We start from the raw sequence: 40,915 nt of genomic DNA on the forward strand, positions 1-40,915 counted from the left end.
CGACAACGCCGAACGAAGATCATCCTTCGCGTAAGCCACCCGACATCCATCCCTTCCTGCCCAGCCAGTTGGAATACCAACCGGATCCGTTCTCGCGGTCCGAGTCCTTTCCCGGACCGCACCGGCATCCCGATGTGGACCGATCCCGGGTCGGGAGCGTCCACATAAGCCATACTGTGTCTTTCTTTACCTATCCGACGTCAGCCGCGGCGGAAACGGGTGTCTACCGCGGGGGTCGGTTGCGGATCGCTTTGTCGTCGCCCCTGTCGAATCGGCGAGCGTCCGCCATGCACCGCGGGCAGCGCGGCCGGGGGTACCTGTTCAGCGTGCCGCACGCCGTACGATGTCGCATTTCGAGCCTGCGCCGATCACGCACTCACCGTCCCGGCGGCGATCTCCTCGGTGACCGCCTTGGCCTGCGCGATGGTCTGCCGGGCGGCGCGGTTGATCATCCCCGTGTCGTTGCCGACCATGATGAAGCTGCAGCCCTGTTCGATGCGCAGGCGAATGTCGGCCTCGGCCGTCACGACGGTGCCGACCGGGACGCCCGCCTTGACCGCCGTCTTGATGGAGTGGGTGACCGCGTCGCGGACCGGCTGCGACCCGCCGGGCACGCCCATGCTCAGGGAAAGGTCGCCCGGTCCGATGAAAACGGCGTCGACCCCGGGCGCGGCCAGGATGCCCTCGAGGTCGTCGACCGACTCCTGCTCTTCGACCATCGCGATGCGCGCGACGTCTTCCTGCCCTCGCCGGACGTATTCGGCGGCGCCGCCCTCGATGCTCCCCCACTCACCGGCCCGCGCGGCGAAACCCATCCCGCGGGTGCCTGCCGGGGGGAACAGGAACTGGTTCATGGTCGACGCCGCCTGCTGCGCGTTGGACACGTGGGGCACGAGAATCCCCGCCGCGCCGGCGTCAAGGTACCGCTGCCCGTCGCCGTAACCGTGGTCGGTGATCCGGACCAGGGGGGCCACACCCGCGCGCGAGTAGACGACGATCATCGCGTACACATCGCGGACCGAGAGCAATGCGTGCTCGGTGTCGATGACCACGAAGTCGAATCCCGCCGCGCCGATGATCTCGGCGACCTCCAGGGCGGGCAACTTGACGAAGGTACCGATGACAGGTCGCTGGGCAGACTTCAGCAACTTCTGGAACATCCCGGATTCCGCCGATCCTCGAAGGCCAATCTTTCGTTATGCGAACAGCATGTTCGCGATGCGTCAAGCAGCATGACACGGTTTTCCGGAGCAGGCAAGAGTCCGCCGTGACCCGCACCGCGCGCCGCGCCGGATCACAGGGCCGGAACCGGCATACCGCGTGACCAGGTGGAAAACCCCCACCCGACCGCCGATGGCGTGGCATCGCTACGGCCGGCGAGCGCCCGATGACCGCACGTCGGGCCCGGTGGCTACAGCGTCGAACTCACCGCGGAACGCATCGCCGTGACGGCGGCCGCGCTCGATGACCCGCGCCTTCCCGAACGACATTTCCTCAATGCGACGGTACCCGTGCGTAGGCGATGTTGCCTCGAGAGGCTGGTACCGGTCATGATTTTCGGATCGCCCCAGGAACTGTCCGACAGTGCCCTTTAGGGCACGAGACGTTCAAGCCACCGCGCGGAAAACCGCGTCAAGCCACCTCGTGCAGGATCGCCGCCAGCTCTCCGGGCCGGTCGAACATCGGCCAGTGCCAGCTTGGCAACTCCCGGTAGTCCCAGTCGCCGGTCTCCATCGGCTGGAAAGCCTTCTCGGTCTCGATCTTCGCCCGGAGTTGCTCGATCCCGAAGCTGCACAGCACGTGCAGCCGGGGCAGTTTCCGCCAGGCACCGGTGAGGTGGACCGGCGAAGTCGCGGTGGCCCACGGCTGGGGCACCGACAACCGCTCGAGCCGTTCGAGCACGTCGTCGGGCAGGCCGCCCACCTGGGCCGCGGGCCCTGACCAGTCCGGGGGCGGCAGTTGCCTGCCGTGCCCGGCCGTGCGCACGAGTTCGGCGATGCGGGCCCGCTCCTCCGGCGGAGGGAACTCCGCCTGGCACATGCCGTCCGGCAACGGGCCGCTGTCGATGAACACCAGGCGGCTGACGCTTTCCGGTATCCGGTCGGCGACGGCCGGGATCACCACGGCACCGGCGTAGCTGTGCCCGACCAGTACCACGTCGGAAAGCTCTTCGTAGCGGATCAGGTTGAGCACGTCGGTGATGTGGGTTTCCAGGTCCGTGCCGGGCCGGGCCAGGTGCGCCCGTTCGGCCATCCCGGTCAGGCTCAGCGGGTGGACGTCGTGCCCGCGGGTCCGCAACTCGGCGGTTACCGGGCGCCAGGCCCAAGCACCGAGCCAGAACCCGGGAATGAGTACGTAGGTTGCCATAACGCCTACGCTAGGAACGATATCGGACAGGATCCGCCCGGTATCCAGGAGAGAATGCGGCTCATGACGCGACCGACCGCCCGGGTGCTCGCACTGCTGGAGATCCTCCAGTCCGGCGGCACCCGCACCGTCACCGAACTGGCCGGGAGGCTCGGCGTGGACGAGCGCACCGTCCGCCGCTATGTGGGCCACCTGATCGACCTGGACGTCCCGGTCCGGTCGGTGCGCGGCCGGTACGGCGGTTACCGGCTCGCCCCCGGTTACCGGATGCCTCCGCTGATGCTGACCGACGAGGAAGCGCTGGCCGTGCTGCTGGGGCTGGTCGCGGGCAGGCGGGCCGGACTGGTCACCACGTCCGTCGCGGCGGCGGAGAGCGCCACCGCCAAGGTGCGACGGGTGCTGCCCGAGGCGCTCGGGCGCAGGCTGGACGCACTCCTGGCCACCGCCGGCTTCACCGTCCCGGCCCGGCCCGTGGTCACGCCGGAGACGGACGTGCTGCTGACGATCGCGGAAGCGGCACGCCACCGGAGGCCGGTCGCCATCGCCTACACCGCCTGGAACGGGCGGCGCAGCGAACGCACGGTGCACCCGTACGGCATCGTCGCCCACTCCGGGCGCTGGTACGTGACCGGCGCGGACTCGGCCCGCGGCGAGGTGCGCACCTTCCGGCTGGACCGGATCGAAAGCACCACGACGGCACCCGGGTCCTTCGAGGTGCCCGCCGGGTTCGACCCGGAAGCCCACGTCCTTTCCCGCCTCGCCGAGGTCCCCTACCTGCACGAAGTGTCGTTCCGGATCCAGATGTCCGCCGACGAGGTCAAGGCCCGGCTGCCGTCCGGGATCGCCGTCGTGCGGGAACTGCCCGGAGAAGAATGGGTGCGGGTCCGGCTGCGGGCCGAGCGGCTGGAATGGGTCCCGTCCGCGCTCGCCTGGCTGAACCGCCCGTTCGTGATCGAGTATCCCGAGGCCCTCCGTGACGAGGTGCACGCACTGGCTCGCCGGCTCGCCGCCTGCGCCGACGACGGCCGGGCGGGACCCGGCGAGAGCAGGTAACTTTCGTCTCCCGCCCTTCGGCCGGCCTCGCGGTCGTCGTTCCGTCGTGGTTCGATGAAGTAGCCTTCTTTTTCTCCACAGGCGTCCATGGAGCGAGGCATCGCGAATGCTGAAAACCCAGACCACGCCAGAGGTCGGGTTGGTGCCGGAGGAGATCCGAAGGCACAATCTCGGCGCTCTGCTCCGGCTGGTCCACACCACCGGCCCCGTCTCCCGCGCGGTGCTCGCGAAGCGCATGGGCCTGAACCGCAGCACCATCATGGGCCTGACCGCGGAACTGAGCGCGGCCGGACTGGTCCGTGAAGAGCATCCGACGGGCGCCCGCCAGCCGGGCCGGCCGTCGTTGATGGTGCGGCCCGAATCGCACCGGGTGTACGTGCTCGCCTTCGACGTGGCGGTGGACCGGCTGGTCGCGGCGCGCATCGGGCTGGGCGGGGAAGTGCTGGACCGTCGCGTGGCGCCCCGCGTCCGGGCCGGAGCCGATCTCGAGTACGTCGTCGACGTGGTCGCCGGGTTCGGCCGGGAGTTGCACCGGGCGGCGCCGCCCGAGTCGCTCTGCGTCGGCCTCGGCGCGTCGTACTGCGGCATGATCAGGCCGGGCGACGGGATGGTCCGCTTCGGGCCCGACATGGGGTGGGTGGACCAGGCGTTCGGTGCCGAACTCGGCCGCCGCCTGGGGCTGGGCCTGCCCGTGGCGGTGGGCAACGAGGCACATCTCGGGGCGGTGGCCGAACAGCGGCGCGGCGCCGGCGCGGGCTGGGCGAACCTGATCTACCTGCACGGAGATGTCGGTGTGGGCGGAGGGATCATCGTCGGCGGCGAACTGCTGGACGGCGACGGCGGTTACGGGTGCGAGCTGGGGCACATGGTGGTCAACCCGCACAACGGACGACCGTGCGGCTGCGGATCGCGCGGATGCCTGGAGGCCGAGGTCGGCGAACGTGCCCTGCTCGACGCCGCCGGACGCCCGGCGGACCTGTTCGGCCGCGATGCCGTGCGGGCCGTCGTGGCCGACGCCGGCCGCGGCGATCCCGTCGCCGGGGCGGCGCTGGGCCGCATCGGCGACTGGCTCGGCATCGGGGTGGCGAACCTGATCAACCTGTTCAACCCCGGCGTCGTGGTCTTCGGCGGGATGCTGCGTGACATCTACCCCGGCACGGCCGCGCAGGTCCGCGCGCGCATGGAGATCAACGTGCTGCCCGTCGCCCGGGAACGGGTACGGCTGAGCGTTTCCGCACTCGGGGACGACGCGACCCTGATCGGTGCCGGTGAGCTCGGCTTCTCCTCGCTGATGGGCGATCCGCTGGAGAGGGTGGCGTCCCGCGCCGGAACACGGGACGCCGCCCGGTAACCTCGGTAGCTCAGCCTTGTCCGGTGTTTTCCACGACCATCAGGCTGTGGCCGGTGGGGTCCCGGAACCAGAACATCGGCGGCACGGGGTCGCCCATCCGTGCCACCTCGGCGTCGACGTCCACGCCACGGGCCTTGAACTCCGCGTGGGTGGCGTCGATGTCGTCGGTGGTCAGGATGATCCCGGTCTCGGCGGGGGTGGCTTCGGTGCCCTCGCGCGGCGGTGCGAGAGCGATGCCGGTGGCGCCCTCCGGCGGGTAGACCTCCACCCAGCGGTATTTGTCGCCCATCGGAACGTCCGTGCGCTTCTCGAAGCCGAGTGACTCGTAGAACGAAATCACGGTGTCCAGATCCGGGGTGGGCAGGCACACGAGGTTCACCTGGCGGATGCCGGTCCCGATTACGGTCTTGCTCATCGCGGAGCCTCCTTCAGACTGTGGTTACCCATGCAGACCAGCGTCGGCCCGGAAACTCATCGGCGCGTCGTCAGCTCAAGGTGAACTTCTGCGCCGGGCTGCCGTCGCAGTCCGAGATCCGCAACCGGGTGCCGTTGCCGGTGGCTCCGTCCGTGGCGTCCAGGCAGCGTCCGGACTGCGGATTCAGCAACGAGCCGTCGGCCTGCGGCGCCCAGACCTGGCCGCCCACGCCGTCGCAGTCCCACAACTCGACCTGCGTGCCCGGCGCGGTGCCGTTACCCACGATGTCCAGGCAGCGGCCCAGCGTTTCGAGCGAGCCGTTGGCGTTGTGGTACCAGTGCTGGTCGACCGCGTAGGACTGACACCCCCACAACTGCACGGGCGTCCCGTTGACCCCGTTGTCGTCGTTCGCCACATCGACACACTGTCCCCCCGGTCCGTCGACGACTCCGCCTCCGTTGACGGAGAACGTCTGGGCACCGGAACCGTTGCAGTCCCAGATTTCGAGGCGGGTGCCGTTGCCGGTGGCTCCTTGCGGCGAGTCCAGGCAGCGACCGGACTGCGGATTCAGCAACGAACCATTGGCCTGCTGGAGCCATTTCTGGGCGCCGGTGCTGTTGCAGTCGTACAACTGGACCTGCGTGCCCTTCGCCGTGCCGCCGTTGACGACGTCCAGGCAGCGACCGATCGTCGACAGCGAGTCGTCGGAGTTGTGCGTCCAGTGCTGGTCGACGGCCCACGACTGGCAGCCCCACAACTGGACCGGGGCGGTGTTGCCCCCGAGGTCGTCACTCGCGACATCGACGCAGGTGCCCCCGGGTCCGGTGACGGTGGCCGCGGTGGCGGGCAACGAGGTCGAGCCCGTGTAACCGACGGAAACGATGTCGGACTGAACGGCGTTGTCGGCCGCGTCCGACGGATAGCCCGCCGTCATCACGCCTTCGAAGAACGTGCCCACGGAGGCGTTGCTGTTGTCACCGCCGGTCCCCAGCACGATCGAGCCCTCCTGGTGCATCGGCATATAGCCGCCGGACGGGAGGGTCCCGTCGTACCACGTGGTGAGGCCACCGGACTGTGCGTTACCGCCCTTGAGCGCGAAGGTGTTCTGCCCGTTGTTCTTCAGCAGTGCCGTCACGAACGTGCTGTTGTTGCCGAGATTGCCGGTGTTGGAGTAGTTGCCCTGGAACAGGCCGTTTTCCAGGTCTCCCGCCACCCACGGTCCGCTGCCGCCGCACGGCGGGAAGAAGCACGTCGTGCCGAGGTTGACCGCGTCCATGTGACCGTTGCCGTTGTCGGCGATCGTGGCCTCGACGTTTCCGTAGTCGAAGCAGCAGCCGTTGTTCACGTGCGTGCCGCTGGCCACCATGTACATCCCCTCCGGGCGGCCGTTCTGCGCGACCCCGGCGCCCACGTAATGCCGGTAGCCGGTGGTGGGAGCGATGTAGACGCCGAAGACCTTGTGGCCTCCGGCGACCGCCGTCAGCGCCGCCGCGTTCGCCCCGGAGTCCTGGCCGCCCGCGGTGCCCGGACCTTCGATGGTCAGGTCGTTGTGCTGCGGCGACTGGTCGTGGACGACCGTGATGAGGCAGGACGTGTGCGCGCAGAACGTGTCCTGCGAGACCGCGTTGGCGTAGCCGCCCGGTGAGAGCAGGCCGATCTCGGCCGTGGCACCGTCCGACGCGCGCCGGACCTGGTAAAGGCTGCCGTTGTAGCCGGAGTAGAGGGCTCGTGCCGTGCTGTGGGCGGCGACGCACGGAGTGCCTGCCGCGGCGTAGATGTCGCACGGAAGCGAGCTCGCGGCATCCGCCGGAGCGGAGGCGAAGACCGCCGTGCCGGCGACCGGCAGAAGGACGGCGGCAACCGCGGAAACGATGCGCCGCCAGGGACGGATTCTCGGCCGATCGATCACTGTGGACACAGGCCACTCTCCGGGACGTCGTTGTGACCGGACTAGGAAGGAACGGGCTCGGGCCGCGAGGCCGCGCGAATGAGACGGGCTTTTCGGAAAAATGGTATAGACCAAATCCCGGCAGCGTCAATCGGCCGCTCGCGTCCCGCCCTGCGTCCGGATGACGTATCGTTCGGGCGGCGACGGGATCCTCCCGTTCCCGGCGAAAATCTGCCCGGCGACGGCGGCACGACCGGATACGGGCGGGAGAGGCCATGGCACTCGGACTGGTGGCCCTCGTGGCGGTGCTGGTTTTCGCCTACCGCGTGTTCCGGGAACCCAGGCGCCTCGGAAACGCCGTGTGGTTCGGCGTAGCGGCGTGCCTGACCGGGTTGTGGCTGCTGGATCAGGTGGCCGGCATCTCCTGGCTGAGGAACCTCGCCCTGGCCGTGCTCGCGGCGATCGCGGCCCTGATCGTGCTCGTGCTGCCGTGGGCACTGATCGCCAACGGGATCGTGATGTGGCGCAGGGAAGGCCACGGCCTGGCGAACCTGCTCTCGTTACTGGCCGGAGTGGCCCTGCTGGTGGTCTTCGGCGCGACGGCGGCCACCGCCATGCTGGGCCGCTTTCCCTGGCTCACCGCCATCGCGCTGACGTCGCTCGTGATCACCGGCTACTTCGCGTTCCTGTTCGCCGCGTTGCTGGCGTACTCGGTCCTGTACGGAACCTTCCGCCGGGAGCGGGACGCGAACGCGATCATCGTGCTCGGCGCGGGACTGCTCGACGGACGGGTGTCCCCCTTGCTGGCCGCCCGCCTCGACCGGGCGATCGCCTGCCGTAAACGCAGTGCCACCACGGACCCGGTGATGGTCGTCTCGGGCGGCCAGGGCCCCGACGAACCGGTCAGCGAGGCCGAGGCGATGGGCGACTACCTGCGCGAGGCCGGGGTACCGGCGGAGAAGATCCTGCTGGAGGACAAGGCCACCTCGACCGAGGAGAACCTCCGGTTCAGTGTGGCCGTGCTCGCCGAGCACGGCCACACCGGCAAAATGGTCGCGGTCACCAGCAATTACCACATGTTCCGGACCGCCGTGCTGGCACGGCGGCTTCGCCTGCGACTGGACGTGATGGGCGCGAGAACCGCCACCTACTTCGTGCTCAGCGCCTTCCTGCGCGAGTTCGCGGCCTTGCTCGCCCAGTACTGGCGAACCAACCTGGCGGCCGTCGTGCTCCTCGCAGGCACCACGTCGGTACTGACGTGGCTGCACCGCTGAGCAGGCCTCATGCTTGTGCGGCCCGCGGGCTGGAACTCCCGCCGCGCCGTACGACCTTGCCGTTCTTCGCCGCCCAGCGCAGCAGGAGGACGACCGGCACGAGCGCCAGCACGTTGGCGGTCACGCTCGCTTCCGGGCCGAACGAACCACCGGTGAGCGCCGTCGGCCCGGTCAACATGGTCTGGACCAGACTGCCGAACTCGCTCGTCTTGCCCGACACCGCGGTGCCGAATCCGGCTTCGGTCAGGTTCCAGGCGAAGTGGATGCCGATCGGCGCCCACAACGCGCGGCCCGCCGCGTAGGCGGCGCCGGTCACCAGTCCGCCCTGGATCATGATGCCGACCACGCCCAGCACCTCCGCGCCACCGCTGACTTCGCTCTTCCCGGCCAGGTGCACCGCACCGAAGACGATCGACGAGACGACCAGCGCGATCCAGGTGCCGAACCGTTCTTCGGTGATGCGGTAGACGACACCGCGGAAGACGACCTCCTCGGTGGCCGCGGTACAGGCCATGACCCCGATGGTCGCGAGGAACTTCCACCAGTCGCCGCCGCCGCCGATGTGGTCCACACCACCGAAGACCGCGATGATTCCGATGGTGGCCACGAACAGGCCGGCCCCGATGCCCATTCCCCACAACAGCCCGGACGGCGCCGACTCGCGCGGCAGTTCAGCGATGACCGTCCGCCCCTCGACGAACTTGCACAACCGGTCGTAACCGAACAGGGCCGCGGCCGCGCTCACCACGCCCACCACCAGTTCGACCACACCCAGGCCGCTGAGCGCGACGCTCAACTCCTGCAATGCCGCCATGATGACGAACGTCGCGACCAGTAGTACCAGGAAACGCCATCGCCGCAACCACGGAGGCGGTTCACGGTGGACCGCGTCGACGTTGCCCGCGTCATCGGTGGGGGAGGACATATCGGGTGATCCCTTTCGTCTGTCCGGCGACATTCCCGTCGCGCGGTCGCGGCCACCCTAGCGGACGTGACAACCCGTGCGGCAGCGCCGTTCGAAAGCCTCCACCGGAAGCTGAAATCAGCCACACCGGCCCCCGTCGCGGATCACCCGAGGACCCGAAAAAACCTGCGCGGCAGCTTGAGAATGCGCTTTCAGGAAAGTTTCATAATGCGTTCGAAAATATTCGCCCACCCGCGGCGGACGAAACCAGGCGACATCCAGGGCTGAAACCGGCCCCGACCAGGCACGATCCGCCCGGTGCCCCACCGACGGCCGGTGACCATGCGGGACAAGGACTTTCGCCTGCGGCGACCTTACGCCACGAGTGTCCGATCCCCGTCGGCGCCCCTTGCTATAACTGATTTTCCATTCAACGGCGAATGACGGTCAGGAAGCTGACCGCCCGTGTAGTCTGACGGAGGAAAACAATGGACCGGCTCACGGCTGCGCAAAAACACATTCTGGGTCTCTTCCGGATCGTCATCGGATTCCTCTTCTTCTGCCATGGCGCCAAGAGTCTGTTCGGCGTGTTCGGCGCCAAGAACGTGATCGCGCTGGGCACCTGGCCCGGCTGGTGGGCCGCGGCGATCCAGTTGGTCGGCGGCGCGCTGGTGTGCGTCGGGCTGGGCAGCCGCTATGCCGCCCTGGTCAGTTCGGGGTCCATGGCCTACGCCTACTTCACCGTGCACCAGACCAACGGCCTGCTGCCGATCACGAACAACGGTGAATCGGCCGCGATGTTCTGCTGGACCTTCCTGATCATCGTCTTCGCCGGCCCCGGCCGTTTCGCGCTCGACAATCTCGTCTTCAGGACGCGCGGCGAAGTCGAGACGCGCCACGCGTTCCCGCTCGGGCACCAGTCCTCCTGAAGTCCGGGAGAACCGCCTCCGGTCCGGCATGTGCTTTCCCCGGCGTGCCGGGCCGGTCCGTTTCTCAGGACCGCCGCGAACCGGCGGCGACCACCTCGTCGCTGAGCACGTGTTCGCCGTAGAGATCGTGGAGCCAGTTGGTCTGGTAGAGCGTGTCGAGGTAGCGCTCACCGAGGTCCGGCGCGATCGTCACGGCATCCAGGTCGCCCGGGACGTCGTGCTGGCGCAGCCACGCGGACGCGCCGCTGACCACCGTTCCGGTGGAGCCACCGAAGAGAAAGCCGTGACGGGCCATCCGGTGACAGGCCCGGATGGCGTCGGCTTCCTCGACCCGCACCACATCGTCCACAAAGGACTCGTCAAGCAACGGTGGCCGGACGCTGGTGCCGAGCCCGGGCAGCATCCGCCGTCCCGGCGTGCCACCGAAGGCGACCGAACCGACACTGTCGATAGCGACGATCCGGACCGGCCGGTGCCACTCGGCGAAGTAGCGCGCGCAACCCATCAGCGTCCCCGTGGTCCCCACCCCGGCGAACAGCACGCCCAGCCGGGGGAACTGGTGGGCGATGGCGGGCGCGGTGGTCCGGTAGTGCGCCTTCCAGTTGTAGGGGTTGGTGTACTGGTTCGGCCACACATACCGGTCGTCGGAGGCGCAGAGCGCTCGGACGTAGTCGATCCGCGCGCCGAGGAAGTCGCCGTTCGCGTCCGGTTCCGTGATGATGTGCACCCGGCCGCCGAGGGCCTCCATCAGGCGCCTGGTCGACAGGTTGCACCGGGAGTCGGTCACGCACAGGAAGCCGTATCCCTTGCTCGCCGCGATCATGCTCAGCGCCACGCCGAGGTTGCCGGACGAGGATTCGATCAGGACGGAGCCCCGATGGAGCACCCCCTCCCGTTCCGCGGCCGCCACCATCTCCGCCGCGGCCTTCAGCTTGATCGAGCCGGCGAAGTTGAATCCCTCGCACTTCAGGTACAGCGAGTGCCCGAAGATCGGCTGTAGGTCGACGTAGAGTTCCTCCTCATTGAAGTTTTGGGGAGCCGATATGATCTGCACGATTTCCCTCCTCGAAGCGCTTCTCGATCATCCGTACCGGCGAAGTCCTTGGAAGAAGTCGTCGACGACGAGCAGGTCACCGGTGCGGGCGACCTCGTCGTAGACGTACTTCCCGACCGCGAGGTCGAGCACCCCGAGCCCGAAGGGCGAGAAGATGATCGGCCCTTTCCTGGGCAGCCGCACCCGGCCCGCCATCACGTCGGCCAGCGTGCCGTTCACGAAGTCCCGGTTACCGGCCAGGCGCTCGGCCAGCGCCAGTGATGTCCTGCCGATCAGGGCGTGCTCCACGTCGTCGACGATGTTGGCCGAGGCGAGCACGACCTCCGGTGCCAGGTCGCGAAGCGACACGTGGAGCACCAGCGGATCGTGGGCGAACCACGACACGTCGTGCACATAGGGCCGCCGCGACAGGGTCGCGAACACCACCAGGTCGGAAGAGCGCACCAACTCGCCGAGGTCGGAGTGCTCGACCATCCGGGCCCCGGCGCCCGCCTGCTCCAGGTACTCCTGGAACTCCGACACGCCACCGGTGTCGTACATGCCGACCTCGTCGAACGACCAGCCGGTGCCGACCAGGAAGGCGTGGATGTAGCGGGCGACCATGCCCGTGCCGACGAACCCGGCGCGCGCCGGATGCCGCCGCGACCTGCTCAGCCAGCCCGCCGCGAGCGCGGCCGACGCGGCGGTCCGGGTGACACCGATGATCGAGCTTTCCAGGCAGGCGAACGGATAACCGGTGTCGTGGTCGTTGAGGATCAGCACCGCGGAGGTCCGCGGCAGGCCGGCGGGCACGTTCTCCGGGAAGTTGGCGATCCAGGTCAGCCCGTCCACCCGCAGTCCCCCGCCGATCGACGCGGGCAACGCGATCATCCGCGCGGCGGGCCGGTCGGGAAAACACATCAGGTAGGACGGCGGGTTCACCGAGTCGCCCTCGTTGTGCAGCCGGTAGGTCGCCTCGATCAGCGCGACGATCCGGTTTTCGCGGCCGTGCAGGACGCGCTCGGCCTGGACACCGGAGACCACCGCGAACGACGGACTGCCGTCCGGGGAACGGCTCGTCGCTTCGACTATGGTGGCGGGTGATCCGGTCGTCATGTCGTCACCTCGACCGTGGGTGAGCACGCGGAAAGCGAGACCGGGTCGGCCATTCCGACCACCACCTCGCGTGGCCCGGAGTAGGGCTCCCTGCTGTGCGCGACCCGGATGTTGTCCACCAGCATCAGGTCGCCGGCCTGCCAGGGCTCACGCGCCGTCCCGGCTTCGTAGATCTCGTTCAACAGGCCCACGACGTCCTCGCCGATCGGCTCGCCATCGCCGAAGCGGGTGGTGAACGGAAGTCCGTCCGCGCCGTAGACGTCCACGAGGTACTCGCGCACTTCGGGTTCCATCGTCCATTCGCTGAGGAAGGCGATCTGGTTGAACCAGCACCTGGCCCCGGTGAGCGGATGCCGGACCACGGCACTGCGCCGCTGCCGGGTGCGCAGCCCGCCGTCGCGCCACTCGAACTCGATCGCGTTGGCGCGGCAGTAGGCCTCCACGGCGGCGCGGTCGTCGGTACCGAACGCCTCGGCGACCGAAGCCCCGATCTCGTCGTTGTAGCTCCGGTCCAGCAGCCAGCCGTGCCGGGTGAAGCGGTCGACCAGGTCGGCCGGCAGCGCCTCGAGTACGGTCGTGGCGTCGGCGACCCCCGTCACGCCGCCTTCGGCGGGCGCGGTCAAGCAGGCGAACAACATCAGCCCCGGGAACTCGAGCCGGTAGCTGAGTTCGTGGTGCATGCACATCGGCTGGTTGGGCGGCCATCGTGACGAGGAGTAGACGCCCTCGGCATAGGCGCTTCGCGAAGCGAAGGCCTCCCGTTCCGTCATCAGGCCGGTACGCGCGGCTGCCAGAAACACGTCGGTGACCTCGTCCGCGTCACGCAGACCCAGGCCACGAACCAGGATCGCGCCATGCTCGGCGACCGCGTCGCGCAGCGCGCCCGCGTGGTCCGCGGCCCAGCCCCGCGGGTCGTGCCCCCCTTGCACGCCGAGCACTACAGGCCTGCCGGGCCGGATCTCCACATCGGACAGTGTTGCCGGGGATGACACCATGTCACTCTTCTTTCGTTCGCGCGTCCCTCCGCCCGTCGACCAGGGTGGCCAGATCGGCGAGCACGGGGTTCCGGATCACGTCCCGGACGGACACCGCCCGGTCCAGCAACGTCGCCAGCTTCACCGCGGAGAGCGACGTGCCGCCCAGATCGAAGAAGTGGTCGCGGCGGCCGATCCGCTCCGGCGACGTGCCCAGCACGCGCGCCCAGGCGGCCGCCAGGCGGCGTTCGGCCGGGGTGCGGGGTGCGAGGCCGTCCCGCTCACCGGTCGCGGAGCGGCCGGACTCCGCGGCCTCCACCGCGATGGCCGTCAGCGACTTCCGGTCGATCTTGCCGTTGGCGGTCAACGGCAGCTTTTCCCGCCAGTGAAACGCCGCGGGCACCATGTAACCCGGCAGCGACGCGGCCAGCCGGTCCCGCAGCACGTCCGCGCCGGGCGGACGGTGGCCGGAGTAGAAGGCCACGAGTTGCTTGCCCTCCCCGGCCCGCTCCGCGACCACCACGGCGGCGTCGGCGACCTCCGGCACGCGCGCCAGGGTGTTCTCGATCTCGCCGATCTCGATCCGGAAGCCGTGGAGTTTGACCTGGGTGTCCTGGCGGCCGAGGAACTCCAGGGTGCCTCCGGGCAGCCAGCGGCCGTAGTCACCGCCGCGGTAGAGCCGCTCGCCGGGCCGGTGCGGGTCGGTGCCGAAGGCCTGCCGGGTGCGCTCGGGGTCGTTGAGATACCCCCGGCCGACGCACACGCCGGAGAAGACGATCGCGCCGGGGGCGCCGAGCGGCACCGGCATCAGATGCTCGTCGACGACGTAGACCCGCACGTTCGAAATGGGACGGCCCAGCGGGACCCGGTCGTCCTCCGGCGCGCGGGCCATGACCTCGTGGTTGGTGTCGTCGGAAGTCTCGGTCAGCCCGTAGGCGTTGACCAGCTTGATCCCGGGACAGGCCCGGAACCAGCGCCGGACAAGGCCGGGTTTGAGCGCCTCTCCGGTCGCCGAAACGCAGCGGAGGTCGGGCAGGGCACGCGGGTATTGCTCCAAATAGGACAGAACCACTTCGAGGTAGGACGGCACCACCTGAAGCACCGCCACCCTGTCGGAGACGATCCTGTCCACGAACCGCTCGACGTCGAGGATCACCTCCTGCTCGACCAGCAACGTGCGGCCGCCGACCAGCAACGGGGAAATTAGCTGCCACAACGAGATGTCGAAGCACTGGGGCGCGGTCTGGGCGACCACCTGGCCCTGGCCGATGCCCAGGTCGCGGATCTTGGCGTAGAGGTGGTTGAGCATGCCCGCGTGCTCGCACATCGCGCCCTTCGGCTCGCCGGTGGAGCCGGAAGTGAAGTAGACGTAGGCGAGTTGGTCCGCCGCGACATCGACCCCGAGGTCGTCGCCGGAGTGCTCCTCCGCCAGCGCCGTGCCGATGAAGATCTCCGCCACTCCGGGCAAACTCGTGAGCGCCTGGTCGAGGGTGGCGTGGCTGCCCGGTTCGGTCAGCACGAACCGGCATCCGCCGCGGGACAGCGTGGTCGCGATGCGGCCGGGCGGGAAGTGCGGCTCGATCGGCAGGTAGGCCCCGCCCGCCTTGAAGATCGCGAGCACCGCGGTCATCCAGTCCAGGTTCCGCTCGGTCACGACGGCGACCACGTCTTCGGCGCGCAGGCCGCGGGCCAGCAGGGCACGGCCGAGGCGATTGGCCCTGGCGTCGAGTTCGGCGTAGGTCAGCCGGGTTTCGCCCCGCACCGCGGCGACGGCGTCCGGGTGCAGCCGGACCTGTTCGGAGAACAATTCGTGGAACCGGCGATCCGGCAACGGATGCGGCTCTCCGGCGAGGTCGTCGAGCTGGAACCGGAGTTCGGAGTCGGAAAGCAGGCTCTGCCGCTCGTGCCCGGCTTCCGGGTCGGCCGTCATGAGCGTGAGCGCCCTCCGGTGATATCCGGCGATCCGCGCCGCGCTCTCCGCGTCGATCGCCTGGGTGGAGTACCGCAGCCGCAGCACGAGCCGGCCATCGCGCCGCACCGGAATCACCCGGAGCACCGCCTCATCGGCCGCCCCGCCGGAGAGATCGAGCACGGTGTCGAACAGCGGCCCGGTCACGCCGAGCTCACGGACGAGTTCATCGACCGGAAAGTCCTTGTGCGCCAACAGTTCGCGCTCGATCCGCCGGACGCGTCCGGCGAGTTCGCGCCACGATCCCGGCGTGACCGTCAGCCGCGCGGGCAGTACCGGGCCGTCCGCGGCCACCGCGTAACCGGTCGTCACCTCCTGCTCGCCGGAAAGCGCCGCGACAACCTTCGCGTGCGCCGCGAGCAGGATCGAGCCGAAGGGCACCGCGAACTCACTCGCGAGCCGCCGAAGGTCCGCGTCGAGATCACCGGGGAGAATGAGTTCGTGCTCGGCCCAGCCCGGCAGGGGCTCGGTGGTCCATCGCGGGATCGCCGTGTGCCCGCCCGCGGTGAGCACCTCGTGCCAGAACCGATGGCCCTCCCGCGATCGCGTTTCCATCCGGTTCTTCCTCCCCTCACACTTTCGTTGTCCGCTAAGTCTTCCTGGCCGGGTTGCCACTCCGGTGCTCGTGCGGGGTCTCGCCGACGAAGACGCCCTTTCCCAGCGTCACCGTGCCCGTGCGGATCACCCCGGAAACGGCCCGGTAGCCGGGAAAGAACGCGTCCTCGCGGATCACCGTGCGGTCGCCGATGGTGAGCAGATCGGTACACACGGGCACGTTCCGGCTGAAGATCGTCGCGTCCTTGCCGATCTTCGCAGGCTCGGGCGGTGTGGCCGTCGCGGGCGCCACCGCGTCGAGCGCCGTCGCCAGGCTCCGGACGGTGGGATGGGCATAGCTGTCCTCGGTTTGCTCGTCCTCAACAGTTGAAGAATCAAGCGATTGGACCGCGATGTCGACTGCTCTCCCCACGTGGATCTCCTTGGACGGATGGATCGCTTCGGGTTCTTCCAGCACGTGACCGGCGTGCGAAATCATCACAAAACTACCTGAATGATATTCAAAAATCCGTCACGGATCTTGTCCGTGAAAGTCCTCCACCGTCCGGTGTGCACGCCGCCAGTGGGACTTTCCACTCTAGCACCACCGAAACCGAACACCAGTCAGGTTCCGCTATCTTCTTCGCCCGCGACAACCGGACACGCAATTACCCGAAAATAAGGGGGATGCCTTCACCTTTCACCGGCGGGCCGGCGAGAATGCCCGGAAAGGCGGGAAACCAGGCGAACTACCGGCGCGCCCAGCCGGGAACCCAGACGTCGTCGCGTGCGGTGGCCCGGTACCGGGTCCGGAGGAAGTCCAGAAAGTTCGCGAGCACAGGGTGAGCGTTGTCCGCCCGCCAGATCACCGAGAGTGGATAGACCGGAATCGGGTCGACGACGGGGATCCGGCGGAGATCGTAGCTTTCCGGCCAGAGATATCGGGATCCCTCGCCGACGAAGGTGGCGAGTTCGGCGGAGTCCGCGATTTCGGCGAGGAACGCTTCGACGCCGAAGCTCGGCCCGAGCATGTCGATGGTGAGTCCGAACGCCTTCGCCAGATCGTGGTAGTAGCCCGCCGGTTCGGGATGGTCGGTGAGGCTGGGCATCCAGATGGGGTGATCGGCGAGTCCGGCGGGCGTCACGGACTTGACATCCGCCAGCGGATGCCGGGGACCGACCAGCACCTCGTGCCGGTCGTCGATGACCCGTGCCGCCCGGAGTCCGCGCGGGGGTTCACCCGCGGAGTCCCGCAATGATCTGAAGGTGGCGTCCACGGTGCCCGCGCTGATCTCCGCCAGTGCCGAAGCGGCGTCGGCGTCCGGCAGGACGACGACATCGAGTTCGATGCCGGGGTGTTGCCGGTAGAAGTCGTAAAGGAGGTTGGCGGGCGCGGTCCTCCGGTTGACGACGTCGATCCGGAAGGCCCGGCGCCCCGGCGTCACGGCCGCTTTGGCGCGTTCCGCCGCGCGGAGGAGTTCGCGCGCGTGAGGGAGCAGTGCCTGCCCGTCGACGGTGAGCCGGACACCCCTGGCGGTCCGCGCGAACAGTCGCACGCCGAGACTCCGCTCCAGGCTCGCGACGCGTTTGGACGCCGCCTGCTGGGTGATGTCCAGATCGTCGGCGGCGGCCTGGAACTGGCCTGCCCCGGCCACCGCGACGAAAGTCCGAACCCCCTCGAGATCCACGCGGGAGAACCTACAGCGTTGTTTGGGACGCGCCCACGGGTACGGGCAGCCAGGCCGTGACATCCACTTCTGGGCGCCAGTCGGGCGGAAAAGCGCCTGCCTTCCCACCCCCGTAGCTTCGCGGGCGCGTCACGTCTCACCACCACTGGCACCTCACCTTGTGCATGAGGTCCAGCTCGCACAACGATCGGTTGTGGCACGCCGCCGGAGCCGTTGTTGGTGACGACGCGGGCCGACCGGCTTGAATCCCTTGACCACACCGGTGTTCAGGGGAAGGAGCTTCGAGGATGCGGCCAAGAGAGCGCCTGGGACGAGCGTTCGGGTGGCTGTGGGCCGCCTACGCGGTGAGCGTCTACGGAACCTGGCTCGGGTTCGGGGCCTTCTCGGTCATCGCCATCGAAGTCCTGAACGCCGGTTCGGCGGAAGTGGCGGCGCTGTCGGCGTCCGGACTGGCGATCGGGGCGCTGCTGGCGATCCCGCTCGGGCCGTGGATGGAGTTCCGCGCCAAGCGGCCGGTCATGATCGCCATGGACGTGGTCCGCTTCGGGGCGCTGGCCTCGATCCCGCTCGCCTACTGGCTGGGCGTGTTGTCGTTCGCGCAACTCTTGGCGGTCTCCATCGTCACCGCGACGGCGAAGATCGCGTTCACGGCGGCCAGCGGCGCCTATCTCAAAAGCATCGTCCCCGGTGACCGGCTTCTGGTGGCGACCAGCCGCTTCGAGTCCACCAACTGGTCCGCCTCCATGGTCGGGCCGCCCCTCGGCGGCGCCGCCATCGGGCTGCTGGGGCCGGTGGTCACCGTCGTCGCCGACGCGGTGAGCTATCTCCTCTCGGCGATCGGCGTCACCGCGATCAGGGAACCCGAACAGCCCCAGAAGCCGCGAAACCCCCAGGTGCGCCGGTGGAGCGACATCGTCGAAGGCTGGCGTTACCTGTTCGCGCATCCCACGCTGCGGCGGCTCTTCGTCAACACCATGCTGGTCAACGCGCTGATCATGGCGACCGAACCGCTGTTGTCCGTGCTGATGCTGTCCCACCTGGGATTCCCGGTGTGGGAGTACGGGCTGGCGTTCGCCGTTCCGTGCACCGGCGGGCTGATCGGGTCACGGCTCGCCCGGCGCATCTCCTCCCGTTGGGGCGAAGCCAGGGTGCTGCGGGTCTTCGGCGCCCTGCGCGCCTGCTGGCCGCTCGGACTGGTGTTCATCCGGCCCGGCCTCGCCGGGCTGTTGATCGTGATGGTCACCGAGTTCGGGCTGATTCTCTGCGTGAGCATCTTCAGCCCGGTCTCGGCCACCTACCGGCTGAACAACACCCCCGATGACCGCCAGGCGCGAGTGCTCGCCGCCTGGTCGGCCACGACCGGCACCAGCACCGCGGTGTGCACGGTGGTGTGGGGCCTCCTTGCCCAGTTCACCGGCCCGCATGCGGCTATCGCCCTCGCGGGAGTCGCCCTCCTGGGCACACCGTTCCTGTTGCCCCGGAGGCTCGCCGTGCCCGAAACCCGGGATCAGGCGTACACGGGGGCGAGATCGATGTAGATGCGATAGTCGTCGATCAGGCCGTCGTCCGCGGCACGCCACATGGTCACGGCCGGAACGGTGACGGTCTTCCCGTCGAGACGGTCGTAGGTCACGGCGAGTTCGATGATCGTGTCCGGTCCGACCGTCCATTCGTTCCGCACGGCGTGCCGGAGCCCCTTGATCGTGGCGAAGAACTCCCCGACGCTCTCGGCGATCCGGTCCGGACCGTGGATCGGATCGCCGTTGCCGAAGACCATCCGGCCGCCTTCGGAGAACAGCCTCCCGAAAGCCGCCGCGTCACCGGAATCGACGATGCCGAAGACCCGGGAAACATTCTCGCTCGCCACAGTGCGCACGCTCCTCGGTGAGGCAGGGGAATATCAGCAGTGATACACACCCCGCGCTCCCGAAGACAACGCCGGCAACGCTCCGGCACGAGAATTGCTCCGACAGGCCGAATGCGGTTGGGCGGTTCGCCTTTCCCGGTAAGGACGAGCTTCAGCGGGGACGCCGGGCGATGAAGTTCACGGCGACGATCGTCGCCGGCACCGCATCGTGCTGGTTGATCAGTTCGGCTTTGGTCTTCACCAGACCACGATCGGGTTTCGACCGGGAAAGACGGGTCTCGACGGTCGTGGTACGCAGCCTGAGACGGTCGCCGGGGCGGACCGGAGCGTTCCAGCGCAACTCGTCCAGGCCCGGCGACGCCAGGCTCGCCACCGTGGTCAGGTAGTGGTCGGCGAACAACCGCATGAAGATGCCCCCGACGTGCCAGCCACTGGCGATGAGCCCACCGAACTGGCTTCTGGCCGCGGCTTCGGGATCGGTGTGGAAGGACACGGCAGCGGTCACCCCGCTGTCGCCGGCCGAGTCCCGGCGCGGTACCAACGCTCAGTTCGCGAAGTCCTGGGTCATCCACAGAGCACCGGACGGGTCACGGGTGACCACGATGCCGACCCTGCCGAACGACGGACTCAGGATGTTCTTGCGGTGGCCGTCGTCGGGCGCCTTCTCGTCGAGCATGTGCTGCGTGATGCCGACCCCGACGTCCTCGACGGCGGACGCCGGGACGGAGGTGCCGGAGCCGACGTTCTCGCCTACCGCGCTCCACTGCACGCCCACCGCGCGCACGCGGTCGCCGATCGGAGCCTCACCGGGGCACTGGTGCGACTGCCCGCAACCCGAAGACATGGTCTGGGTGTGCGCGAGCGCGCTGGCCACCAGTGCCGGGTCCATCCGGTACGGCGGGAGCTTCGCCGCGGCCCGTGCCCTGTTTATCAGGGCGAGCACCTGCTCGGCGGGTCCGGAAAGAGCATTCGGCGGAGCCGGTTGACGCGGGGGTGTGTTGTTCGGCCCGGCTTGGGGCGGCCCGGCCTGGGGCGGCGCGGCGGGCGGGTTCGCGGCAGGCGAGGCGGGCGGTGGCGGCGCGGCGCTGCTCGCGGGCCCGGATGACGTCGCGGTCGCGCTCGACACCGGTGACGACGGGCCGGAGGGCGGCGTACCGGTGGAATCGGCCAGCAGGCGGGGCACCACGATCGCGGAGCCGCCGAGCGCGCAGGCCGCCGAAAGACCGGCCACGATGACCGCCGGTTTCGTGCCGAAGAAACGCCAACGCGAACGGGGAGGCTTCGGCTCCTCACCGGCCCGCGTGTCCGCCGGCATCTCCTCGTGCACGGCGGCTATCACCCGCGCCGTGTAGCCGGAGGGCAACGGCAGCAGCGCGGGCGCCGTGAGCAGTTCGTCGGTGGGCAGCATGTCCAGCGCCGCCTGGCAACACCGTGGACAGGTACCGACGTGACGGAAGAAGCGTTTGCGCCACCCGGGAGTCGGTTCGCCCGTCCAGTCGTAGGCCTCCCGGTCCAGCCCCTGACAGACCGGCACCGCCACCAGCGCCCGCACCAGCAGCCGCCCGGCGTCCAACCGCTCGCTCAGCTTGGCCACCCGGCGATCCATCTCGCGGGCGTCGATCCCCAGTGCCCCGGTCACTTCCGCGGCCGTCAGGTGCCCGGCGAGTTCCAGCCACCACAGCGACAGCAGTTCGCGGTCTTCGTAGTCCAGCCAGCGCGCCGCGTGCTCGAGCTCCTCCCGCTGCTCCGACTCCAGGTCGGGCGGGGGCGGCTGCTCGTCGTCCTCGTCGATCCCGGCACCCTCGCCGCCGCGCCCGCCCACGACGCCGGCGCGGTAACGCTTGCGATGCGCACGGATCTGGTCGATCGCGCCCGCGACCAGGCAGGACCGGAACCGGCGGGGGTCACGAAGGGCCCCGATGTCCCGGACGACCCGGATCATGAGGTCTTCGACCACCCTGTCGATGTCGGCGTCCTCGGACAGCGTCCGGGCGACGATGGTGTACACGAGGGGCACGGACTTGGCGACCAGCGCGTCGAGTGCCCGCTGGTCCCCCGCGCTCGCGGCGACTATCAGCCGTGCCGCGCTCGGTCCAGCCCTGCCGGCCCGCTCGACCACGCTCACTACCCTCGCCTTCCGAGTCTCCTCCCACGCCAACGAGCCCGTGGGCTGACACCACCGGGGAAGCGCGAAGACCGTATGTGCTTCTTTGTGAGGTTTCCGTGTGGAAACGGTCTCGATGTCGCCGTGGAGACAACTTGTGCACGACACTTGCACGTTGGGGAAACAATCGCGCGCGACGAGATCACCTCCGGCGCGCAAGCGGCAAGATAACGGCGTGATCACAGCCGTCCGGCCCGCGCAACGCGGGTTTCTCACCGTGGTGGCCCTCCTGGTGACCACCCTGGTGACCTCGGCGTGTGGCGCGACCCCTGATCAGCCCGTCGCGGCGCCCGCTCCGCTCGCGGCGACGTCATCCGCGCCGCCGGCCATCGCGCTCGGCCCGGCGACGGCCGAGAGCGTGGTGATCGGCCCGCCGTCGCCCGATCCGGCACCTCCCGCGCCCCCACCGCCACCACCGTCCGGCGCGGGGGCGTGGCGGTTGATCTGGTCCGACGAGTTCGACGGTGGCGCGGGCACGGGGCCGGACCCCGGCAAGTGGGTCTTCGACACCGGCGGCGAGCCCAGGTGGGGCAACCAGGAATGGCAGTACTACACCAGCCGGCGGGAGAACGTCGCCGAGGACGGCACGGGGAATCTCCTGATCAGCGCCCGCCATGAGCAGTTGCCCGGCATGACGCCCTGCGCCGAAGGGTCCTGCGACATCACCTCGGGGCGGGTCACCACGAAGGCCAGATTCGACCAGGCCTACGGCCGGTTCGAGGCCCGGATCAAGATCCCCGACGGCCCCGGCCTGTGGCCGGCGTTCTGGGCGATGGGCGCGGACGACGACAGCCACCCCTGGCCCGCCAACGGTGAAATCGACATCATGGAAGCGGTCGGCGCCGAACCCGGCACCGTCTACGGCACCGCGCACGGCCCGGGTTTCACCGACCAGGGCATCGGCGGCAGCCGCCAGTTGCCCGGCGGACGGCGCGTCGCCGAGGACTTCCACACCTTCGGCGTCGAATGGTCACCGTCGAAGATCGACTGGCAACTGGACGGCGCCACCTATTTCACGCTGACCCCCGACCGGCTCGCGCCGGGCCAGAAATGGGTCTTCGACCACCCGTTCTACCTGCTGATGAACCTGGCCGTGGGCGGGAACTGGCCGGGCCCCCCGACCGCGGCCACACCCTTTCCCGCCGCGATGCGGGTCGACTACGTGCGCGTCTACGCGCCCGCCCGCTGAGAAGATGGAGGGCCCCGGCGGCCGGGGCCCTCCATGGTGGTTACTGACCGCGCTTACTGACCATGCTTACTGGCTCATCCAGACCGTGTCCCACAGGATGGTCGGGTTGACTCCGGTGACCGGTGCCAGCTTGGTGGTCAGGCCGGTTCCGTGCACGCCCTTGACCACCACGTTCGCCGGCGTGATGGTGAACATGAAGGGCGCGTAGGCCTTGTCGCTGATCAGCTTGGCGGCCTGGTCGTACAGTGACTTCCGCTTCGCCTGGTCGAGGTCGCCCGCGGCCTGGTTGAGCAGGTTGTCCAGCGCCGGGTCGGCGACACCGCTGTAGGGCACGCCCGAGGCGAACCGGAAGCTCACCCCGGTGCCCGCGGCGGGATCCCACGATCCGGCGGTCTGCAGCATCGACTGCCACTTGCCGGAGTTGAAGTTCTGGATGGTCCCGCTCAGCTGGTCGGAATGCATGGTCACCTTGATGCCCGCCGCCTGCCACTGGCTCTGCAACGCGGTGCCGACCTGCTCGGCCACGTAACTCTTCAGCAGGCCGAGGTCGACGGTGAGGCCGCCCAGTTCCTGCACGATCGACTTGGCCTTCTCCAGGTCGAAGGTGCGGTAGCCGGGCACCGACGGGCTGTAGAACAGGCCGCCGGGCGCGGTGAACGACTGCGTCACCGCGTAGTTGCCCTTGAACAACCCCTTGTTGATGGCGTCGGCGTTGGTCGCGTAGTAGATCGCCTCCCGTGCCCGCTGGTTGTCGAACGGCGCGATCTTGGTGTTGAGCTGGATGACATACGGTGAGGTCGGCAGGGATTCGGTCACCTGGAGGTTCTTGTTCGCCTTCGCCTGCTCGACCAGCGGCGTGGTCTGCATGCTTTCGTAGGCCTGGCCCTGACCGGCCTGGATCGCCTGGTAGGCGGGCTGGTCACCACCGATGGCCTTGATGATCAGTTTGTCCAGATAGGGCTGGCCCGGCTTGAAGTAGTTCGGGTTGCGGCTCAGGTCCAGTTCCGTGCTGAGCACGTCGTGGTCCACCACGAACGGCCCGGCGCCGACGGGCGCGATCTTGAACTGGTCCGGCCCCATCTTCTGCAACGCGGTCGGCGAAGCGATCCAGTTGACGTTCGACACGGTGAACCCGTTGATCACCGCGGCGTTCGCGCGGGTGAACTTCACCACGACCGTGTTGCCCTCGGTGGTGATCGGGTTGTCCGCGACCAGCGGCCACTTCGGCGCGCAGGTACAGCTCGAGGAGACGTCCCGTTTGAAGTTGAAGGCGACGGCCTCGGCGTCGAACGGCGTGCCGTCGCTGAACTTCACGCCGTCCCGGATGGTGATCTTCAGCGTCTTGCCGTCCGGCGAGAGGTCGTAGCCGCTCGCGAGATCCGGCTGCACGTGGATGTTGCTGCCGTCGTCGTTGCCCGCCAAGACGAACAGGCCGCCGAAGATGGCGTTCATCTGGGTCATGTTCGCGCCACCGGTGGTGTTGGTGGCCGGGTCCAGCCCGCTGGGCCATGCCCCCGCGAAATCGTTGCGCTCCAGCAGGGTGAGGGTGCCGCCCCGTTTCGGCGGACCGCCGGCCGCGTCATTGCCCGACTGCCCGTTGCCGCCGCACGCGGCGACCACGACGGCCACCGAGAGGAGGGCGAGAACGTGCTTGATTCTCTTGCTCAACTTCTTCTCCCGCTTCTTTGCGGAGTGGGTCACGACCTTGCTCTGGTTGGCCACAAGGGTCGCCAATATACCGCTCCGGCTGCAGACGGCTTTCGTCTCGTGGAATAAAAACTCGTCAACGGCGGCGGGGAAGTTCGCCCAGGACAAGGAATACACAAAGGACGGACGTGGTTTTTCCGTGTGCCCGCATCATCTTCGCGAGCACACGGAAAATTCCGGGGACCGACTGGTCTAGTCCAGATCCACTCCGTCGATCGACGGCCCGGTCGGCGGCAGCTGATAACCGTGCGCCGTCATGCTCGACTCGGGCCGCAGGCGGTAGGTGACACAGTCGGGCCAGTAGAGTTCGGGCACGCGGCCGCTCACCGGATTGCGGTAGCCGAACCACATCGGCGGAATGCCGGGCCAGTCGATCGTGGTGCCCCCGCCGCCCCGGAAGCCTTCCTGGCGCTTGCCCAGTTCGGTGAGCTTGACGTCCGGCGGATAGATCTCCAGCAGCCTGCTCGGTGGCGGGTTCGGCGAGCCCGCCGGACGATCCTCCGCCATCGCCCAGCCGCCTTCCCAGGTGGGCGAATTGAAATAGTGTTCGTCGATGGTCAGGCTCCACAACCGCCAGATGCCGTCTTCGAGGACCGCCTGGTCGTTGGGATACATGCCGCCGGCGAAGCCGGTGAAGTCCGGGGTCACGGTCTGCGAGGTGCGGGGCTGGAACAGCCGTGTCCGCAGGTTCGCCGAGCGGCCGTCGTGGGAAACCATGATCACCGGCTGCGTGCGCCAATGGTAGGAAATCCGGGCGCGCCGGAAATCCGCCGGCCGCGAACCTTTGTAGAAGGCGTTGGCCGCGCCGAGAATGCGCTCCCGGCCGAAGTAGTAACCGGCGAAGGGCGAGGACTTGTTGCCGTTGACCGCGAAGATGCCCGCCATCTCCGGCCACTGCATGTCGTCGATGTAGAACCCGTAGGCCGCCGAGACGTTCTCGGTCCCGTCCCACGCTTCCGAACGGGCCAGCCTGCGGCGGAGATCGGCCAGCTCTTCCTCCGACGGGTCCGCGCTCCCCTCGGTCGCACCGGTCCCGCTCTCGTCGCGCTTACGCGTCACCTCGAGGAACTCCGGCACGACACGCTCGGTTTCCGGCGTCGTGCCGCCGTCTCCCCAGCCCTGGAAATAGTCGGCGGCCAGCAGCGGCGTGATATGCAGTTCCTTCAGTTTCCACAACCCGCCGTCCTTGACGAAAAGGTTGCGGAAGACGGAGAACTCCCAGGAACCCTCACGCTTGTCGGCGTTTCCCAGCATGCCGATCTCGAATCCGCACGCGATCGCCTCCTGCCCACCGGGACGGATCTCGACGATCAGGTCGAAGATCGGGCGGTCGTTGAGCTCGCCGTGCGAGAGACCTTCCGCCCCCATGCGTTCCATCGCGCGGCGCACGCCGTCGGGTCCGGTGTGGACTCCGGCGCCGTCGATCCGCACGACCGCACCGTCGGCGAAGAGATCGACCACGTCGCTCCACATCTTGCGGTCGACGTAATAGCCGTAGACGGCCTGGAGATTGCGGACTTCGTCCTCGTCGTTCAGCCTCGCGATCCGCTCCGCCAGTTCGGCCGCGCTCGCCGTGGTGCGGGGCGCGGGACCGGACGGCGGCGGAATGGGCACGCCCGACTCGTCGAGGGTGAAATGTGGTGGCGTGATCGGTATTCCGTCGTCGCCGACGTTGGTCCAGCCGGTGGTGTAGTCGCCTTCGTACTGCGGGTGATAACGCAGGGCCGCGATCCGCCAGCGACCGTTCTCCAGAACGTAGTCGTTCTCGTGGAGCCCGCCCTGAATCCGCGCCCGGCCCTTGCCGTCGCCCAGGAATCGCATGCCGTGCCAGCGGCCCTTGGCGGTGCGGCCGTCGGCCGACAGGTTCACCAGCGGCTGGTCGACGATCTCGGTGTGCAGCGTGCCCGGCGTGCGGCCGTCCATCGCGCCGGCGTCGGCCTCCAGCCACGCCGCGATCGCTTCGCGTCCGGTCGCGATTTCCTCGCCCCAGCGCAGTTCGCCGTCTTCGGCGAACAGCGCCGCCATCGCTTCCCACTGGCCGAACTGACTGAACTGGGCGTAAGCGCGCTGTACATCCTTGACCTCACGCAGTGACTCGAGCCGTTCGACATCCCGTGCCAGCGCGTCGATCGCCCGGGGCGCGTCCGCGTTCATGCTCTCCCCAATCCGTTGCCGTCGTCCGGCCAGTTCGAGCACCGGCCGACGAGCGTCTCACCGGGACCGCGGATGCAGTAAAGCAACCGCAAGTTCATCATGCAACCCGCCCTTTCGCATTGCGGACAGTGCCGTTCCGTGACGCCACATGTACCGATCCCAGGGGGTCTCCGGATCGTAGACACGGGGGTGCCTTGTCCGTATGATGAACAATCAGTTCGCAGTCCGTACTATCGGAGGGCCCACTTATGCCTTCAGCCGAGGACACGCAGTCCGCCTCGCCGGCCGTCCTGAAAGTCCTGAACGGTGCGGTGGACCTGCACTGTCACTCGGGGCCAAGCCCCTTCCCCCGGCGGATCAACCACGTCGAAGCCTCGTACGACGCGGCCCGGATCGGGATGCGCGCGCTCCTGTTGAAGTCCCATCACCACAACACCGTGATGGACATCAAGTCCATGGCCGCCCAACTGGAAGACGCACCCACGCCGCTCTACGGCGGAATCGCCCTCAACACTCAGGTCGGCGGCATCAACCCGTCGGCCGTGGCGATGAGCCTGGGCATGGGAGGACGGTGCGTGTGGGCGCCGACCACCTGCGCCGCCCCGCACATCGAGCACCACAACCACGGCGGCAGCTTCCCCAGCTCCGGCTTCGACATGCGGGAGCAGGAAGTCTCGATCTACGACGAGTCCGGGGAGATCTCGGCGGACACGGTCACGGTCACCGAAATCATCGCCGAGGCCGACGCGCTGCTCGCCGGCGGGCATCTGGACCCCGAGTCGACGAAGGCCCTCTTCTCGCTCGCCGCGGAAAAGGGCGTGCGGCGCATGCTTCTGCAGCATCCGGACTTCATCGTCGGCGCGTCCTATGACGATGTCGACGAACTGGTGCGCATCGGCGCCTACGTCGAGCACGAGATCGCCATGTACTACCCCGGCACCAGCATGGCCTGGCCCGTCCAGAAGCTGGTGGACTGGATCGAGCGCGTCGGCCCCGAGAAGACGGTCATCTCCTCCGACCTCGGCCAGAAGAACAACCCCCTGCCGGTGGACGGCTACATCTACCTGGTCGGCCAGCTGCTCGACCATGGCGTGTCCGAAAAGGACATTCGTACGGTCATCGCGGACAACCCCGCGTTCCTGCTCGGTCTGGAGGAGAAGCCGGCATGATCACCGCGGACAGCGTCATCATCACCACCGCCGTGACGGGCTCGGTCCACATCCCGTCCCAGAGCGACCATCTTCCGATCACGCCGGAGGAGATCGTCGCGGCGGCCCTCGAAGCGGCGGAAGCCGGGTCGGCCATCATCCACCTGCACGCCCGGCACGACGACGGCAGGCCGGCGTTCGAACCGAGCGTGTTCGAAAAGATCATCCCGCCGATCGTGGACCAGTGCGACGCGGTCATCAACATCTCGACCGGCGGGGCGTCGTCGATGACGATCCAGGAGCGGCTGGCCGCCGCGACCCGGTTCAGCCCCGAACTCGCCTCACTCAACATGGGCTCGATGAACTTCGTCTTCTCCGGTATCGCCGACAAGGTGACCAAGTGGAAGCACGACTGGGAAAAGCCCTACGTGGAAAACACCTACGGCCACCCGTTCATCAACTCTTTCGACCAGATCGAGTACGCGCTGCGCGAACTGGGAGAAAAGGGCGGGACGAGGTTCGAGTACGAGTGCTACGACATCGGGCACCTCTACACCCTCGCCCACTTCGCCGACCGGGGGCTGGCCAAGCCGCCGTTCTTGATCCAGGGCGTCTTCGGGGTGCTCGGCGGCATCGGAGCCGACCACGCGAACCTCACCCACATGGTCACCATCGCCGACAAACTCTTCGGCGGCGACTACCACTTCTCGTGCTTCGGCGCGGGACGCCACCAGATGCAGTTCGGCACGCACAGCGCGTGGATGGGCGGTCACGTCCGGGTCGGGCTGGAGGACAACCTCTACATCGGCAAGGGCGAACTGGCGACCAGCAACGCGCAGCAGGTCCGCAAGATCCGCGATGTCGTCACCGACCTGGGCAGGCCCATCGCGACACCGGAAGACGCCAGGCGGATGCTGGCCCTCAAGGGCGCGAAGAACATCGCGCTGTAGAGCCACACTGATCAGCAAGCAAGAACTAGGGAGAAACGTTGTCCGACAACGCACCGGCGTCCACGGCGCCCGGAACCGGGCTGCTCGCCGGCAAAGTCGTCCTCGTGGTCGGTGGCAGCACCGGCATCGGGGCCGATTCCGCAAGGGTTTTCGCCCATGAGGGCGCCTCGGTGATGGTCACCGCCCGTTCGAAGGACACGCTCGCGGAGCTCACCGAAGAGCTCACCGCGGCGGGTCACGACGTCGCCTACACCGCTGGTGACGTCAGCGTCGGCGCCGACGTGGCGCGCTTCGTCGAGGCCACGATCGAACGGTTCGGCCGGCTCGACGGTGCGTTCAACAACGCGGGCATCAACCAGTACGGCAGGCTCGACGAGGTGTCGGAGGAGGACTTCGACCGGGTCATGGCGGTCAACGTCAAGGGCATGTGGCTGTGCCTGCGCGAAGAGATCCGCGTGATGCGCGCGGCAGGTGGCGGTTCGATCGTCAACACCAGCAGTGTCGGCGGGTTCCGCGGCAACACGGGCCTCGGCGCCTACCAGGCGAGCAAGCACGCGGTCATCGGCTTCACCCGCACGGCGGCCCACGACAACGGGCCGGTCGGCATCCGCGTCAACGCCATCGCCCCTGGCCCCACCGAGACCCCGATGTTCGTCAAGTGGCGGGAGGCGGACCCGGCGGCCGTGGAGCGCCGGGTCGCCTCCGTCCCGTTGCGGAAGGCCGCCACCACCACCGAGGTGGGCAACACCGCCGCGTGGCTGTTGAGCGATCGCGCGAGCGACATCAACGGTGTCGTCCTGCCCGTCGACGGCGGCTACAGCGCCTGACCATGTTCGCGACGCAGACCAGGAGTCCCGGACTTCCCACGCCGGCTGAACCGAAGTCCGGCCATGACCGGCGTTGACCCGGCCAAGGACGCGTCCGGCTCCGACATCCAGGCGGTGCAGCGGGTCGGGCAGATCTGTTCGCTGTTCGGACCGCACACGGCCGAGCTGACCGCCGCGGACGTGGCCGGCCGGCTCGGGCTGAACCGGACGACGGCCTACCGGTACTGCGCTTCGCTGGTCACGGCCGGAATACTCGAGCGCGGGCACCGTCGCGGCACCTTCGTGCTGGGCGGCCTGATGCTGCAACTGGGAATGCACGCCCTGGAACGGCGGCGCGTGGTCAAGGTCGCGCCGCCGTACCTGGCGGAACTCACCGCCACGGTCGGAATGACGACGGTGCTCGCCGTCTGGGGCGCACGCGGCCCCGTGGTGGCACTGGTCAACGAGGACGTCAGCCGTACCGTGCTCGTCACGGTGCACGCCGGCTCGGAACTCGACCTGAGTTCGGCGCAGATGCGTGTCTTCCTTGCCTGCCAGGACGAGCAGGCCTTCGCGAGGGTCACCGCGGACGTCTCGGACGCCAGGCGTGCCGAACTCGAAGCCGGCGTGCACATGGCCCGGCGCAACGGTTACAGCATCGCGACCCCGTCCGTGGGTCTGTTCACCGCGGCGGCACCGATCTTCGACGACTACGGCATCTGCGCCACCATCGCGCTGCTGGGCGCGGACCAGATGGCGGACCTCTCGTACGGGTCGCCCGCCCTCACCAAGCTTCTGATGACAGCGGCCGCGCTCAGCGACGAAATGGGCGGCGGCCAGGAGAGGAGACGCGTTGCCCACCTATGACGAGATCGGTGGTTCGAGCTGGGAGGTCTTCGGACGCGGCAACGAACTGGGCACCGTCAACTTCCTCACCCCCGAGCGCGTGGCCGCGGCCGCCCGCCTGGTCCGCACCGGGCGCCGGTTCAATCTCGACTACCCGGTCAACGCCTTCGAGCCCTACCCGACCGGGACCCGGCATCCGACCCAGCACCACATCTTCGCCAACAACGAGTTCCATCGCGACGACTGGCTCGATTCGTTCTATCTCCAGTCGACGTCACAACTCGATTCCCTGCGCCACATCGGACATCCCCAGCACGGTTTCTACGGCGGAATCCCGGCCGAGGAGAACAACGAGAACTCGACCGCGCTCGGCATTCACAACTGGGCGGAGTCGGGCATCGCCGGCCGCGGTGTCCTGCTCGACATCCCGCGCTTCTTCGAGCGCGAAGGCAAGCCCTACAGCTGCGAGCAGACGATCGCGCTCGACGACGTGACGATCGAGGCGATCGCGCGGTCACAGGGTGTCCAGTGGCAGGGCGGTGACATGCTGATCCTGCGCACCGGGTGGGCCGAGAACTATGTCGCGAAATCGATGGAAGAACGCGTCGAATTCAACAAGCGCAACGCCTCCCCCGGACTCGCCCAGCGCGAATCGATCCTACGCTGGCTGTGGGACCACGAAATCGCGCTCGTCGCGAGCGACAACCCGGCGGTCGAAGCCGATCCGGTGATCGACTCCGACTTCCGGTACGAGGGCGAGCGGCCACCGGAGCGGGGCGTGAACCACAGCGGAATGTTGCACCGCCCGCTCATCGCCCTGCTGGGCATGGCCATGGGCGAACTCTGGAAGGTCGACGAACTCGCCGCCGACTGCGCCGCCGACGGGAGGTACGAGTTCTTCCTGACCTGCAAGCCGCTGAACATCCCCGGCGGCGTGGGTTCGCCACCGAACGCACTCGCCTTCAAATAGCCCTCGCGATCACGCAACACCCACCCGCCGCCAACAGGGACGTTGCCACAGAAGGGAAAACCGCTCGATAAATGTCCAATGAGGACGTTCACGAGCATCACCCTATCGTGTTGCTTTCGGACATATGTGTTCGTTTGATTGTTCGATAATATAGGGCCATGTCCGATCAGCAGTACCTTCCCGACCCCTCCGAGGAGTCCACGTCCACGCCCGGGAAAGCCTTGCCATGGCTGGAAACCGGGGAGGACACGGAAGGCCTCACGAAGCTGGGTGCGCACGTGTGTGCGGCATTGCGGGAGCTGGCCGTGACAGGGATGTCACGGGGCGGGTTGTTGCGGACCGCGGAGCGCCGACGTCCACCTCCTGCGCGGCCCGGGGGAAGTCGGCCAATTCCTGTCCCGAGCCACAACGTCAAAGACGTCATAGAGGCGGACGAGCCGAGTCTGCTCCATCCGTACGGCCGGCCTACGCCATCGGCCGCGTCTCGGGTGTTTTCGTGCGCTCCGTGGGGGCCTCGCCGGGCACACTGTGGGTGACGGACTGTTTCCGGAGCGGCCCCGGCTCCTACGATCGGGACCGAATCGCCGGCGCGGAGGCGTCCGGCCCGGCGCCGCTGACCGAAGAGGAACCGAACTTGGCGAACAATGCCGACGCGCTGGCCATGGACGCCCACTACGTCCAGCATCCCCACGAGGTCGAGGCCGAACTCCGGAAGGAAGCGCCGGCCCGGCTCATGGTGACGCCCCGGGGAATGCGCATGTGGCTGATCACCCGCTACTCCGACGTCAAGGAAGTGCTGGTGAATCCCTTGGTGTGCAAGGACGAAGCCCAGCGCGCGGAGTTGCTCAGCGAACGCCACGAGGCGACGTCCGGCCTGCGGTCTCCGGAGTTCCGCCTGATCGAAGCGCATATGCTCAACACGGACCCGCCCGGCCACACCCGCCTGCGCAAGCTGGTCGCGAAGGCCTTCACCACCCGTGCGGTCGTCCGGCTCCGGCCGAGGATCGAAAGTCTCACCGAAGAACTGCTCGACGGGATGGCGGATCGGGACGACGTCGACCTGGTGGCCGACTTCGCCGCGCCGCTGCCGATCACGGTGATCTGCGAGTTGCTCGGTGTCCCCGAGAACGACCGGGACAAGTTCGGGGACTGGGCCAGGACCATCGTTTCGTCCGTGGGTGACCAGCGGCTCGCCGATGCCGCCGGCCATTTCCGGGCCTACCTCGCGGATCTCGTCACCCGCAAGCGAGCCGACCCGTCCGCGGACATGCTGTCCGACCTGATCGCGGTGACCGACGGCGGCGACCAGTTGTCCGAGGACGAACTCGTCGCGATGGCTTCGCTGCTGGTGATCGCCGGGCACGACACGACGGTCAACCTGATCGCCAACGGAACTCTGAACCTCCTGCGGGCGCCTGAGCAACTGGCCGCGCTGAGGGCCGATCCGGGCCTGGTGCCGGCCGCCGTCGAAGAACTGCTGAGGTACGAAGGGCCGGTCCATCTCGGGACCGCCCGGTTCACCACGGGGCCGATCAGCGTCGGCGGAGTGGAGATTCCGGCCGGCGAATTCCTGGCCGTTTCCCTGGCCTCGGCCAACCGCGACCCCGAACGCTTCGAGGACCCCGACCGTGTCGACATCGCCCGGCAGACAGCCGGGCACCTTGCCTTCGGCCACGGCATTCACCACTGCCTCGGCGCTCCCCTCGCCCGTCTCGAAGGGACCATCGCCATCGGCAGGCTGATCGACCGCTTCCCCCGTCTCCGGCTCGCGGCCGACCCGGAAACCCTGACCTGGCGGTTCAGCACGCTCATGCGCGGACTCGAAAAACTCCCGGTGTCGACCCGCTGAACCCGTCGGCTCAGGCTCAGGGTCAGGGTCAGGAAGCGGGTTTCCAGCCGAGTGCCGGAGCGAGCCGGGTGGCGATGTCGGTGAGGATCTGCACGTAATCCTCGTGCTCGAAGGTGAACGGCAGGGCGAACGCCACCTCGTCGACCTCGCGGAACGCGGCGTGGGCGGCCAGGCGTTCGGCGATCTCACCGGAAGTCCCGACGAAGTCCGGCGAGAACATCAGACGTGCGGGGCCTTGCGGAGTGGCGGTGCGAGGCAGGCGCTTCCGTGCGTACTCGGCGTACTTCGCACGTTGCTCCGGCGAGGCGCTGTCGGTGGGAATGACCACCAACCCCTGCGAAACACGGGCGTGCCCACCATCCGGGTGGTGCGCGCGAAAAGCCTCGATGTGCGAAAACTGGATCTCGGCGAAATCCCGCGGCTCCGCGTCCTCCGCCTTCACCACGCTGCTGACCAGGAAGTTCATTCCGTGCTCCCCCGCCCACCGCGCCGAGGACAGGCTCCCGCCGCCGTACCACAGGCGGCGGCCGAGGCCGGGCGAGTGGGGCTGGACCCGGTCGGAGAACACCTCGAAGCCCTCGGTCCCGCCGAAGCCGGTGACCGGTTCGCCGCGCACGAAGTCCAGCAACCGCCGCACGCGGTCGTAGCCGAAGTCCTCGACGTCGGCGGTGTCCGGGTACAGGGCTTCTTTCACCAGGTCGTAGCGCATGGGCGGCCCGACGCTGACCCCCGGGTTGAGCCGTCCGCCGGAGAGGATGTCGACCGTGGCGAGGTCCTCGGCGAGCCGGAGCGGATTCTCCCAGCCCAGCGGGATGACCGCGGTCCCCAGCTCGATCCGGCTGGTGCGCTGCGAGACCGCCGCCAGCACGGCGACCGGGGACGAGATGCCGTACTGCAGGTGCCGGTGCCGCACCCACGCGCTGTCGAACCCCAGTCGTTCACCGAGTTCGATGATCTCGAGGGTGGACTCGTGCCCGCGGCGCGGATCGGCCTCGTCGAACAGGCCGATGGTCAGGAATCCGAGTTTGCGCAACGGTTTCGAGGTCAGCGACACGGGGGCCTCCCTTCCTCTGTGACTTCCGTCCGGCACGCTTCCCGGCCGCCTCAGGCCTGCCGATTCGATCGACATCGTGCGCGCCACCCCGTCGGCGGGCCACCCGCTCCCACGATGTGGTCGTGACCGGATGTGCACAACCGGACGCCCTTTCGGGAAATCCGGTGAATGGCGCCGAGATCGGCAGGTAATCGTCGGCTGTTGACCGGCGCCATCGAGGAGACGCGAAATTGCCCACGAGCCCGAAACGGAAACGACCTGACGGCACGGTCGTCCGGTTCGCTCCCTCATCGCAGCGCATCTCACATCTGCCGGACGAGCCCGACGACGACTTCGAAGCCGCCACCAGATGGGGCGAGGATCCCTCGTCCCTGGCGACGATCGTGGGTACCGGCGCGCATCAGGCCAAGAACGAGGAGGCCGTACTCCGCCTGGTCAACGCGGCGCGCGCCCGTGCCGGCCTGAGGGCACTGCGGGCCGACGAACGGCTTCGGGCGGCGGCGCGCGAACACAGCCGGGACATGGCCCGGCGTGACTTCTGCGCGCACGAGAATCCCGACGGGCTCAGCCCGGCCGACCGGATGCGCGCCAAGTTCTACCCCGACCCCGGCGCGGAGAATGTCGCGCGCGGGCAGAAGAGCCCGCAAAGCGTCATGGACGCGTGGATGAACAGCCCGGGACACCGGGCGAATCTCCTGAACGCCGACTTCCGCGCCATCGGTGTGGGCGTCTTCTTCGGGCGAGGCGGACCGTGCTGGACGCAGAACTTCGGGTACTGACCCGCGAACGTGATGGTGCCCGCGTCATCGACGCGGGCACCATCACGTGATCCGGCTGATCAGCAGCCCTGGAAGTGTCTGTCCGCGGACCAGCCGGTGTTGGCCCAGGACTCCGCGGGCGCGGAAGTCAGGCCGGGGACCAGCCCGGTGAGCGCGGCGAGCAACCATGCGGTGAAACGCGCGGCGCTTTGGGGACAGATGTGGATACCGTCGGAGCTGCGGTCCGGCTTGCCATCCCTGAACTGCTGGTAGGCATTTCCCCACACCGCACTGGCGTCGAGCAAGGTGGCCTTGCCCGCGGAAGCGTCCGCGACCCGGCGGGCGACGGAGGTGGTCCGGTCCATGTCGGCCATATGCGGCTGGTAGAAGTCGTCCGGCTCGATCGGGGGCATCGTGACGAAGACCAGCTTGGCACCGGCGTCGGCGACCGTGTTCACCAGCCGGTGGTACGCCGCCTCCTGCTCCTGCTCGGTGCCCCAGTCGAAGGTGGAGATCTGGTAGACGACCACGGAAGGCTTGGCGGAGGCGATCTTTCCCGGCAGTTCCTGCCATTGTTCGTCGGCGAACGGCCCGACGACGTTCCCGCCGCCCTCCGCGGCGATGGACTCGAAGGCGAAGTCGCCGGCGCCGGCCGCGGCGGCCAAAGCCTGCGATTCCGCCACGGCGATGCAGTCGCCGAGGAACAGCACCTTGGCGCGGTTCGAGGCGAGTGCGGCGCTGCCGGCCGGCTCGGCTCCGCCGCCGGTCACGGCGGCTTGGCCGACCGAACAGGCGGCGGTCAGCAGGAGGGCTGCCCCGGCGAGACCGAGGACGAGACCCGGTTTCCTGGTCATGTCCGATCAGCAGCCCGTGAAGTGTTTGTCGGCGGCCCAGCCGGTGTTGGCCCACGACGCGGCGGGCGCGGGGTTCAGGCCGGGGATCAGCTTGGCGAGCCCGGTGAGCAGCCAGTTGCTGAAGCGCGCGGCGCCCTGGGGGCAGGTGTGGATGCCGTCGGAGCTACGGTCCGCCTTGCCGTCCTTGATCTGCTGGTACTTGTCTCCCCACACCGCGCCGGCGTCGAGCAGCGCGGCCTTGCCCGAAGAATCGTCGGCGACCTTGCGGGCGACGGAGGTGGTCCGGTTCAGATCAGCCATGTGTGACTGGTAGAAATCGTCCGCCTTGATCGGGGGCATGGTGACGAAGACCGTCTTCGCGCCGATGTCGGAATCCTTTTGCACGAGTTTGGTGTAAGCGGCCTTCTGCTCTTGTTCGCTGCCCCAGTCGTAGGTGGTGATCTGGTAGACGACGACGGACGGTTTGGCGGAGTCGATCTTCCCGGACAGCTCCTTCCAGATCTCGTCGGAGTTCGGCCCGACGACATTCCCGCCACCATCTTCGGCGACGGACTGGAACGGGAGCTTGCTGGCGGCCGCCGCGGCGGCCAGGGCCTGCGATTCGCCCAGCGCGACCGAGTCGCCGACGAACAGCACCTTGGCCTGGCCCGAAGGGCCGCTGCCCGAGTCCGTCCCGGCCCCGCTGTTGCCGGCGGTGTTGGTCACGGACGACTGGCCGGAACAGGCGGCGGTCAGCAGAAGGGCGGCGGCGCTGCCGGCGAGGCCCAGAACGAAGGTCGGTGTCTTCTTGGTCATGGCAGCAACGATGCCGCCTGGATGTCGTGGTCTTTTCGCCGCTGTGTCGCGGATTTGTCGCAAGGATTCGTCCTGCCGTCACGGCGCGCGGCACGGCCGAGATAATGGCCGCGTGGTGGCGATTCTGCTCATCGAAGACGATCCGCTGGTCCGGCGCGGACTCCAGCTCGCGCTTTCTCGGCACGGCCACGATGTGCGCACGGCGGAAACCGGCGAGGACGGCCTGCGGGAATTCGAGGTGTCCCGGCCGGACCTGGTGGTTCTCGATCTGATGCTGCCGGGCATCGACGGATTCGAGGTCTGCCGCCGCATCCGGTCGGCCGGCGAGGTACCGGTGATCATGTTGACCGCCCGGGCCGACGACTTCGACATCGTCGGCGGTCTGGAGGCGGGCGCGGACGACTACGTCATCAAACCCACCCAGCCCACGGTGCTCGACGCGCGGATCCGCGCGGTGCTGCGCCGCAGTACGCCGACGCCCGACGGGGTCCGGGCGCACCGGGATCTGCGCATCGACACCACCGCGCTGACGGTGTCGCTGCGCGGCGAGCAGGTCACGCTGACACCGACCGAACTGCGGCTGCTGCTCACCTTGTCCCGCACGCCGGGACGGGTGTTCAGCCGCCAGCAGTTGCTCGAAGAGGTGTGGGAACACGACTACCTCGGCGACTCCCGGCTGGTCGACAACTGTGTCCAACGACTGCGGGCGAAGATCGAGACGAACCCGGCCAAACCGGAATACATTCAGACCGCGCGCGGATTCGGCTACCGGTTCGGTCCCCTGTGATCAGGCGGCTGCGGGGCCTGCGCACCCGCCTGCTGGTCACCTTCGTCCTCGTGGCCGTCCTCGGTGCCACCGCCGCCGCCTGGTCGAGCGCCGCGTCGGCGAGCGGCTCGCTGGTCACCGCCAGCCAACGGCAGCTCAGCGAAACGCTGGCCGGTCAGATCGGCGCGGTCACTCCCCAGCTGACCTATCCCCCGGACCAGGCCACCCTGGACCTGCTCCGCGGCACCGTGGGCGGGGACACGGTGGTGACCTACCGGGATCTGCGGTCCGCCAGTGGCGCCGACATCGAACTGATCACCGACGCGGTGCGCGAGGCCGCGCGCTCCCAAAACCGCCTCGTCACCCAGCGGATCTCCGCGAAGGGCACCGCGTGGCTGCTGCTCGGCACGCCCGTCATGATCACCGCGCCGGACGGCACGCGCACCCCGTCGGGCATCGAGGTCTACGCCGTGCGGGACCTCACCAGTGTGCAGGAGCAGATCAACAGCCTCACCCGGACCGCGGCCGTCACTTCCGCGCTGGTGCTGCCCCTGGCGGTGGTGCTGGCCCTGCTGGCCGCGCGCACGGTGCTGCGGCCGGTCCGCAAGCTCCGGGACACCGCGCGCAGGCTGGCGGCCGGTGACCTGGACGCGAGGTCCCCGCCCCGGGGTGCCGACGAACTGGCGGAACTGACGGTCACGATCAACGAGATGGCCGATTCGGTACAGACCTCGATGACGAAGATGGAGCGGATGCGGGCCGACGCCCGGCGTTTCGCCGCGGACGTTTCCCACGAACTACGCACCCCGTTGACCACGCTGACCGCTGTGGTCGACGTCTTGGCGATCGTCGCCGAGGACATGGAAGCGGACGCGCGCGAATCGGCCCAGATGGCGATCAGTGAAACGCACCGGCTGGTCCAGCTCGTCGAAGATCTGATGGAGGTCTCTCGCTTCGATGCCGGTACGGCGAAGCTGCGGCTGGAGTACATCGACGCGGCGGAGGCCGTGTACTACTGCGTTCGCGCGCGGAACTGGCTCGGCCAGGTCGATCTGATGGCGCGAGGGGAAACCCGGCAGTGGCTGGACCGGCGCAGGCTGGACGTCATCGTGGCCAATCTGGTCGGCAATGCCCTGCGGCACGGCGAACCGCCGGTGCGTGTGCGGGTTTCGGCGGACCCGGAGTGGTTGTGGGTCGAGGTCGTCGACAATGGTCCAGGCCTGTCCGAGGAGGTGCTGCCGCACGTGTTCGACCGGTTCTACAAGGCCGACGCGGCCCGCACCCGCACCCCGGGCAGCGGGCTCGGACTGGCGATCGCGCTGGAAAACGCCCGGCTGCACGGCGGAGATCTCGTCGCGGGCAACGCGAAGCGCGGTGGAGCGCGGTTCGTTCTGAGGCTGCCACGCGACCTGGAGGACGCATGAGGAGGAGACGGTGGGCCGCGGCGCTTTCTTGGCCGCCTTTGCTGGTCCTGCTCGCGGCCTGTGGCGTCGAGCCGTCCGGTGTGGCCGGCGCGGGTGAGGCACCCACCGGCGTGGCACCAGGGGTGACCTTGTATTTCGTGGACTCGAGCCTGCGCCTTCAGCCACAGTTACGGCAGACGAACCACCTCGGCTCGATTTCCGACGCGATTCCCCTGCTGCTGTTCGGCGCGAACGAATCGGGTCTGCACAGCGAAATCCAGAGCACGGGGTCGGCGCGGGCCGAGGTCAACACCTTTCCCGGCCTGATCCAGCTGAGGGTTCCCCTGAGCCTCAGGGAGGTCAGCCCGCTGGGGATCGACCAACTGGTGTGCACGGCACTCGGCGTCTTCATCCAGGGTGGCGGCGACAAGACCACCAAGGTGCAGGTGGAGTTCACCGACGCCACCCCGGAATCGGACAAACAGCGGACCTGCCCGCTGTTCCGGTGATCAGCCCAGGTCGCTGATGTCGATGGTCACCGGAGCCGGGGCGGGCACGAGCAGCCACAGCGCGGCGAGCGCGAGCGTGGCCACGGCGAACGCCAGCAGCCCAAGACGCCCCCGTGCCCAACGGGCGTGGAACCGGATCGGGTCCTCGACCAGGTACTTCGACACCGTGGCCAGGCCGATCGACAACGCGAACACGACCGCCGTCGTGGCCCATCCGGGATTCGCCGCCCCGCGCGGGGAAAGCAACGCGAGGATCGGCCAATGCCAGAGATAGACGCTGTAGGAAATCAGTCCGAGCCACCGCAGCGGCTCCCAGGCCAGGGCCTTGGCGACCACTGATCGCGGTGCCTGCGCGCACAGTCCGACCAGCAGGGCGGCGGCGAGCGAATGGGCGAAAAGCCCACCTTCGAACAGCCACGGCGAATTCACTCCGTCGACGAGGAGCCACATCGCGCCGAGTCCGGCCGCCAGCGCCCCCAAAGCGACGCCGGCCCACCGTCCGGCCACCCGGATCAGCAGGTTGCGCACCGGCTGGGTGGCCACCATCGCGCCCAGCAGCAGCGAAAACGCGCGGGTATCGGTGCCCGTGTAAACCCGGGTGGGATCCGAGGGATCAGCCAGGGCGACCATCAGCACGAGAGAGCCTGCCGAGGCCACCGCCGCGAGCAAGGCGACCCGGCGATTCACCCATCGACCCCGCTTGGCGACCACGAGCACGACCACCGGCCAGACGAGATAGAACTGCTCCTCGACCGCGATACTCCACAAATGCTCGAAAACCCGGGCCGGACCGAACCGGTCCCAGTAATTCGCCGACTCGGCGAGCAGATGCCAGTTCACGAGATTCGCCTGCACCCACGGCCCGTCCGACAGCGTCGTCCGCCGCACGTCCGCTGACGCCACCGTCCAGACCACCAGCGTGACACCGGCCAGCATGACCATCAGCGCGGGCGTCAGCCGGCGGATCCGTCTGCCCCAGAACGCGACCAGCGACAGCGTCCCGGTGGTCGCGACCTCCCGGAGCAGCAAGTCCGTGATCAGGTAGCCGGACAGGGCGAAGAACAGGTCGACCCCGAGGAATCCGCCGGAGAGATGGCCGGTATGAAAGAACAGCACACCGAGGATCGCGACACCCCGGAGGCCGTCCAGCGCGGGCAGGTGCGGCTTTCGCCCGCCGGCCGAAGGGCTGGCCTGGACCAGTTGCGGTTGGGTCATGGCGCCGATCGTGCCGCGCGCCGGTGGAAATCCTGTCCGGGCCAGGTCGCAGTCTTGTCGCAGTAACCGGCGCCTTCCGCACGCCCGCGATCACAGCGCGCGTCCGGCGTCCTACCAAGCGCTGATCGAACAAGGCGCACGATTCCGAGGATCGGGACAGACTCTTGCCTGCTCACTCAAAGCGTGCAAAGCTGCACATCGTGAACAAGTTGTTCGGATAACGAAACTGAAACGAAGAAGAATGGCCTTGTCACCGCGTTTCGCCGAGCCGTCCGAACCGGGGTCGCGGCCGGTGCCGCCTCTCCGACGTTCCGGGATCACTCTCGGCTCACTCCGCGATCGCGACGGCCGGCCGGGCTGGAAGGGATGGATGTCGGGTGGCTTACGCGAAGGATGATCTTCGTTCGGCGTTGTCG

Annotated in this window: 36 protein-coding genes; 16 read left to right on the forward strand and 20 right to left on the reverse strand. The window is 68.4% G+C overall.

Annotated elements, in window-relative coordinates:
* Window positions 1-368: 368 nt before the first annotated feature.
* The gene (locus tag ACFSXZ_RS41010) at window positions 369-1,160 is read right to left on the reverse strand and encodes an HpcH/HpaI aldolase family protein (RefSeq protein WP_378271962.1); all 792 of its coding nucleotides are present in this window, start codon (window positions 1,158-1,160) and stop codon (window positions 369-371) included.
* Window positions 1,161-1,632: 472 nt separating this feature from the next.
* Window positions 1,633-2,367, reverse strand: a complete 735-nt coding sequence (locus ACFSXZ_RS41015; RefSeq protein ID WP_378271964.1) for an alpha/beta fold hydrolase — start codon at window positions 2,365-2,367, stop codon at window positions 1,633-1,635.
* Window positions 2,368-2,430: 63 nt separating this feature from the next.
* Here ACFSXZ_RS41015 and ACFSXZ_RS41020 point away from each other — a divergent pair, with 63 nt between their 5' ends.
* Together ACFSXZ_RS41020 and ACFSXZ_RS41025 are read left to right on the forward strand one after the other, a co-directional pair.
* The gene (locus ACFSXZ_RS41020) at window positions 2,431-3,420 is read left to right on the forward strand and encodes a helix-turn-helix transcriptional regulator (protein ID WP_378271965.1); all 990 of its coding nucleotides are present in this window, start codon (window positions 2,431-2,433) and stop codon (window positions 3,418-3,420) included.
* A gap of 106 nt (window positions 3,421-3,526) precedes the next feature.
* Window positions 3,527-4,771 carry an ROK family protein gene (locus tag ACFSXZ_RS41025; RefSeq protein WP_378271966.1) on the forward strand — a complete coding sequence of 415 codons (1,245 nt, stop codon included), beginning with the start codon at window positions 3,527-3,529 and terminating at the stop codon, window positions 4,769-4,771.
* Window positions 4,772-4,781: 10 nt separating this feature from the next.
* On the opposite strand, the gene ACFSXZ_RS41030 is transcribed toward ACFSXZ_RS41025, so the two are convergent.
* Together ACFSXZ_RS41030 and ACFSXZ_RS41035 are read right to left on the reverse strand one after the other, a co-directional pair.
* Entirely contained in the window at window positions 4,782-5,186 is a 405-nt protein-coding gene (locus tag ACFSXZ_RS41030; protein WP_378271968.1) for a VOC family protein, read from the reverse strand.
* A gap of 70 nt (window positions 5,187-5,256) precedes the next feature.
* Window positions 5,257-7,104 (reverse strand): arabinofuranosidase catalytic domain-containing protein, encoded by a 1,848-nt coding sequence (locus tag ACFSXZ_RS41035; protein ID WP_378271970.1) that lies wholly within the window; start codon window positions 7,102-7,104, stop codon window positions 5,257-5,259.
* A gap of 245 nt (window positions 7,105-7,349) precedes the next feature.
* Here ACFSXZ_RS41035 and ACFSXZ_RS41040 point away from each other — a divergent pair, with 245 nt between their 5' ends.
* Window positions 7,350-8,348 (forward strand): YdcF family protein, encoded by a 999-nt coding sequence (locus tag ACFSXZ_RS41040; RefSeq protein WP_378271971.1) that lies wholly within the window; start codon window positions 7,350-7,352, stop codon window positions 8,346-8,348.
* Between the two features lie 7 nt (window positions 8,349-8,355).
* On the opposite strand, the gene ACFSXZ_RS41045 is transcribed toward ACFSXZ_RS41040, so the two are convergent.
* Window positions 8,356-9,273, reverse strand: coding sequence for a CPBP family intramembrane glutamic endopeptidase (locus ACFSXZ_RS41045; protein ID WP_378271973.1), 918 nt, complete (start codon window positions 9,271-9,273; stop codon window positions 8,356-8,358).
* Window positions 9,274-9,740: 467 nt separating this feature from the next.
* Here ACFSXZ_RS41045 and ACFSXZ_RS41050 point away from each other — a divergent pair, with 467 nt between their 5' ends.
* Window positions 9,741-10,181 (forward strand): DoxX family protein, encoded by a 441-nt coding sequence (locus ACFSXZ_RS41050; protein WP_378271974.1) that lies wholly within the window; start codon window positions 9,741-9,743, stop codon window positions 10,179-10,181.
* A gap of 64 nt (window positions 10,182-10,245) precedes the next feature.
* On the opposite strand, the gene sbnA is transcribed toward ACFSXZ_RS41050, so the two are convergent.
* From sbnA to ACFSXZ_RS41080, 6 genes are all read right to left on the reverse strand, one after another.
* Window positions 10,246-11,235 (reverse strand): 2,3-diaminopropionate biosynthesis protein SbnA, encoded by a 990-nt coding sequence (gene sbnA, locus ACFSXZ_RS41055; protein WP_378271975.1) that lies wholly within the window; start codon window positions 11,233-11,235, stop codon window positions 10,246-10,248.
* Between the two features lie 27 nt (window positions 11,236-11,262).
* Window positions 11,263-12,330 (reverse strand): 2,3-diaminopropionate biosynthesis protein SbnB, encoded by a 1,068-nt coding sequence (gene sbnB / locus ACFSXZ_RS41060; protein ID WP_378271976.1) that lies wholly within the window; start codon window positions 12,328-12,330, stop codon window positions 11,263-11,265.
* Window positions 12,327-13,325 (reverse strand): TauD/TfdA family dioxygenase, encoded by a 999-nt coding sequence (locus tag ACFSXZ_RS41065; RefSeq protein WP_378271978.1) that lies wholly within the window; start codon window positions 13,323-13,325, stop codon window positions 12,327-12,329. Before ACFSXZ_RS41065 ends, sbnB begins: the two co-directional genes overlap by 4 nt.
* A 1-nt stretch (window position 13,326) precedes the next feature.
* Complete coding sequence (locus ACFSXZ_RS41070; protein ID WP_378271979.1) at window positions 13,327-15,828, reverse strand: non-ribosomal peptide synthetase; 2,502 nt, start codon at window positions 15,826-15,828, stop codon at window positions 13,327-13,329.
* A 34-nt stretch (window positions 15,829-15,862) separates the two neighbouring features.
* Window positions 15,863-16,306 carry a hypothetical protein gene (locus ACFSXZ_RS41075; RefSeq protein ID WP_378271981.1) on the reverse strand — a complete coding sequence of 148 codons (444 nt, stop codon included), beginning with the start codon at window positions 16,304-16,306 and terminating at the stop codon, window positions 15,863-15,865.
* Between the two features lie 250 nt (window positions 16,307-16,556).
* Window positions 16,557-17,495 (reverse strand): LysR family transcriptional regulator, encoded by a 939-nt coding sequence (locus ACFSXZ_RS41080; protein ID WP_378271982.1) that lies wholly within the window; start codon window positions 17,493-17,495, stop codon window positions 16,557-16,559.
* 287 nt (window positions 17,496-17,782) lie between these two features.
* Here ACFSXZ_RS41080 and ACFSXZ_RS41085 point away from each other — a divergent pair, with 287 nt between their 5' ends.
* Window positions 17,783-19,033 (forward strand): MFS transporter, encoded by a 1,251-nt coding sequence (locus ACFSXZ_RS41085; protein ID WP_378271983.1) that lies wholly within the window; start codon window positions 17,783-17,785, stop codon window positions 19,031-19,033.
* Here ACFSXZ_RS41085 and ACFSXZ_RS41090 read toward each other — a convergent pair.
* From ACFSXZ_RS41090 to ACFSXZ_RS41100, 3 genes are all read right to left on the reverse strand, one after another.
* Window positions 19,003-19,362 (reverse strand): nuclear transport factor 2 family protein, encoded by a 360-nt coding sequence (locus ACFSXZ_RS41090; protein ID WP_378271984.1) that lies wholly within the window; start codon window positions 19,360-19,362, stop codon window positions 19,003-19,005. The genes ACFSXZ_RS41085 and ACFSXZ_RS41090 overlap by 31 nt on opposite strands.
* 151 nt (window positions 19,363-19,513) lie before the next feature.
* Entirely contained in the window at window positions 19,514-19,855 is a 342-nt protein-coding gene (locus ACFSXZ_RS41095) for a MaoC/PaaZ C-terminal domain-containing protein (protein WP_378271985.1), read from the reverse strand.
* Between the two features lie 51 nt (window positions 19,856-19,906).
* Window positions 19,907-21,487 (reverse strand): CAP domain-containing protein, encoded by a 1,581-nt coding sequence (locus ACFSXZ_RS41100; protein ID WP_378271986.1) that lies wholly within the window; start codon window positions 21,485-21,487, stop codon window positions 19,907-19,909.
* A gap of 214 nt (window positions 21,488-21,701) precedes the next feature.
* Here ACFSXZ_RS41100 and ACFSXZ_RS41105 point away from each other — a divergent pair, with 214 nt between their 5' ends.
* A complete protein-coding gene (locus ACFSXZ_RS41105) occupies window positions 21,702-22,715 on the forward strand; it encodes a glycoside hydrolase family 16 protein (RefSeq protein ID WP_378271988.1) in 1,014 nt (337 codons plus the stop codon).
* 66 nt (window positions 22,716-22,781) lie between these two features.
* On the opposite strand, the gene ACFSXZ_RS41110 is transcribed toward ACFSXZ_RS41105, so the two are convergent.
* Window positions 22,782-24,383, reverse strand: coding sequence for an ABC transporter substrate-binding protein (locus tag ACFSXZ_RS41110; protein WP_378271989.1), 1,602 nt, complete (start codon window positions 24,381-24,383; stop codon window positions 22,782-22,784).
* A 231-nt stretch (window positions 24,384-24,614) separates the two neighbouring features.
* Window positions 24,615-26,576 (reverse strand): nuclear transport factor 2 family protein, encoded by a 1,962-nt coding sequence (locus tag ACFSXZ_RS41115; protein WP_378271990.1) that lies wholly within the window; start codon window positions 26,574-26,576, stop codon window positions 24,615-24,617.
* Between the two features lie 248 nt (window positions 26,577-26,824).
* Between ACFSXZ_RS41115 and ACFSXZ_RS41120 the strand changes: the two genes are divergently transcribed.
* From ACFSXZ_RS41120 to ACFSXZ_RS41145, 6 genes are all read left to right on the forward strand, one after another.
* Entirely contained in the window at window positions 26,825-27,745 is a 921-nt protein-coding gene (locus ACFSXZ_RS41120; RefSeq protein ID WP_378271992.1) for a DUF6282 family protein, read from the forward strand.
* The gene (locus tag ACFSXZ_RS41125; RefSeq protein ID WP_378271993.1) at window positions 27,742-28,674 is read left to right on the forward strand and encodes a BKACE family enzyme; all 933 of its coding nucleotides are present in this window, start codon (window positions 27,742-27,744) and stop codon (window positions 28,672-28,674) included. Before ACFSXZ_RS41120 ends, ACFSXZ_RS41125 begins: the two co-directional genes overlap by 4 nt.
* Window positions 28,675-28,712: 38 nt before the next feature.
* Window positions 28,713-29,501, forward strand: a complete 789-nt coding sequence (locus ACFSXZ_RS41130; RefSeq protein WP_378271995.1) for an SDR family NAD(P)-dependent oxidoreductase — start codon at window positions 28,713-28,715, stop codon at window positions 29,499-29,501.
* Window positions 29,502-29,564: 63 nt separating this feature from the next.
* Window positions 29,565-30,347: an IclR family transcriptional regulator gene (locus ACFSXZ_RS41135; RefSeq protein WP_378271997.1), complete on the forward strand. Its 783-nt coding sequence runs from the start codon at window positions 29,565-29,567 to the stop codon at window positions 30,345-30,347.
* Complete coding sequence (locus ACFSXZ_RS41140) at window positions 30,334-31,296, forward strand: cyclase family protein (protein WP_378271998.1); 963 nt, start codon at window positions 30,334-30,336, stop codon at window positions 31,294-31,296. The genes ACFSXZ_RS41135 and ACFSXZ_RS41140 overlap by 14 nt, the downstream gene beginning before the upstream one ends.
* A 496-nt stretch (window positions 31,297-31,792) precedes the next feature.
* Window positions 31,793-33,145, forward strand: a complete 1,353-nt coding sequence (locus tag ACFSXZ_RS41145; RefSeq protein WP_378272000.1) for a cytochrome P450 family protein — start codon at window positions 31,793-31,795, stop codon at window positions 33,143-33,145.
* 28 nt (window positions 33,146-33,173) lie between these two features.
* On the opposite strand, the gene ACFSXZ_RS41150 is transcribed toward ACFSXZ_RS41145, so the two are convergent.
* Window positions 33,174-34,199 (reverse strand): LLM class flavin-dependent oxidoreductase, encoded by a 1,026-nt coding sequence (locus tag ACFSXZ_RS41150; protein ID WP_378272001.1) that lies wholly within the window; start codon window positions 34,197-34,199, stop codon window positions 33,174-33,176.
* 230 nt (window positions 34,200-34,429) lie between these two features.
* Here ACFSXZ_RS41150 and ACFSXZ_RS41155 point away from each other — a divergent pair, with 230 nt between their 5' ends.
* Window positions 34,430-34,978 carry a CAP domain-containing protein gene (locus ACFSXZ_RS41155; RefSeq protein ID WP_378272003.1) on the forward strand — a complete coding sequence of 183 codons (549 nt, stop codon included), beginning with the start codon at window positions 34,430-34,432 and terminating at the stop codon, window positions 34,976-34,978.
* A gap of 59 nt (window positions 34,979-35,037) precedes the next feature.
* Here ACFSXZ_RS41155 and ACFSXZ_RS41160 read toward each other — a convergent pair whose 3' ends face one another.
* Complete coding sequence (locus ACFSXZ_RS41160; protein ID WP_378272005.1) at window positions 35,038-35,811, reverse strand: SGNH/GDSL hydrolase family protein; 774 nt, start codon at window positions 35,809-35,811, stop codon at window positions 35,038-35,040.
* A gap of 6 nt (window positions 35,812-35,817) precedes the next feature.
* Complete coding sequence (locus ACFSXZ_RS41165) at window positions 35,818-36,606, reverse strand: SGNH/GDSL hydrolase family protein (protein ID WP_378272006.1); 789 nt, start codon at window positions 36,604-36,606, stop codon at window positions 35,818-35,820.
* A 112-nt stretch (window positions 36,607-36,718) separates the two neighbouring features.
* Here ACFSXZ_RS41165 and ACFSXZ_RS41170 point away from each other — a divergent pair, with 112 nt between their 5' ends.
* From ACFSXZ_RS41170 to ACFSXZ_RS41180, 3 genes are read left to right on the forward strand one after another with little or no spacing between them, the layout of a single operon-like run.
* Window positions 36,719-37,393 (forward strand): response regulator, encoded by a 675-nt coding sequence (locus ACFSXZ_RS41170; protein WP_378272007.1) that lies wholly within the window; start codon window positions 36,719-36,721, stop codon window positions 37,391-37,393.
* A complete protein-coding gene (locus tag ACFSXZ_RS41175) occupies window positions 37,390-38,796 on the forward strand; it encodes an ATP-binding protein (protein WP_378272009.1) in 1,407 nt (468 codons plus the stop codon). The genes ACFSXZ_RS41170 and ACFSXZ_RS41175 overlap by 4 nt, the downstream gene beginning before the upstream one ends.
* Window positions 38,793-39,284, forward strand: coding sequence for a hypothetical protein (locus ACFSXZ_RS41180; RefSeq protein WP_378272011.1), 492 nt, complete (start codon window positions 38,793-38,795; stop codon window positions 39,282-39,284). The genes ACFSXZ_RS41175 and ACFSXZ_RS41180 overlap by 4 nt, the downstream gene beginning before the upstream one ends.
* On the opposite strand, the gene ACFSXZ_RS41185 is transcribed toward ACFSXZ_RS41180, so the two are convergent.
* Complete coding sequence (locus ACFSXZ_RS41185) at window positions 39,285-40,499, reverse strand: acyltransferase family protein (protein WP_378272012.1); 1,215 nt, start codon at window positions 40,497-40,499, stop codon at window positions 39,285-39,287.
* Between the last annotated feature and the right edge of the window lie 416 nt (window positions 40,500-40,915).

It is taken from the genome of Amycolatopsis pigmentata, from assembly GCF_042684065.1.
Classification (GTDB): Bacteria; Actinomycetota; Actinomycetes; order Mycobacteriales; family Pseudonocardiaceae; genus Amycolatopsis_E; species Amycolatopsis_E pigmentata.

What these genes read in the sequence shown, in the direction of transcription:
- ACFSXZ_RS41010 (WP_378271962.1), bottom strand. Translation starts at nt 1,160, where the DNA reads ATGTTCCAGAAGTTGCTGAAGTCTGCCCAGCGACCTGTCATCGGTACC.
- ACFSXZ_RS41015 (WP_378271964.1), bottom strand. Translation starts at nt 2,367, where the DNA reads ATGGCAACCTACGTACTCATTCCCGGGTTCTGGCTCGGTGCTTGGGCC.
- ACFSXZ_RS41020 (WP_378271965.1), top strand. Translation starts at nt 2,431, where the DNA reads ATGACGCGACCGACCGCCCGGGTGCTCGCACTGCTGGAGATCCTCCAG.
- ACFSXZ_RS41025 (WP_378271966.1), top strand. Translation starts at nt 3,527, where the DNA reads ATGCTGAAAACCCAGACCACGCCAGAGGTCGGGTTGGTGCCGGAGGAG.
- ACFSXZ_RS41030 (WP_378271968.1), bottom strand. Translation starts at nt 5,186, where the DNA reads ATGAGCAAGACCGTAATCGGGACCGGCATCCGCCAGGTGAACCTCGTG.
- ACFSXZ_RS41040 (WP_378271971.1), top strand. Translation starts at nt 7,350, where the DNA reads ATGGCACTCGGACTGGTGGCCCTCGTGGCGGTGCTGGTTTTCGCCTAC.
- ACFSXZ_RS41045 (WP_378271973.1), bottom strand. Translation starts at nt 9,273, where the DNA reads ATGTCCTCCCCCACCGATGACGCGGGCAACGTCGACGCGGTCCACCGT.
- ACFSXZ_RS41050 (WP_378271974.1), top strand. Translation starts at nt 9,741, where the DNA reads ATGGACCGGCTCACGGCTGCGCAAAAACACATTCTGGGTCTCTTCCGG.
- sbnB (WP_378271976.1), bottom strand. Translation starts at nt 12,330, where the DNA reads ATGACGACCGGATCACCCGCCACCATAGTCGAAGCGACGAGCCGTTCC.
- ACFSXZ_RS41065 (WP_378271978.1), bottom strand. Translation starts at nt 13,325, where the DNA reads ATGGTGTCATCCCCGGCAACACTGTCCGATGTGGAGATCCGGCCCGGC.
- ACFSXZ_RS41070 (WP_378271979.1), bottom strand. Translation starts at nt 15,828, where the DNA reads ATGGAAACGCGATCGCGGGAGGGCCATCGGTTCTGGCACGAGGTGCTC.
- ACFSXZ_RS41075 (WP_378271981.1), bottom strand. Translation starts at nt 16,306, where the DNA reads ATGATTTCGCACGCCGGTCACGTGCTGGAAGAACCCGAAGCGATCCAT.
- ACFSXZ_RS41085 (WP_378271983.1), top strand. Translation starts at nt 17,783, where the DNA reads ATGCGGCCAAGAGAGCGCCTGGGACGAGCGTTCGGGTGGCTGTGGGCC.
- ACFSXZ_RS41115 (WP_378271990.1), bottom strand. Translation starts at nt 26,576, where the DNA reads ATGAACGCGGACGCGCCCCGGGCGATCGACGCGCTGGCACGGGATGTC.
- ACFSXZ_RS41120 (WP_378271992.1), top strand. Translation starts at nt 26,825, where the DNA reads ATGCCTTCAGCCGAGGACACGCAGTCCGCCTCGCCGGCCGTCCTGAAA.
- ACFSXZ_RS41125 (WP_378271993.1), top strand. Translation starts at nt 27,742, where the DNA reads ATGATCACCGCGGACAGCGTCATCATCACCACCGCCGTGACGGGCTCG.
- ACFSXZ_RS41135 (WP_378271997.1), top strand. Translation starts at nt 29,565, where the DNA reads ATGACCGGCGTTGACCCGGCCAAGGACGCGTCCGGCTCCGACATCCAG.
- ACFSXZ_RS41160 (WP_378272005.1), bottom strand. Translation starts at nt 35,811, where the DNA reads ATGACCAGGAAACCGGGTCTCGTCCTCGGTCTCGCCGGGGCAGCCCTC.
- ACFSXZ_RS41165 (WP_378272006.1), bottom strand. Translation starts at nt 36,606, where the DNA reads ATGACCAAGAAGACACCGACCTTCGTTCTGGGCCTCGCCGGCAGCGCC.
- ACFSXZ_RS41180 (WP_378272011.1), top strand. Translation starts at nt 38,793, where the DNA reads ATGAGGAGGAGACGGTGGGCCGCGGCGCTTTCTTGGCCGCCTTTGCTG.
- ACFSXZ_RS41185 (WP_378272012.1), bottom strand. Translation starts at nt 40,499, where the DNA reads ATGACCCAACCGCAACTGGTCCAGGCCAGCCCTTCGGCCGGCGGGCGA.